The following is a 46,256-nucleotide window of genomic DNA, read 5'->3' as shown; positions in this document are numbered from 1 at the left end:
GTTATACCCTAAGAGCAAACCACCCTTTTTAAGGGTGGTTCTGATTGCACATATGTTGCGTAAATAGCGTTGCAGGCGCCTTCAGCGGACTCGGATTTCGGAAGTATGCGGCAAAATTTGAATAGGCCGAGCACACTGGATATGCCCAAGCTTTGTACCTGCGGTTTTATTGGTGAAAAACCGGGGTGTGCTCGAGGGCTCCGGAATTTGCCGCATACTTCCGAAAACAACGTCTCGGTGGCACCAAAAATTGCCTCCAGAACCCTGAGATAATGAACATATGTAGCCGTTCGCCGCAAATTATCGTCCGTTCATGGAACCTATCTCCAACGAGTTGTAACCATATGGTTTGATGTTGGAAACATATGATTGCCGGCAGGCCGTAGGTGACGTTTGCCCTGATATCGGAGGTTCCGGGTATGTTTTGTGCTCCGTTAAACAACTATCGGTTGGGCTAACATGGATCGCCGTGTTATTTCGATAACCCTTGCGGTGGTTTGCCTGGCTGTGCTCCTGGGCGCTGCAGGGCAGTTTGCTATAAATCGAGAAACATCCTATATGCAGGAATGCGTTTCCGAAGGCTTTGCCATTGACGGTTACTATCGGGATGACAAAACGAGTCGGGAAACCCTGGCTTTTCTTGAGGAGGACAACTGTCGATGGCAGCTGGTCGACCAAGACGGAATCTGCACAGACGGGCAGTTTAAGCGTACGGATGACCCCAACATCCTGATATTAAAGAAGGAAAACGGTGAAGAATTCGGTGCGGTCCACGTGGCGTACTTGTCACGCCGACGCGATCAGGGCTTGCTCTACCTATTTAGAGATACCAGGGTGACCCGTTTTTATCTGGTGAGTACCGGTCCGGCGTTTACGGTGGAGTCTGGCGATGTCGATGCGGACAGTTGATTCACGGCAATAAAACAGCGAGCGGGGCTCGGGTGTGAACTGCACCCCGCAATTTGCTCGTGTCCGTATCGCGTCTGTGCCTTGTCGTGGCTTGCGTCCGTGCGAGCATTCATCCCGCGCCGGCATCACTTCACATCAAACTCCACGCGATCGAGCTCGGGCACGTTGAGGTCAATGAGCTTGCGGGCGACGTGACGGTCGTGTGCCCCGAGTGTCTCGCTCGTCGTCACGTGGGCGACGATTTCGCGCTCTACAATGCCTTCCTCGTCCCCTTCGGTGGCCGAGGTCTCGACGGCGACGGTGTAATCCTTAAAGCCCGGCAGCACCGCGGCAAGCTCGCGTGTGGTCTCGGTGACGCCGTAGCCGTCCTGCACGCCGACCTGCGCCGAGCCAATAGACCCCGCGGTCATAACGATGCAGGGGATGGCAAAGATCACCGTGCCCACAATAATGCGGCGGCGCACCTTGCGTGACAGCTCGTCGACCTCGGCATTTTCCTCAGCAGTCACAATACCGTCGCCGTTGAGGTCGCGCTTGAGCGGCACACGCAATAGAAGTAGTACGGCTTCGGCAGCCAGTGCGATAAAGACCACGTTGATGCCAAACTCGTAAAGCGCCGAGAGAAACAGCGACCCGCTTGCGATGGCGATGCCGTAGCCCGCCGCGCACAGGGGTGGCATGAGCGCGGTCGCCACGGCCACACCGGCGATGAGCGTGGCGGGTTCCTGGTCGCGCGAGTTGCCCAGGCCGCCTGCAAAGCCGCCGGCGAGCGCGACAGCGAGGTCCCAGACAGTTGGTGTCGAATTGTCGATAATGGCGGCCGTGGTGGTGCCAAGGGGCGAGAGCTTAAAGTACAACGTGGATGTGACCAGGCAAAAGGCCATTTGCAGCGCAAGGCTGGCGACGGCTTCGACGGTAATCTCGCGGTCGAGCGTGGCAATGCCGTATGCCATGGCAAGAACCGAGCCCATGAGCGGGCAGATGAGCATGGCGCCCACGATGGCGATGTCCGAATCGATATCGAGGCCGATGCTCGCGATCAACATGGCGATGATGAGGATGCATAGGTGGGAGCCGGTCAGACGCGCCCCGTTTACAAAACGCTTGCGGATCACGTGATAGGGCGCGCGTCCCTCGCGAATGTTGAATGCGCGCTTTAGGAAGCGGGTGGCGTTCTCCATGGCCTCACTATGGGCAGGGCGGATGCCGTGGCGCCGGTGATGGCGTTCGCGCAGCCGCTTGATCTGTTGTTTATCGAGTTCCATGTCCACCTCGTTTTGGCAAGGGCCGCGTATCCCGCCCGTCGCCCTTACTCTACACCGTGGCGGGCGGGGTGTCTGTTGGATGCGGAATCCGATAGGGCGGATGACGCGGGAGCAAATGCAAATCACAGGCTCAATTCGATCCCGCAAGAATATGATGCGCCAGCTCCTACATATGTGACGAAATTGTGAAGCACGAGAGCGCGAATTTCAAAAAATCCGCTGGTGACCAATGTTGCGCAACAGAATTCAAAAATCAGCTCCTACATTTTGAAGCGTATGGATACATCCGTGTCAAAGGGAGAAAGCCATGGCAAACTACAGTCCACAGCACTTTGAGCCTCGGGCCAAGGCCGTCAACGTCAAGGGCGTTGCTAACCGCGCCGTCGCAACCGTTTTGACGGCGGGCCTCATTGCTCAGCCGCTCATGTCGCCGCTGGCGGCAATCGCCGCACCGTCAACCGGTAACGGCGATTCTGTTCAGGGGGGGGGTAGTTCTGTAGAGAACACCGTTGCCGCCGGTAACCAAGCGGTCGTAAAGACGGCTGCCCAGCTGGCCGAGGAGTCGGCAAAGCAGCTCAAGGACGCTCAGGCCGCCTACGATGCCGCCCAGAAGAAGGCCGACGCGGCGGGCCAGTCTCAAAAGCAAGCGCAGCAGCAAAAGAATCAGGCCTCGCAGGCCGTGACCGATAACGCCGCCGAGCAGAACGAGGCCGAGGTAGCCGCGCTTCAGGAGAAGATCGACGAGCTTAAGGCAGCCGTCGAAAAGACTGAGCAGCAGCAGAAGAAGCTGGGCAACCTGAACGATCAGCTCGAACAGGCCAACAAGAGTGTCGAGGATAAGACCCAGGCGCTCAAGGACGCCAAGGCAAAGCAGGATGAGGCCAAGAAGGCCCTCGATGATGCCCAGGCCAAGCTCGAGGCCATGGGTATGGACGAGTACGAGGCCGCCAAGAAGGCCGTCGAGGACGCGCAGGCAAAGCTCGATGACGCCAATAAGGCCGTTACTACTGCACAGGACAATCTGGACCAGGCCAAGGCTGCCGAGGCCAGCGCCCAGCAGGAAAAGCAGAATACCGAGGCAGCTTTGACGACTGCCCAGGCCAAGAAGCAGGAGACTGCCGCTGCTCTCGCAGCCGCAACCACCGCGCGCGATAACGCCCAGCAGAAGTTCGACCAGGCGCAGGCCGCGCTCGATGCTGCCGTCTCGGGTACGGGTGTTGACCTGAGTGCGCTTGAGGCCGCCAAGAAAGCTGCTGCTGGTGAGCTCAAGACCGCGCAGGCGGAGCTCAATGTCGCGACGGATGCCGACGCCACCGCACAGACAAATCTGCAGGCCGCCCAGGCTGCCGTCGCTGCCGCGCAGGAGAAGGCCAACGCCGCCAACGCTGCTGTGGCATCTGCCCAGTCTGCATACGATGCGGCAAACAAGGAGTACAAGGACGCGGCCAGTAAGCGTGACGCCGCGAAGACGGCATACGAGCAGGCCCAGCAGACCGAGGCCGACAAGAAGGCGGAGTACGATAAGCTTGTCGAAGTTCGCAAGCAGAAGCGCAGCGAGTGGGAGGCAGCCTGCGCTGCTTCGAACGCCGCGGAAAAGGCTTATGACGCTGCTAATGTCCAGGTTGAGGCTCTTGAGCAGCAGATTGCTGACCTCAAGTCCAACATGACCGTTGACCAGGAAGTCATCAGCCAAGGTATACTCGGCTTCATGAACTATATTAGCGACGGCAGCCAGTTCACAGCCACGCAGAAAAAGAACGCCCAGGACGCCGTATCGATGCTGACCGGTGCCGCTGACAAGGCCGAATGGTATGACCAGTACGTCGATCAGGACATGTCTCGCGACACCAACCCGCTTTCCTTGGAGCAGATGCGCAACGCCCTGACATATCTCGACACCCAGAACAACCTCCGCAAGGCGAACGGTCAGTCGGCGCTCAGCGTCAGCCTCCGCATGACTGTGGCAGCCGCCCTTAATGCATCATATTCATCGAACATCTGGGGACACTCGGACTGTTACTTCGACAATGGGGAAAACCTTGCTGGCGGCGGCGGCGCATATACCGGCGGCGAGACTGAGGACACTCTCGGATGGCCCTATACCGGCCTCTACACTCAGGAGAAGGTTAATTACGAGAATTGGATTAAAAAGTACGGTGTGGATAGCGAGGCCGGCAAAGATCTCATGGCTCATCGCTATGATTCGTACTATATCTACCAAAACTATTACGATGTGTATCACGGTACAAAAGATAAGAATGGCAATCAAAGAGGAGACACCTGCGGGCACTATCTCAACATTATCGATTCCGCTACGGTGGCTATCGGTATCGCGACCGGTAGCGGTAAGAACACCGATTCCGAGGTAACCGTATTCGATTACAGCGCTGATGATACTCAGGCTGATTTCACTGTCTCCGAGTTCAAGAAGCTCGTGAACGACTACATCGACTCTGCCTATAACGCTGGCGGCACGCAGGCGCAGAAGGCGCAGCTCAAGGAGCTTCAGGGCAAGCTCGCCGAGGCGCAGAAGAACTTTGGAACTACTAGGAAAGCTTACTTCGCAGCTGTAAACGGGCAGGATGCCGCCCAGGACGCTTTCACCGCAGCAGATGTGAACATGAACACCGCCAAGGGTGAGTACGAGAAGGCTAAGTCCGACACCGCCGCCGCGAAGACGGCATACGACGCCGCGAAGGACGCACTCGGCGGAATCGACATCGAGTCCCTCAAGCAGAACCTCGATGCCGCCAAGAGCAAGGCCGCTACTGCCCAGGCAGCTCTCGATAAGGCAAACGCCGCGCTTGCTGACAGCAAGACGAAGGCAGCCGATGCCGCTGCTCACAAGGCGAAGGCTCGCAGCGCCCGCGATGCCGCCAAGGCAAAGTCCGATCAGGCCAATGAGGCGTATGACAACGCCACTGCTTCGGTCAAGGACCTTACCGCCAAGCGCGATGCCGCCAATACGGACCTTGCGAACAAGCAGGGCACGCTAGGCGAGGCCAAGAAGGCCGACGACACTGCCCAGGCTGACGTTGACAAGGCTCAGGCCGCAGATGCGCACGCCGCGACCGCTCTTTCGGACGCCAAGCAGGCAGTTGCCGCCAAGACGCAGGCCCTGTCCGACGCACAGGAGAAGGCTAAGGCCGCCGAGGGCGAGCTTGCCACCGCACACAAGGCCTTCGAGCGCTTCGCCGGCGCTCAGAAGGTGGTCGACGACGCCAAGGCCGCCTATGACGCTGCCGTCGCCGGTGTCGCCGATGCCCAGAAGCAGCTCGAGGCCGCCAACGAAGCCGTCGTCGATGCGAACCTCGAGATCGTCAAGACCAAGGCCGAGCTTGCCAACGACGAGGCACTCAAGGCCGATCTTGAGGCTGTCGACCACAAGGCATCCCTTGCCGCGGGCACGACGGGCAACGAGAAGCTGGTCAAGTTGAACGCTGCCTACGCTCGCTATAAGGCCGCCGTCGATGCCGCCGCTGGCCTCAAGGCTGCTCTGAGCGATGCCGATGCCAAGCTGTCCGATGCCAACGACGCCTATGCCGCCGCGCTTGCCGAGCTTGGCGATGCCAAGGATGCCCTGGCTGCCGCGCAGGCCGAGTACGACAAGTATCATCCCAAGGCTGAGCCGCAGGCCAAGCCTCAGGTTGCGCAGACTGCTGCAAAGGCCCCCGTTGCCAAGAAACAGGCCGCGCCTGCCGCGCTCGCCCAGACCGGTGATGACTCTGCGCTTGCGGGCGAGGTCTTCGTTATCGGCGGTATTACACTCGTGGCTGCGGGTGTGACGCTGGGCGATCGTCGCCGCAAGCAGATGTAGCGTTTCGAGCGTAGATTCTGCAACGAACTTCGGTTCATAGCAGGAACGCTTCGATAGCTAAACCGATAAGGCCGGCGCGCTGTCATACGCAGCGCGCCGGCCTTTCTTTGCGTTGGTATCAAAAAGCCCGGTCGGTAGCCGCGAAAGCTACCGACCGGGCAAATCGTAGACAATATGGTTGCTGTCGAGCAGCTGCTCAGCTTAGCCCAGCAGGCTTAAGCCCACGGAGACAAACGCCAGGATAACGCCGACGATGGACTCGCCGCCGAGCAGGCCGCTGGCAACGACCAAGCCCTGTTCCTGGAAGGCGGCGTCCTTGGCAGCCATCTCCTCGTCAGAAAGACCAGCTGTGGCGTCGCGGTGGGCGGACCACTTGTCGTAGGCGAGCTTGATACAGGAGCCCAGGAATGCCGTGAGTGACATGTAGAACGGCAGGTACACGCCCAGGCCGATCATCATGGCCGGAATGCCGAGCCAGTACATGACGATGCCGGCGATAAAGCCGCCTGCGAACCACGGCACGCTCGGGATGCCCGAGACCATGGTGGCGACGACGCTTGCCTGCGCGGCCACAAAGCTCTTGTCGGGGCCGAAAGCATCCGGACCATAGGCGGTGACAAGCGCGACCATGACGGCAGCGGCGACCAGGGCGCCCACGATGCCGCCGATGGCCTGGCCGATCCACTGCGCACGCGGATTGGTGCCCAGCACGGCGCCGGCCTTAAAGTCGTTCATGACGTCGCCCGCAAGGCCGCATGCCACGGCCACGATGCCGGCGATAAAGAACAGCTTGACCTGGGCGATCTGTGCGAAGGCAGCCACGATGAGCATGACGATGAGGCCGAAGATCTCCATGGGGTCGATGCCCGTCTGGCCGCAGCTCTGCGCGCTCATGATGGTGGTGACAAAGGTGAACAGCGTGACGATGACGGCCGGGACGGGGCCAAGGTCGAGCGCGATGGCGACGATCACGGCGATGGCGGCAGTACCCAGGCCGATGATGCCGGCGTCGAGCTTAAGCGAGCCCGAGATGAGCGACTGCTCGTCGGTGTCGCTGGAGCTGTCGGCGGCGAGGCCGCGGGCGATGCCGGCGACCTGCGGCAGGATGTCCTTGAGGACGACGGCGACGCCAAAGCCCATCATGAGGCCCATGCCGAGCGATTTGACGATGCCCTGCGCAGTCACAACGTCGAATAGACCGGCAGCGGTGCCGCCCACGATGATGCCAAAGTTACCTAGCAGCGCGCCGGCAAACCAGAAGGCAACCGGGGCGAAGCCAACCAAAAAGCCGATGGAGAGCAGCATGGGCGAGTTATAGATGGCAAAGGTCACGCCGGGGATATTGAGCGTGCACAGCATGCTGGGCACCACGCCCAGAGCGTCGCGAAGCACGCTGTAGATGCCTGCGATGGCCATGGAGCCAAAGAGCTGCTTGCCGGTCTTGCCGCCGGCCTCGGTGGCGCGCAGTGTCTGAGCTGCGGCATTGCCGGTGGGAAACTCCAGCGCGGCGTCCACGATAAAGTGGCGGTGGATGAGCGCCGTTGCCAGCAGGCCCAAGATGGTGCCGGCGAGTGCCACGATAAACATGTCGAGCCAGCTGATCTGGTCGGCATAGCCCAGCATCCAGGCGCCCGGGATGGTAAACGCCAGGCCGCCGGCGACCATGGCGCCCGCGGACATGATGGTGTGGGTGACGTTGGCCTCGTTGAGGCTGGCGTCACCCATGAGCTTCAGGAAGAACAGCGAGATGACGGCAGCGAAAATAATCGGCCAGGGGAGTGCACCCATCTTGAGGGCCGTGTAGGCCGAGCTTGCCGTGATGATCACGCAGCCAAGGACGCCGATGACGACGCCGCGCAGCGTGAGTTGCCCGCGCATCGAAGCGCGGTTCGAGGGATTGCTCATATAAAACTCCTTTGCGTATATCCGCTTCCCCCGGGAGCGCCGTTACGGATACGGCGCGGGAAGTCGGGTTACCAAGGGTCGCCGCGTGAACTCGCAAACGACCGCGCACCAGTATAGCGGCACGGCAGTTAATTTGGGACTGGGCTTTTTTAGCTATCCCAAACGAAGCCGAAGGATGATTATTCTGGGACGGGGATTTAAAAATCATCAGGTACGCAATGATTTTTAAATCCCCGTCCCAGAATAATCATCGGGATATACTGCTGGGCAGACGAAAGGAGCGCCGACGATGCTTAATGGGTGCGCATATATATTGACGGTCGACGTGGGCAACACGTTCATTCGCTTTGGCCTGTTTGCAGAGGATTCGGCCGCGGCGCAGGAATGTCCGCTTGCGACATGCGAGATCACGACGCCGTCGAGCATTACGGCCGACGAAGCGCGCATGCGACTTATGCAGGTCATGGGCGCGCTCGCCGCCGATGCAGGTGTGCCCGGGGTGCTTGCACCCGCCGCGGCCGTGCTGAGCTGTGTAGTCCCGGCGCTCGAGCGCCCGTGGAAGGCGGCACTTTCCCGCACCTGCACGGGGCGCGTGCTCACCGTGGGGCCGGGACTTAAGACCGGCATACCCGTGCACTACGACGATCCGGCCGAGATCGGCCCCGACCGCATCGCCGATGCCGTGGTGGCCCGCGCCGTCTACGGCTCGCCGTGCATCGTGATTGACCTGGGCACGACGACCAATATCGAGGTCATCGACGTGCACGGTACCTTTGTGGGCGGCGTTATCGCGCCAGGCCTGGCCCTCGGCGCCCGTTCGCTTTCGGCGGCAGCAGCGCGCCTACCCCAGGTTGAGCCCTCGGCGCCAACGCACGTCATCGGACGCAACACGCGCGAGGCCATGCGCTCGGGTGTGGTTTTGGGCGAGGTAGCCCGCATCGACGGAATGCTCGACATGGTGCTTGCCGAGATGCGCGCGACCAAGGCCGCGGGGGAGGGCGATGTGCCCATCGTCATTACCGGCGACGATGCCGAGGCACTTGCGGCGCTGGTCGGCCATAGCCTGACGGTAGACGACGCGCTGACGTTGCGGGGTCTCGCCGAGCTCTACCGCATCAACCAAAAGCCCCGCTGCGCGTAGGGCGAGGGGCTGGTGGGATAAGCGCCCCTACCTTTCACCTGCTACAATGGGCCAAACTATTGCGATTGCGGAGGTGTCTGCCATGTCGGACGATCTTCATCAAACCGCGTCGGGCAAGCGCCGCGACGTTATTAGCTGGGACGAGTTCTTTATGAGCGTGGCCATCGCCGCGCAGCGCCGCAGCAAGGACCCCAACACGCAGGTGGGAGCGTGCATCGCCAGCACCAACCACCGCATCCTTTCGGTGGGTTACAACGGCACGCCCTCGGCGCTCAACGACGACTTTTTCCCGTGGGGTACGAGCGATGACCCGCTGCAGGACAAGCACAACTACGTGGTCCATGCCGAGGCCAACGCCGTGCTCAACTACCGTGGCTCGCTCAAGGACCTCGAGGGTTCCACGGTTTACGTCACGCTGTTCCCGTGCCACGACTGCGCCAAGATCCTGGCGCAGGTGGGCGTGGGCGAGGTCGTCTACCTGGACAATAAATATGCCGACACCGATGACGGCCGTATCAGCCGCCGCATTCTCGACTCCTGCGGCATCAGCTACCGCCAGGTCATCGTCGATGTCCAGATTGGTACCGGGGGACAGGCTCGGCAGTAGCGCGTGCCAACGCCAGCTGGCGGCAAAACAGCCAAAAGAGCCCCGTCCCAAATTGACTGCTCGTGAAAGTCGTGTCCGCACGCATGGCTGGCGCCTAAGCGGGTACATGGCTGTAGTAACATAGCCCCTGTCCGCGGGCGTGCCCGCGTTATTGTGAGAAAGGAGCCCCTGTGGCTGTTAACGAAGAGCTGCTTAAGAAGGTTCTTGAAGAGATTCGCCCCAACCTGCAGGCCGATGGCGGCGATATGGAGTATGTGGGCGTCGACGACGAGGGTGTTGTCAAGTTGGAGCTGCAGGGCGCCTGCGCCGGCTGCCCCATGAGCTCGCTAACTCTTTCCATGGGTATCGAGCGCATCCTGAAGGAGCATGTGCCCGGCGTTACCCGCGTTGAGCAGGTCAATGCTTCCGGCGAGGCCGAGGACCTGTACGACGAGTACGCGCCGTTCTAAGATGCGAAAGCTGCGGACGGTACGCTTCGCATAGACGTTACGCCCAAATATGCGGCTGCGAGCGTAAGGCCCGCGGCCGCATTTGTATGTAGGGAGCAGGGGGATCGATATGCTCAACGACCTCTACCATATGCTTGATCCCGTCGCGATCTCGGCGGGCCCCATCACCATCTACTGGTACGGCCTGGCCTACGTGGTCGGTGCTCTGCTCACGGCGGTCGTTATGTACCGCACGCAGCGTCGTTGGGGCTTCGACATTACGATCGATGACCTGACGAGCGTCGTGGTCGGCGCGGTCTTTGGCCTCATCATCGGCGCGCGCCTGTTTTACGTCGTCTTTTACGGCGATGGCTACTATTGGACCCACCCGCTCGAGATCTTTGCCACCAACGAGGGCGGCATGAGCTTCCACGGCGGCCTGGTGGGCGGCATCTTGGGCGGCATCATCGTGTGCCGCATGTATAAGCTCGACGCCTGGACCGTCGCCGACCTTGCCGTGATCGGCGCCCCGCTGGCCCTATGCCTGGGCCGTTGTGCCAATTTCGTCAACGGCGAGCTGTGGGGTAAGCCGACCGATCTGCCTTGGGGTGTGGTCTTTGGCGGCACCGCGGGCGATATGCCGCGCCATCCTTCCCAGCTCTATGAGGCATTCCTAGAGGGCGTCGTGCTCTTCTGTATTTTGCAGGTGCTCAGCCGCAAAAAGCCGCTGCTGCCCCAGGGCACGTTTATGGGCGTGTTCGTGATGGGGTACGGCATCGTCCGCTTTCTCGTTGAGTTTGTGCGCGTGCCCGATGCCCAGCTGGGCTATCTGCTGGGCGGCGTCATCACCATGGGTCAGCTGCTGAGCCTGCCACTCGTAATTGCGGGCCTGGCGCTCATCATCTTTGCCCGTCACCGCAACCGTCCCCAGCGCATCTATCTCGACGCCTAACCGCCACATACCACCACAAAGGGGACAGGCACCTTTGTGGTGGTTTTGCTAGGCAACGATGACAGAACCGTAACGTTTCCTCAGATAAAACCTGCCAAAATAAACCTGTCCCTTTTTGGCAGGTTTCTAGAAAGGCTTTCGGACTGTGAAGGATTCCGACCTCTCCACAACGGCTGCGCGCGACGCTGCCCGCATCGTCTGGTTTAAGCGCTACCCCGCCAAGCAGACGCTCATCGCATTTCTGCTCGCGCTGTTGGCGACCACGGCGTTTTCCATCGATCCCGCGCCGGTCTCGAGCAACGCAGTCTTGGCGATTGACCCCAAAGCCTCGGGCATGCTGTACGTGTGCTACGAGGTGCTCCTCTCGTTTGCCGGCCATACCGACGCGGTCATGCTGCTTGCGCTTGCCTGCCTGCTCACGCTGCCGTTTCGCTACGTATTCTTTGGCCGTGGCGACACCTGGCGCCCGTCGATCATTCTGCCGTCGCTGTTTTTCGCCATCTGCATGGTGTTCGGCCGCAGCTACGACCTCACCGACTCGGCCGAGATTGTTCTTGGCGACAAGGCCCGCATCATCTGTGCCTGGATTGGCGGCGCGGGCTGGATGCTCTTGGCGATCGTTGCCTTCTACCTGGCTTTTGAGTGTCTAGATTGGCTGAGCTCTCGGCGCATTCCGTTTTCCGAAGCGCACTTTGGCCGCGTATGGCGTGTGGCTCACGCCGTGCTCTCGGCCCATCCCTTTGCCGGGCCCTTCCTGGTGCTTATGATCGCCTGGGCGCCCACGCTCATCGCTTCGCTGCCCGGCCTTTTTATGGGAGATACGGGTGCGCAGATTCGCCAGTGGTTCAACTATCCCAACGGCACGAGCGACTACCTGCGCCTGCTCAACCCCAATGTCCTGCTCAACGGGCATCACCCGGTCGTGCACACGGCTATCATCGGCTCGTGCGTGCAGCTGGGGCTTTCGCTGTTCAACAGCGCTAACGCGGGCCTCATCATCTATACCTGCGCTCAATTTGTCATCACGGCTGCCTGCATGGCCTATTCCATTTCGTCGCTGCGCAAACTGGGCGTGAGCCTGCCGGTTCGCGGTGCGATCCTGCTGTTCTTTGCGTTTATGCCGATGTTCTCTAACTACGCGGCCCTGCTCACCAAAGACGTGCTCTTTGCCGACGCGTTTTTGGTGCTGCTGGTACAGACCGTCAAGCTCGTGGCATGTGGCTTGCCCCGTCGTGATGCCAATGTCGAGCGGGCGGGCGAGAAAGCCCCCGTGCTCTTTGCGCGCCACGACTGGCTGTTGCTTGCGCTGGCTGCCATGGGTTCCACGTTTTTGCGCAATGGCGGCCTGGTCTTTCCGTTGGCGGCCTGCGTGATTGCGGCGGCGTTTTGCGCATGGGATGTACATGTCGCTCGTCGTGCGGCTAAGCAGACGGGCACCGCGGTCTCATGCGCCACGCCGCGCTTCCGCTGGGTTGGCGTCCTCGCGGTGCTCGTACTCTGCCTTGCCTCTAATATGTACTTCACCAAGGTCTTTATGCCGGCGCACGACATCACGCCCGGCTCCAAGCGCGAAATTCTCTCGATTCCGTTCCAGCAGACGGCTCGTTTCGTTCAAAAGCACGATGGCCTCAACTCGGGTGTCAACCCCACGGTAAAGGAGGACGGCACTATCGCGGAGGCTCCTTGCGACGGCTTGGTGACCGACGAGGAGCGCGTCGTGATCGATCGCGTGCTCAAGTACGAGAACCTGGGCCGCCGCTACAACCCTGACAAGTCCGATGCCGTCAAGAACTGCTTTAACGAGTACGCCTCGCAGGAGGACATCAAGGCCTATTTTGAGGTCTGGGCGCAGATGTTCAAAAAGGATCCCGAGTGCTATATCTCGGCGCTCATCAATAACTATTACGGCTACTTTTATCCGAGTGCCCGCGATGCCTGGGTCTACAGCACGGCGCGTAGTGCCGAGATCATGGCGCGTCCCGACAACCTCAAGTACTTCGACTTCCATCCGGTTGACAGCAACGTGGTGCGCTGGTGCGACCACCTGATCAATCTGTACCGTGTGGCGGTGCAGCGCATCCCGTTTATTTCGCTCACCATGAGCTCGGCCACCTATGTGTGGATCATGATTGCCGTGGTGGTCTACCTGCTGCGTCGTCATTCATGGCGTGCGCTGGCGATCTGGGTGCCGCTGTTGGGCGTGCTCGCCGTGTGCCTGATTGGTCCGTGCAACGGCTCGACCTACATGCGCTACCTGTATCCGGTCATCGCCTGCATGCCCTTCGCCATCGGCGCCACCGTCACCCGCAGCGACTTCCTCTGGTCCTAACTTGGTGCATTGGGGTCAGGTTTCTTTGCACCAAAGGGGACATCATCACGACGCCTTCATTTTGGGGTTTATCTCGCAGGCTAGTAGGTATATCATAACGACGTTTGTTTATATTGCCCGAGCATCTGCGCTGGGCTTTAGGTCGAAACCGATAGGAGACACGTATGTCCGGACACTCTAAGTGGGCCACAACCAAGCATCGTAAGGGCGCGCAGGACGCCAAGCGTTCCGCCCTCTTCTCCAAGCTCAGCCGCAACATCACTGTTGCTGCCCGTCTCGGCGGTGACCCGCTGCCCGAGAACAACGCCAGCCTCGCCGCTGCCGTTGCCAAGGCCAAGGCTCAGTCCATGCCTAAGGACAAGATCAAGTCCGCTATCGACAAGGCTTTTGGTTCGGGTGCTGACGCCGCCGTCTACGAGAACATCGTGTACGAGGGCTACGGTCCCGCCGGTGTCGCCGTCTACGTCGACTGCCTGACCGACAACCGCAACCGTACCGCCGCTGATGTCCGTTCCGCCTTCTCCCACGCTGGTGGCAACCTGGGCACCTCCGGCTCCGTCGCCTTCCAGTTTGAGCGCAAGGGCCAGATCGTCGTCGCCAAGGAGATCCTGGATGAGAACGCCAAGAAGGAGACCATGATCGCCAACGGTGCTGCCGGTGACGAGGATGAGTTCATGATGGCTATCGCCGAGGCCGGTGGCGAGGACTACGAGGATGCCGGCGAGGAGTGGATCGTCTGGACTGCTGCCAACGAGGTCATGGCTGTCTCCAAGGCGCTCGAGGAGCAGGGTGTCCAGGTCAAGGGCTCCGAGACCACCATGGTCCCGACCACCCCGACCGAGGTTTCCGGCGCCGACGCCAAGAAGGTCCAGCGCCTCATCGACCGTCTTGAGGAGCTCGACGACGTCCAGGACGTCTACAGCACCATGGACATGACCGACGAGGTCATCGCTGCCCTCGAGGAGGAGTAGCGCCAGCACGGATTGAGCCGTGCATATCTGGGCATAATGAAGCGAGCATGCAAGCCTCGTGGAATAGATGAGCCGGATCCGCGTGCGTAGAGCACCGGACCCGGCTCTTTTATAATGATGCGAACCGTTCTGCATTTCGAGAGCCGAGATTTGAAGGGAGCGCCGCGTGCGCGTACTCAAACGAGCCCTAGCGATCGTGTATCTTGCCGCCACCATCGTGGCACTGGGTACGCTTGTCTGCCAGTTTTGGGGGCCGTATACGTATCGCTTTATGCTGCTGATGCGCGACCCCATGCCGCGCATCGTCGTGACGGCGTGCGCCGGCGTCGTGGCGATCGGCGTACTGCTGAGCTTTTTCCGCCTGATGTTCGCCCGTCGCGAACCGTCCTGCGTGCATCCGGCGGGGGAGCGCAATATCGAGGTTACCCTTGCGGCGCTTTCTTCGTGCGCCAGGGTTGCTGCCGAGCGCGACGACCGCGTGATGGTCGAGCATGTCGAGGCTCGCGTCCAAGGCCCCGACGATTCGCACGTCCGTTTTAAGGTCGAGGCTATCGCGCTTGACGATAAGGACGTGGCATCTCTGGCTACCGCGATGCAGCAGCGCATCGAAGAAGCCTGCGATACCATGCTCGGCGCGCCGGGTACGACCGCGCGCGTCCGTTTTTTGCCGTCCAAGACTACCGTCCAGACCGTGGAGGTTTCCGGTGAGTGATACCAATCAAGATAAGACCGCTCGTACGCCGCGCCTGACGATTGACCAGAGCGCCACGTCGGCGAGCGAACCTGTTGATTCCAAAGCAGAGGCAACCGAGTTACAAGACGCGGCAGCCGCGGATTTTGACGAGGCTATGGGTCTCATCAAGGGTACGGGCGCTGCCGTCTGGAGCTATGCTGTGCGTCATCCCAACACCACGCTCGGCGCCGTCGCCGGCTTTATCCTCGCCGTGTTGGTGCTCACGTTGGGCCTGTGGGACACGCTCGTCATTGCATTCTTCGTGCTGATCGGCGCTGTGATCGGCCAAATTCGCGACGGCGAGAACGGGATCGTCAACTTCTTCGGCCGTCTGTTTAGCGGCCGCTAATATGTATTCGACTGTCGCATCCGCGGCGGGCATAAGGAGGAACCATGGCTTTTAATACGAAGGTCGATGTAGCCGATACCGAGCTCGAGGAGAACGAGGCGGTCGTCGCCGAAGCTGAGGATGTGACGCTCGAGGATGAGGCTCTCGTCGAGGCCGAGTCCGATACGGATGAGGACGACGAGGAAGCGGATGAGTCCGAGGACTCGCTGACCTATTCCAACGGCGTGATCGAGAAGATCGTTGCCATGGCCACCCGCGAGGTTCCGCACGTTCTGGGCATGAAGGGTAACCTCATGCACTTTGTGCAGGAGCAGTTTGGTGCCGAGAATCTGACCAAGGGCGTGACGGTCGAGGTCACCGACGATAATCGCGTGGTCGTCAACATCTCCGTCATCATCGAGTACGGCGCCTATGCGCCCGCGATCTTCGACGATGTTAAGGCACGTGTCACCGAGCGCCTTGCCGCGATGACTGGCCTTGAGGTGGCGGGCGTCAACCTGCGCATCGAGGATGTCATCACCCCCGAGGAGTACGAGCACCGCACCAGCCAGCACGAATAACCTTCCAAAAAGGGACAGGTTTGTTTTGGCAGGTTTTATCTGCGAAAACATTAAACGGCCGACCGCGCAAGCAAAAGCGTGGCCGGCCGTTTTTGTATGCTCCCGATATAGTCATACCGCTCGTCTAACTAAGGGTTGCAATCCCCACGTTCCGCGTTACTCTAATGGGCGCATTGTTTCCAAATTGTTAACGAGGGGTTGCCGTAATGGCCGACGAGCACGAAACAGAAAGCAAGGCATGGGCAATTGAGGCCGCTGCGGCAGAGGCGGCGTCGCGTGCTGCCGAGGAGGTGCATCGTCCTCCCGTAGTGCCGATGGAACGCGTGGTCGATCGCGATGTTATCGAGCGGGGCGAGCGCGCTGGTCGCAAGCGCAGCCAGGAGCCGGGCTTTCCGCGCTTTTTTGCCGAGCTCAATTTGGGCCTGATCCTCACGGCCTTTGCCATCGTCGCGTTTAAAACCCCTAATCACTTTGCTTTTGGCGGCACCTCGGGCGTGTCGGTCATTCTGTCCACGCTGTTCCCGACCCTGCCCGTCGGCGTCTTTATGTGGATTATCAATGCGGTCCTGGTCGTTCTGGGCTTTATCTTTTTGGAGCGCAAGGCAATCCTGTGGAGTGTCTTTGCCTCGTTTGCGCTGTCCGCCTATGTTTCGCTGTTTGAGCTCTTTATTCCGACCGATGTCTCGATGACGGGCGATATGTGGCTCGACCTGTGCTTTGCCGTGATTCTGCCGGCGCTCGGCAGCGCCATCGTCTTTGATATTGGTGCCTCGACGGGCGGCACGGACATCCTCGCCATGATTCTCAAACGCCGCACCACGCTTGAGATCGGCCGTGCGCTGCTGTTGGTCGATATCGGCATCGTGACCATCGCGGCCTTCTTGTACGGTCCGCGCGTCGGTCTGTACTGCGTGCTCGGCCTGTTTGCCAAGACGCTTGTGGTCGACAAGGCCATCGAGAGCATTCACCTGCGCAAAGTCTGCACGGTCATTTGTTCCGAGCCCCTTAAGGTCGAGGAGTTTATCGTCAAGCATCTCAACCGTACGGCGACTATCAGCCGCGGCTACGGTGCTTTCTCGGGCAAGTGCGTGACGGTGATCATGAGCGTGCTAAGCCGTCGCGAGGCCGTGCAGCTGCGCCGCTATGCGCGCGAAGTCGATCCGGGTGCCTTTATCACGATTGTCGACAGCTCCGAGATCGTCGGCAAGGGTTTCCGCGGAACGAACTAACGCGGTCGAGCTCATCAAACAATCGAATAGCGCCCTGCGCATTGCAAATGCGTCATGTTGGAGTATTTGTCCCCACATTGGGTGATAATGATGCTAAAGACATCGTTTGCGATCCAGATGATTCGCTCAAGATACGAAGGGATGATCTCGATGTTCTGTTCGCAGTGTGGTGCCCCCATGGGCGACAACGATAAGTTCTGTGGTGCGTGTGGTGCCCCCAATGCCGGTGCCGCAGCCTCTGCCCCTCAGGGTCAGCCCCAGCAGTTTGTTCCGCAACCGCCCGTGGCGAATGCGTCCAAGGGCTGTGTGGCTCAGGCGTTTGAGGATATGACCAAGACTCCGGGCGTGCTGCAGCGCGTGTGCCAGATTGCCTTTTTACCGGCGCTGATTTGTGTTGTGTCGGTACTCGTGCTGTTTATTCCCGTTATTGGCGGCATTGCAGCTGCCATCGGCTTTTTGGCAGCTTGCATTGCGAGCGTGTGTGGTTCCGGCTTTGGTATTGAGTGGGGTCGCGATCTGTCGCTCAAGGTTGATGGCGGTATGGATCGTCCACTCATGCGTTCCACGTCGTTTGGCCTCGGAGTCTTTTCGAGCGTTATCTCGGTCGTGCTCGAGGTTATCGCTGCCATTCCCGTTATCGGTGTAGTGCTTTCGCTGGTGGAGAGCGTGGTAATTGGCGCCGCGGGCTCGTATTCGTATTACGGCTCCTATGCACTCGAGGCAGCGCTGTTTGGCTCGCTTGGCCTGCTTGTCCTGGCTATGATTGCCACGGCGGTCTTGGGGGTCTTCTTTAAGATGTTCGCCGACATTGCCGTGATGCACTTTGCGGTGACCGGTCGTGTCGAGAGCGCGTTTTCGCTCGACAAGGTCTGGGCGGCGTTTAAGCACAACAAGACCAAGCTGTTCTGCGCTTCGTTCCTTCCCGAGTTTTTGACGGGTCTGGTCGCCAACGTTGTCACATGGATCCTGACGCTCGTCTTCGGCGCCATTGCCTCTGTCGGTATGTATAACTACTACTACCGTCCTTCGGCTATTGAGGCGCTTGTTACCGGCGGTGGCATCACGCTCGTATTGTTCTTGGTGCTGACGGCGTTTGTCACGGTATTCCTTACGGTCTTTGGCAAGATGCTCAAGCATCGTGCCGTTGGCTATTGGGTAGCGCGTTATGCAGCTGAATGGGCTGATGAGGATAAGGATGACGTCCTGACCTTTGTGCTGCCGTTTGAGAAGAAGTCTGCTCCGGCTGGTTTTAGCACCGACGCAGCGCCCGTATCCGATTCCGCTGCGGCGCCTGCGCCCGAGCCCGAGCCCGAGCCCGCGCCCGAGCCCGTGCCTGAGCCTGAACCTGAGCCCGTGCCTGAGCCCGAGCCCGCGCCCATGCCGGAACCGGAGCCCGAGCCTGCGCCTGAGCCCGTGCCTGAGCCCGAGCCTGCGCCAAGCTCCGACGAGGACCCGCAGGACGAGTAACCCTGCCACCTGCCATTTGGGGACGGGGTAGAAACGGTAGAAATAGCGCTTGACAAATAAGCGGGGACGGACGTGCCGAAGCGTCCGCCCCCGCTTTGATATCGCGATGCGGCTATGACTGCGAGATGGTCGTGGATCGACTACTCGTCGTGCTTCTCCTCGCGGCGAGCGGCGGCACGTGCATCATGGATGCCCTTGATGGCGGCATGGCGCGCCGTGCGGGCATCGTGCATGGCGTCGCGGGCCTCGGCGGCCGTGGCCTTGGCAGAGCGCAGTTTGGCTGCCAGGTCGGGATTGGTCTCGGCGACCGCGGCAATCGTGGGGCCGTCGAGCTCTTCTTGTGTGGGCTCGGCCAAAAAGTCGATGGCATATTGGGCGGCCACCATGGAGCCCTTGGCTAGTACCGACTCGTCAATCTTGTAGAAGCAAGAATGTTGGGCGTACGTGGCGCCAATCTGGGGGTTGCGCGTGCCAACAAAGGCGAGCACGCCCGGTACGCGGCGCAGGTACTCTGAAAAATCCTCACCCGAGAGTGTGCCGCGATAATGGCCTTGGCCGGTGGGGCCCAGGCATTTGATTACTGCCTGGCGGCAGCGCTCGCTCGAGGCGGCATCGTTTTCGACCTTGTAATTGGCGATGGTGTAGTCGGTGAGCTCTGCCTCGGCGCCCAAGGCGGCCGCGGTATGCTCCACGATGCGGCGCATGAGCTCCGGCATTTCCTCGTGGGTCGAATCTCCGTAGGTGCGCACCGTGCCGGCGAGGTAGGCCGTGCCGGCGATAACGTTGCGCGCGGTGCCGCCGTGCAGCTCGCCGACGGTAATGACGGCCGGCTCGTAGGGACTGATCTCGCGCGAAACGATGGTCTGCAGAGCGTTGACGATCTCGGCGGCAACCATAACGGCGTCGTGACCGCGCTGGGGCATGGCGCCGTGGCACGAGGTGCCGCGGACGTCGATGCGGAACCAGTCGGTATTGGCCATGCGCGGTCCGGGCTCGCAGCTCACGGTGCCGGCGTCGACCTCACTCCAGATGTGCGCGGCGTAGGCGCCATCGACGCCGTCGAGCACGCCCGTGCCGATCATGAGCTTGGCGCCCTGGCCGTTTTCCTCGCTGGGCTGGAAGACGATGCGGATCTCGCCGTGGATGTCGTCGGTCATATGGCGCAGGATTTGCAGCGTGCCGAGCATCATGGCGATGTGGCAGTCGTGGCCGCAGGCGTGCATGCAGCCCTCGTTGACGCTGGCAAACTCCTCGCCGGTCTGCTCGGTGACGGGCAGGGCGTCGATGTCGGCGCGCAGCAGGATGCGGCGGCGTGGCGTGCCGTCCTCGCGATAGGCATCCGACGCGGTACCGCGAAGCGTTGCCACCAAGCCGGTCTTGAGCGGACGCTCGTAGGGGATATTCATGGCGTCGAGCTGGTTGGCGATGTCGGAGGTCGTGCGCTCCTCGGCAAGGCTCAGCTCCGGGTGCTTATGGAAGTGCCGGCGCTGCTTGATGATATAGGGTTCAAACTCGGTAGCGATATCTTTGATGGCTGCGGTGACGTCGTCAGCCGCGCGAGCCTCGGTCGCCGCCATAATCTGCTGTGCCTTGGTCTTCGTCATGGTCGATTTGCTCCTTGCTGGGTTGATCGCAAAATCGTACAGGCTCTCTCCAGTATGCCACCTGCCGCTAGGGCTGGTAAAGTTGCCGTTTGCCGCTTGGGGTTTTGTTACAAGGGCGGGGGAGTACACTCGGGGGTGTTGAATTTCCTGCCAGAGATGGGGATGCCCATGCAACATATCGATCGGATTATCCGCTCCAAGAACGTCTTTACCGCGCAAGACGGCATCGATACCGCCCGCGAGCTGGCGATTGCCATCGCAGGCGACCGTATCGTCGCAGTCGGTGCGCCCGATGACGTGATTGCCGCCGCGCCTGCCGCCACGCCGGTTATCGACTACGGCGAGCAGTTTGTCTGCCCAGGTTTCCATGACGCTCATCTGCACTTCTTCCATACCTCGGTCGGCTCCTCGCCGTACATGCTCATGGATATGGGCACGTCCGAGGCGGCGCTGGTGCAACACGCGCTCGAGTTTTCCCAGGACCTGCCCGATGACGCTTGGGTTGTGACGCAGGGCTGGCGCGACTACCGTTGGGACCCGCCCGAGCATCCTACCAAGGCGTCGCTCGATGCGGCATTCCCCGATCGCCCCTGCGTTATGTATTCGGGCGACGGCCATACGCTGTGGCTCAACAGCCGCGCACTCGAGGCGCTCGGCGTCACGCGCGACAGCGAGCCGCCAGCGGGCGGTGGCTACGACAAGGACGCAAGCGGCGAGCTCACGGGCATTGCTCACGAGGCGGCTGCCATGCAGCTGCTACCGCGCTGCCTTGAGTGGCTGGGCGAGGATCGCATCGCAAGCGCTTACGCCGATCAAATGAGGCGGATGGCCGAGCAGGGCATCACCTCGATATGCGATATGTCGCTCATGCCCATGCCGGGCTGCGACTTTATCCGCGACGATGTCTACGACAAACTGCAGGCAGCCGGCAAGCTGGGCATCCGCGCCCATTTGTTTCCCACGCTGCTGGATGACCAATCGCGCTTGGAAGAGCTACAGACCCGCTACGCGAACAACGCGCTGCTCTCGGCGCCAGGCTTTAAGCAGTTCTTCGACGGCGTGTCGAGCGAACACACGGCATATCTCACCGAGCCCTATACCAATCCGCGCTTCCCGGGCGACCAGGGCCGTCTGACAGTTCCTGCCGAGCGCATGCGTAAGCTGGTTCTGGCGGCCGCGGAGCGCGGCCACACTGTGCGTATCCACGTCATCGGCGACGGTGCCATCCATGCTGCGCTCGATATCTTTGAGGAGGCGGCAGAGCTCTACGGCCTGCCCCAGCACGGCCATAACACACTCGAGCATCTGGAGAACCTCCTGCCCCAGGACATCGATCGCCTGCGCAAGCTCAACGTGGTCGCCTCGAGCCAGCCCTGCCACATCACGCTCGATCCGGGTGGCCCAGAGCGCGACTTTGGCCTGGAGCGAAGCCGAATCATGTGGCCGTTCGCAACCTATAAGCAGCGCGGCATCCGCCAAGCCTTCGGAACTGACAGCCCTATCACGCCCGTTACCAGCATGAACGTGCTCTACACGGCCATCACGCGCCAGGACCCCAAAAGCCACTGGCCCGAGGGCGGCTGGTTGCCGAGCGAGCGCATCGATGCGGCAACGGCTCTGCGCAACTACACTCTGGGCAGCGCCTATGCAGCGGGCGACGAGCAAAACCTCGGCAGCCTGGAACCCGGTAAATACGCCGACCTGGTAGTCTTGGACCAAAACCCACTCACCATCGACCCCCAAGAACTCCAAGCCACCAAAGTCCAAGCCACCTACCTAGCCGGCAACCTGATCTACGAGCGCTAAGTATTCATGTCTTACCGTTAAACGCGGCTCGGGCAGCTTATTTTGGGATGGCGCTCGAGCCGCGTTTGCGTTTCGGTGAGGATCCGCCATGTGCGTCCCTGCTCTGTTGGATTTGGGCGCGGGGTTGAGGTGCTGCTCCGTGCGTTCAATTTGGACATCAGCAGTGAAACCTCATGGTGTTTTGCATACTTCCAGTTGCAGATTGCATAAAAAAGCTGAGATGTTCTTTCCGGTCCTGATGTACCCCCGCCTGGGCCGTGCAAAAAACGGAGTATTCAGCACCGCGAGCTCTGCCGGTGCCGCTGCGGCTGAGTAACGTTACGGAGATTGACGTCATTTTGGGCTCCGGTACGGCGCGAAGTACGCCCATTTGTCCCAACGGGGTCTGCCCACCGACCAAAACCGCCCGCTGAAGGCGTTCTTGGGACCAATAAGGTATGTCCGGCGCGTATGCAGCCGTCCTGGCTTGCTGAATACTCCCAAAAATGCACGGTGCTCCCCAGGGGACCCGTGCGCGCAGCGAAGACCATGCCCACATTCCTATCCGCATCGCCATTTTGCTGCACTGACTTTTCTGAATGCCGGGCCCGAATTAGTTAACCTGCCTCCCGTGTGGCTCCGGAGGGGCGGGGCATAAGGTTTATCGCGAGTTCCGCACGAGCCGAAGGCCACTTAATGTGGCCTTCGTGCGAGCAGGACTGCCCGAGCAGGAAACCTTATGCCCCGCCCCTCCGGAGCCACACGGGAGGCATCGCTAAGTTATCCCCCGGCATTCAGAAAATCTAAGTGCCAAAAAATAAGATTTTTTGACTCCGTGTTGTATAACCCGCCATTCGTGGGTACCATTCAACGCGTACGCAAACAAAAAGGGTTAACCCGCGCGGCATGACCGCGCGGCCCACAAAGGAGGAAACAAGCATGTCGTCTTTGAAGCCGCTTGCAGATCGCGTCCTGGTCAAGCCCGACGAGGCCGAGCAGAAGACCGCTTCTGGTCTGTACATCGCCAGCAACGCTCAGGAGAAGCCGCAGCGCGGCACCATCGTTGCCGTGGGCGCCGGCAAGGTCAACGACAAGGGTGAGCGCATCCCCATGGACGTCAAGGTTGGCGACGTTGTCATCTACGGCAAGTTCGGTGGCAACGAGGTCAAGGTCGACGGCGAGAAGTATCTGCTCATGCGCGCCGACGACATCTACGCCGTCGTCGAGGCCTAGTCTCGTCAGAATCTCTGATTCGTCTTTGAACGCGATCGTCGCATAGGACTCGGAAGCGGCGACGCGAGTCACATTTCTTTTGGAGGATTACTCACCATGGCAAAGAACATTACGTTCAACACCGATGCCCGCGCTAAGCTCGCCAAGGGCGTCAACACTCTGGCCGACGCCGTTACCGTCACCATGGGCCCCAAGGGCCGCTACGTTGCGCTGCAGCGCACGTTCGGTGCCCCGACCATCACCAACGACGGCGTTTCTGTCGCTAAGGAGATCGAGCTCGAGGACAACATCGAGAACATGGGCGCTCAGCTGGTGAAGGAGGTCGCCACCAAGACCAACGACACCGTGGGTGACGGCACCACCACCGCAACCCTGCTCGCCCAGGCCATCGTCAACGACGGCCTGCGCAACGTCGCCGCCGGCGCCAACCCGCTGGCCATCCGTCGCGGCATCGACAAGGCTGTAAACGCCGCCGTCGCCGAGATGAAGAAGCAGGCCAAGCCGGTCGAGACCAAGGAGCAGATCGCTTCCGTCGGCACCATCTCCGCTGGTGACCCCGAGGTTGGCGAGAAGATCGCCGAGGCCATGGAGGTCGTGGGCAAGGACGGCGTCATCACCGTCGAGGATTCCCAGACGTTCGACATCACCATCGACACCGTCGAGGGCATGCAGTTCGACAAGGGCTATGTCTCCGCTTACTTCGTCACGGACAACGACCGCATGGAGGCCGTGATGAAGGATCCGTACATCCTCATCACCGACCAGAAGATTTCCAGCGTTCAGGACATCATGCCTGTTCTCGAGGCTGTCCAGCGCGCCGGCCGTGGCCTGCTCATCATCGCTGAGGACATCGACGGCGAGGCTCTGCCGACCCTGGTCCTCAACAAGATCCGTGGCGCTCTCAACGTCTGCGCCGTCAAGGCCCCGGGCTACGGCGATCGCCGCAAGCGCATCCTGGAGGACATCGCCGTCCTCACCGGTGGCCAGGCTGCTCTGGACGAGCTGGGCGTGAAGGTCGCTGACATCACCGCCGATATGCTCGGCACCGCTAAGTCCGTCACTATCTCCAAGGACAACACCGTCGTCGTCGGCGGCGCCGGCTCCAAGGAGGCCATCGACGCCCGCATCGCTCAGATCAAGGGCGAGATGGAGAACACCACCTCTGACTTCGACCGTGAGAAGCTCCAGGAGCGCCTGGCCAAGCTCTCCGGTGGCGTTGCCGTCATCAAGGTCGGCGCTGCTACCGAGTCCGAGCTCAAGGAGATCAAGCACCGCGTTGAGGATGCCCTGCAGGCTACCCGCGCTGCTGTCGAGGAGGGCATTGTCGCCGGTGGCGGCGTCGCCTTCATGGACGCTGCTCCTGCGCTCGATGCTGTCGAGATCGACGACCCCGAGGAGAAGATCGGCGTCGATATCGTCAAGAAGGCTCTGACCGCTCCGGTCGCTACTATCGCCAAGAACGCTGGCTTTGAGGGCGCTGTCGTGGTCGACAAGGTTGCCGAGCTGCCCGCCGGCCAGGGTCTCAACTCTGCCAACGGCGAGTGGGGCGACATGATCGAGATGGGCGTCCTCGACCCCGTCAAGGTCAGCCGCGTCACCCTGCAGAATGCTGCTTCTGTCGCCAGCCTGATCCTCATCACCGAGGCCACCGTCTCCGATGTGCCCAAAAACACTCAGCTTGAGGACGCTATCGCTGCTGCTACCGCTGGTCAGCAGGGCGGCGGTATGTACTAAGGCCGACAAGGTCTAGAACTCCCACCGGGAATCCGGGGGCGTGACGGGGGCTTCCCTCCGGAACGTCCTCGGACATGCAAAGAGGCTCCGCATCGCGCTTCGCGCTGCGGAGCCTCTTTGCGTCCTGCGGAATGTTCCGGAGGGAAGCCCCCGTCACGCCCCCGGATTCCCTGCGTTTACGGCCTTGAGGTCGGCGTGGGCGGAGGACTTGGTTGTTGGGAATACGTGTCCCGGTCGCTGTTTCGCGGCTTTGCCGCGAAAGGCGCGCCGCTTTGGGGCGAGTGGAGGATGTGGTTGTTGCAGTGGCTTGTCCCCTTCGCTGTTTCGCGCTTTGCGCGAAAGGCGCGCTACTTTGGGATGGGTGGGGAACGTGGTTGTTGTGGCAACTGATCCCCACCACAAATTACCCTCGGCATACTTGCGCGAACGATTGCTCGTGCTACACTTGCAAGTGCTGTTTCAGGGCGGGGTGGAATTCCCCACTGGCGGTAAATCGGGCGGTGCCAAAGGGGTGCCGCGGAGCAGGCGAGGCGTCTGCGACCGAGCCGATGAGTCCGCGACCCGAGCGTGTGTTGGTTCGCATGCCGGCTGAACTGGTGAGATTCCAGTACCAACGGTTAGAGTCCGGATGAAAGAGGCAGGTGATCTTATGTCTGAACAGTCGCAGCATATCCATTTTGAGAACACGAATAGGTGGAGCACCAAACAGCTCGTTACCATGGCGCTGATGTGCGCCTTGGGCGCCCTGTTTATGTACGTGCAGCTGCCCATTCTTCCCTCGGCGCCGTTTTTGACGTATGACCCGTCGCTGGTGCCGGCGATGGTGTGCGGTTTTGCGTATAGCCCTGGCGCCGGCACTGCTGTTGCCGCCATGGCGATCGTTATCCATGCGCTCACCACGGGTGACTGGGTCGGCGCGCTTATGAACCTGGTTGCCACGCTGGGCTACATTCTGCCCGCGGCTATCGTCTACCAGAAGATGCATACCTATAAGGGTGCCGTGATTGGCCTAGCGCTCGGCGTCATTGCCGCTACGGCGTTGTCTATGGTCGCAAACCTTACCATTGGTGTTTGGTTCTGGTATGGCTCGGTCGATGTGATCGCCCCGCTCATGATTCCCGCCGTGCTGCCGTTCAACCTTATCAAGACTGTCCTTAACTCGGTATTGACGCTTGCAGTGTACAAGGCGGTCTCCAACCTCATCACGCCTAAAAAGGACCAGGTCAAAGGCCGCGCATGATTGAGTGTCGGGGCGTTTCCTTTAGCTATGACGGTGCCGTACCGGCACTCGACGGCGTCGATCTGAACATCGAGGACGGGGAGTTTTTCTGCATCCTCGGTGGCAATGGATCGGGCAAGTCGACGTTTGCCAAGCATCTGAATGCACTGTTGCAGCCCGATGCGGGCACGGTACGCATCAACGGCATGGATGCGTCCGACCCCGAGCTGGTCTACGACATTCGTTCGACCGCGGGCATGGTATTCCAAAATCCAGATGACCAGCTGGTGGCAACGCTTGTCGAAGATGACGTTGCGTTTGGTCCCGAAAACCTTGGCGTGCCATCGGCACAAATTGCGCAGCGGGTACGCGAGGCGCTGAAGGGCGTGGGCCTGGTGGGCTTTGAGCGCCACGAGACCCATGCGCTTTCGGGCGGTCAAAAGCAGCGTGTGGCGCTTGCCGGTGTGCTCGCCATGGAACCGCGCGTGCTCATATTGGACGAGGCTTCTTCAATGCTCGATCCGCGTGGACGCAAGGGCCTCATGAAGGCTTGCCACGCGTTGCACGATCGCGGCATGACCATCGTGATGATTACGCACTTTATGGAAGAGGCCGCCGAGGCCGATCGTGTCGCGGTATTTCGGGCGGGGCGCGTTGCCATGCTCGGTACGCCCGAGGAAATCTTGACACGGGCGGACGAACTTGCGCAGCTCAACTTGGATATGCCGGCGTCGTGCTGCTTGGGCACGGCGCTTCGTGCGAAGGGCGTGCCCGTTCATGCGCAGGTGCGCGAGGTGGATATGGTCGCCGAGATTGCGCAGGCATATGCCGACCGGAGTGGGGAAGACACCGCAGGGCGGCCTTCTGCATCCGATTCTCGTGTGCTCGACAACGCCTCCTCTGCAACCGACGGGACAGCCGCGTCGGAGCCCGTCATCGAGATTTCGCACCTCTCGCATAGTTACTCGCTGAGCGCCCGCGAGCGCCGCCGCTGGCATAAGCGCTCGGCCACTGCGGGCAAATCGAACAAACAGGCCCTCTGGGGAAACGACCCCAGCAGCCCGTGGGCGCTGCGCGATGTATCGCTGGCGGTGCGTCGCGGCGAGTTCCTGGGCTTGGCAGGTCATACCGGTTCGGGTAAGTCGACGCTGGTCCAGCATCTCAACGGTTTGATTCGCCCCCAGGAGGGATCCGTTCGCGCGCTGGGGCTCGATCTGTCAAACAAGAAAGACGCCGCTACGGTTAAGGCCAAGGTTGGCGTGGTGTTTCAGTATCCCGAGCGCCAGCTATTTGCCGAAACCGTGGCGCAGGACGTGGCGTTTGGTCCGCACAACCTTGGCCTGCCACAAGACGAGGTCGCACGCCGTGTCGCATCATCGCTTACGCGCGTGGGCCTCGATCTTTCCACGGTCGGCGACAAGAGTCCCTTTGAGCTTTCGGGCGGTCAGCAACGGCGTGTGGCATTCGCCGGCGTGCTCGCCATGGAGCCCGAAGTCCTGGTGCTCGATGAACCCATGGCGGGGCTCGATCCGGCTGCGCGCAGGGATTTCCTTGAGCTTATCGATCGACTTCACCGCGATGGCCTGACCGTTGTCATGGTTTCGCACAGCATGGATGACCTGGCCAATTGCTGCGACCGTATCGTCGTAATGAACGAAGGCGCGGTGTTTGCCGAGGGAACCCCCGCGCAGGTGTTTGCGCGTGCCGATGAGCTCAAGTCGATCGGCTTGGGCGTTCCCGCCGCCCAGCGTATGGCGCTGGCGCTTACGGAGGCGGGCGTGCCGCTGCGTCGCGGTGGGCTCTATACGGTTGAGTCGTTGGCCGACGAGTTGGCAGATTTGCTGATCGGTCGCTCAGACGGTCCTTCTAACGTCGCGGACATTGCTAAATCCAAGACGGTCGCGCGAGAGGAGGGCTGCTAATGGAGGCGTTTTCGTTTGGCAGCTACTATCCCGGCGATAGTGCGATCCACCGCCTGGACCCGCGAACTAAGTTGCTCTTGGGCTTTGTGTTTCTGATCACGACGCTCACGGTCAGCAGCTTCCGCGGACTGGCCCCGGTCGCAATCTTCGTTGTCCTGATCTATACCGTGTCCCGGGTGCCGTTGCGCCGGGTCCTATCATCGATGGCACCATTGCTGGCGATTGTCGTGGTAGTCGCGGTACTCAACCTGTTTTCCGACCAGAGCGGGCGCATCCTGTGGCAGCTCGGCTTTTTACGGGTGAGCGAGGGGTCTTTGTATTCCGCTGCCTTTATGGCGTGCCGCCTGACCCTGATGATGGCCGGCATGAGCGCCATTACGCTCACCACGCCCACGCTCGACCTCACCGCGGGCTTTGAGCGCCTGCTCGCACCGTTTGCGCGTGTGGGACTTCCTGCGCACGAGCTCGGCATGATCATGGGCATCGCGCTGCGCTTTATGCCGCAGTTTGCCACCGAGATGAAGCAGACGGCGGACGCGCAGACAAGCCGCGGTGCACGCGTAACGGGTGGCCCGCTCGGCGGCGTGCGCATGCTCGGTAGCGTGGCGATTCCGCTGTTCACGGGCGTGTTCCGTCATGCCGAGACGCTTTCGGCCGCCATGGATGCGCGCTGTTATCACGGCGAGCAGGGACGTACGCGTCTGCATGCGCTTGCATTTGGCCGCGGCGATGCGTTGGCGGCGGTGGTGACGGCGTTGCTGCTCATCTGCGTCATTGTCATCAATCTTCAACTTGTTTAGGCGCGATTCGAGCGCAAGAAAGGGGTCCCTATGACCGACAACGACCGCACGGCTCAGCTTGAGCGCGCCTGTTCGTATCTCAGGCGCATTCCGGCGTGGTATCTGGCCACGACCGATGTGACCGACGGGCATCAGCCTCGCGTGAGGCCGTTTTCGTTTGCCATGGTCGATGACGGTAAGCTGTGGTTTTGCACGTCGCGCGACAAGGATGTGTGGGCGGAGCTGAGTGCGAATCCCAAGTTTGAGCTCTCGGGCTGGAAGCCGGGGGAATGTTGGATCGTGTTGACCGGCGAGGCCGCACTTGAGGACGACGCGGTTGCGAGCGACAAGGTGCGTCAAGCGGGTTTTAAGCACATGGTGGGCATCGGCGAGGAACACGAGAGTGCCAACGACGGCCGCCTTGCTTTCTTTTCGGTCCGCAACATTGCCGCGCGCTTCTGTGATATCGACGGCAGCGAGGAGCGCCTGGAGCTCTAGAGCGTCTCAAATTAACTACCCGTTCCGAATTAGCTAGCGCCAGGAGGACACATGGACGGATTGAATACGGTGTTGGAGTATCTGACGTCGGTGCCGGCATGGTATTTGGCGACGAGCGTTGACGGACAGCCTCATGTGCGTCCGTTTTCGTTTGCGCAGATCCAGGACGGCAAGCTGTGGTTTGTAACAGCGCGCACCAAAGATGTGTGGCAAGAGCTGCTGCAAAACCAGCGCTTTGAGGCCACGAGTTGGTGGCCGGGCCATGGCTGGCTCATCTTGCGCGGGCGTGCCGGCTTGGATGACCGGGCTTTAGGCGAAATGCGCGAAGCTGGGTGGAAGCATCTAGAGCGCCTGGGCGAGCACTATGAGGGGCCTAACGATCCCACGCTCGTCTTCTTTAGCGTGGAGGAACCCGAGGCCTTTATCTGCAACCATGACGAATGGGTGCCGGTCGAGCTCTAAACGAGTCTCTCAGCAAGCTTCGACAATTCAAATTCTCGCATGTAGCGGGCCCCACATTGCAACGTCACCGCAAGGCGCACTGGGCAATATGGGGTCCGTGTTTATTTGTCAACTCCTTTGAGTGAATGTGTCGTGACTGTTTCAATGCATGAATATGCAAAAGATTTGCGTATAAATGCATCTTCTGGTGCTAAAGTTTCAACCTACTTCATAACGACGGCTGCAGGATGCGTATTGGTGCATAACTGCAGACAAGGAGTCTGATATGTCTGTAAAGGTTGGAATCGTCGGTGCGGCTGGATATGCCGGCGCCGAGCTCATTCACCTCGTCCTCGGTCATCCCGAGTTTGAACTTGTTGCCATTACGTCCAACGCCGATGCCGGCCAGCCGCTGTCTGCGGTGTACCCGAGCTTCACCGGCGTAAGCGATCTTGCCTTTACGACGCATGATGCCCCCGAGCTCAAGAACTGCGACGCGGTCTTTTTGGCCGTGCCGCACACGGCCGCCATGGCACAGGTGCCCGCCTTGCTTGCCGCGGGAGTCTCCTGCATTGACCTCTCGGCCGACTATCGCCTGAGCGATCCGGCCACCTTTGAGGCCTGGTATGCCGCCGAGCACACGAGCCCCGAGCTACTCAAGAGCCGCGCCTTTGGTCTGCCCGAGCTATTCTGCCAGGATTTGGAGACCGCTGCATCCGACCACGCCGACGGCAAGCCCGTACTGGTCGCCTGCGCCGGTTGCTATCCCACCGCAACGAGCCTTGCCGCCGCGCCTGCCGTGCGCGCCGGCTGGGTTGCCCAGAGCGGACCCGTGATCGTTGACGCTATCAGCGGTGTAACGGGTGCCGGTAAGTCCTGCAACGCCCGTACGCGTTTTTGCAGTGCAGACGAGAACCTGGAGGCCTATGGCGCAGGAAAACATCGCCATACGCCCGAGATCGAGCAGATTCTTGGCCTAGCCGACCACATCGTTTTCACCCCGCACCTGGCACCGCTCAAGCGCGGTCTGCTCTCTACGGTGACGATGCCGCTTACGCCGCAGGCTATCGATACCTTGACCCTTGAGGATGTCGTCGACCATTACAGACAGTTCTACGCCGGTCGCACCTTTGTGCGCGTGCTCGATGCCGGCGAGCAGCCCAAGACGGCCTCGGTCGTCGGCACCAATGCTGCCCAGATCGGCCTTGCACTCAACAAGCGCGCGGGCGTGCTGGTGGCGACGGGAGCGATCGACAATCTGTGCAAGGGTGCTGCCGGTCAGGCGGTCCAGTGCGCCAACATCGTCTTTGGTTTTGACGAGCGACGAGGCTTGCCCACAGTGGCGTGCCCGGTGTAGCACATTCGATTGTTAACGATTTGGTAGTCGGGCATCGAGTGGGGCGCCACTCTTAAGCTGGTCTCATGATTGTGGCTGGCATGGCGCACCAACCGATGCCCTTTTTTGTTTGACATAAGGAGTCATAAAGACGATGAATACCGAGCTGTTTGATATCAAGATTCGCGCCGTCGAGGGTGGCGTTACGGCTGCGGCTGGTTTTAAAGCTGCAGGCATCCACGCTGGGTTCCGCAAGAATCCCGAGCGCCTGGATTACGCGCTCGTCGTGCCCGATAAACCCTGTCCCGGTGCCGGCGTGTTTACCACCAATCGCTTTTGCGCGGCGCCCGTGCAGGTGAGCCGTGCCCACCTGGGCGGTGCCGACAAGGGCTACGGTATCATCGCCGGCGTTTCGGTCAACTCTGGCAATGCCAACGCCGCCACGGGTGAGACCGGTCTTGCCTGCGCGCGCGAGACCTGCAACATCGCCTCGCAGGTCATCGGCTGCGAGCCCCAGCAGATTCTGATTGCCTCCACGGGTGTGATTGGCCAGATTCTGCCGATCGACACGTTTGAGACCGCCATTCCTGCTGCCTACGAGGCGCTCTCCGCCCACGGTGGCGCCGATGCCGCTCGCGCCATCATGACGACCGACACGCACTCCAAGGAGTACGCCGTGTCCTACGTCAGTGAGGCTGCGGGTCATGCGAGCAATGTCTATACGGTAGGCGGAATGTGCAAGGGCTCGGGTATGATCATGCCCAACATGGCCACCATGATCGCAGCTATCACCACCGATGCCCCCGTCGAGCCGGCGGCACTTCATGCCCTGCTGCTCTCGACCGTCAAGCAGACCTTTAACAAGGTAACGGTCGATTCCGACACCTCGACCAACGACACCTGCATCATGCTTGCCTCCGGTGCCGCTGCCGCAGATGCCGAGCCTATCGTCGAGGGCTCCGATGCTTTTGACGAGTTGGCATTTGCCGTGCACGAGGTGTGCGAGAGCCTGGCGCGCAATATTGCCGCCGATGGTGAGGGCGCATCCAAGCTTGTTACAGTCAACGTTACCGGCGCCGTGAACGACGAGGAGGCCGATATCGCCGCCCGTGCCGTTGCCAACTCGCCGCTCGTTAAGACCTGCATCGCCGGCCACGACTGCAACTGGGGCCGCGTTGCTATGGCGCTTGGCAAGTGCGGCGTGAAGTTTAATCAGGAAGACGTTTCCATCGACATGATGGGCATGCCTGTCTGTCGCGACGGTCTGACTGTTCCCTTTGACGAGGACGAGGCTCTACGACGTTTCGAGGCGCCCGAGATCGTGATCTCGGCCGACCTGGGCGCAGGCGACGCGGCAACGACCGTGTGGACCTGCGACCTCACGCATGAGTACATCTCCATCAACGGCGACTACCGTTCCTAGATTCCGGGCACGCTGCGCATCTTGCCGCGATTGCGGACAGCGGAGCACGGCGCGATAACGATATGAAAGACGAGGCAGATTATGAAATTCGCACGCGATTGTCGTTCGAGCGAATCCAACGAAGCAACCGCGCAGCTGCTGTTCGAAGCGCTGCCGTGGATTAAGAACCTGACCGGCAAGACGGTTGTTATCAAATATGGCGGAGCCGCCATGGTTGATGAGCAGCTGCGCCGCGACGTGATGAGCGACATCGTTTTGCTCAAGATCATCGGTATGCGCCCCGTCATCGTGCACGGCGGCGGCAAGGCTATTAACGAGGCGCTGAGCCATTACGATATTCCCGTCGAGTTTAAGAACGGCCAGCGCGTGACCACGCCGGCGACGATGGATATCGTGCGCGAGGTGCTGGGCGGCAAGGTTAACCAGGAGCTGGTTGCTGCCATCAACCACCACGGCAACCTGGCCGTGGGCGTGTCGGGCAGCGATGCCGGCACGCTCATCGCCGAGCCGCTCGACCCCGAACTCGGCCGCGTAGGCAAGGTCACGCACGTTAACACCGACTATATCGAGCGCCTGCTCGATAGCGAGTACATCCCCGTCATCGCTACCGTCGCGGCGGGGGAGGACGGCGGTTTCTTCAACATCAACGCCGATACCGCCGCCGGTGCCGTTGCGGCGGCGCTGCATGCGCATAAGGCGATCTTTTTGACCGACGTCGACGGCCTGTACAAGGACTTTAGCGATAAAGACTCACTCATCTCCAACCTAACGCTCGACGAGGTTAACGAAATGCTCTACGGCGGCGAGGTCGATAAGGGCATGATTCCCAAGCTGCGTGCGGCCGTCGATGCGCTTGCCGGCGGCGTATTTCGCGCTCACATCATCAACGGCACCACGCCGCATTCGCTGCTGCTGGAGCTGCTGACCGATGCCGGCGTCGGTACCGTGATCCATTCCACCGAGACGGCTTACGAGTTCGATACGCATCCGCATCCGCTTTCGACGTTTGCTGCGCGTCTGACCGAGAACCTCGACGAGGTCGAGAAGCTTCAGACGGTCTAACTGACTCGCAGCCGCCCCATTCCTGCACCCATAGGCCTGCGCCGTCTGGCGCCCAACGAAAGGCATCCCATGTCACTTGCAGCTCAGCAATCGCTTGAATCCCATTACGTTATGCATACCTTTGGCCGCTCTCCGGTCGAGTTTGTCGAGGGTCACGGCATGAAGCTCACCGGCGACGATGGTCGTGAGTACCTCGACTTTCTTGCCGGCATCGGCGTGTGCAGCCTAGGTCATGGCGACCCGGCTGTGCTCTCGGCGCTCGAGGCACAGACCAAAAAGCTCATGCATGTCTCCAATTACTTCTACATCGAGCAGCGTGGACAGGTCGCGGCGCTGCTGTCCAAGCTTGCCAACGACGACTTAGATGGTGCACGCGTGCTTGCCGATGCCATTGCCGCCGGCGATGAGACCACGGCAGCTGCTCTTGGTGCCCCGGCTGCGGATGAGCAGGTTTGGGAGACCTTCTTTGCCAACTCCGGCGCCGAGGCCAACGAGGGCTCGATGAAGCTCGCGCGCCTGTACGCCAAGCGTGCCGGTAACGGCGGCAACACTATCGTGTGCATGCGCGGCGGCTTCCACGGCCGTACGCTCGAGACCATTGCCGCCACCATGCAGGATTGGCTGCAGGATAGTTTCCGCCCGCTGCCGGGTGGCTTTGTGGCCTGCACGCCCAACGATATCGATGAACTGCGTGCGATCTTTAAGCAGCTGGGGAGCGAAATTTGTGCCGTGATGCTCGAGCCGATCCAGGGCGAGAGCGGTGTGCACCCCATGACCGAGGAGTTTATGGCGGCAGCGCGCGACCTGGCACACGAAGTGGGCGCCGTGCTTATCGCCGACGAGGTCCAGTGCGGCATCTTCCGCTCCGGCAAGCCGTTTGCATTCCAAGCCTATGGCGTGGAACCCGACATCATGAGCCTTGCCAAGGGCATTGCTGATGGCGTGCCCATGGGTGCCGTCGTGGCAAAGAAGGAGATTGCCGACGTGTTTAAGCCGGGCGACCACGGCTCGACGTTTGGCGGTAGCTGCTTGGCCATCGCGGCGTGTGCCGCGACGCTCTCCGCACTCGTGCGCGGCGATTATGCCGACCACGCTGCCAAGGTAGGCGCCTATATGGAGGCAAAGCTCGCCAAGCTGCCGAACGTGACCGAGGTGCGTGGCCGCGGCTTGATGCTCGGCTGCGATCTGGACGATACTGCGGGTGATGCACACGACGTTGTGGCCCGTGCATTGGGGGCTGGTGCCGTGATTAACGCTACGGGTGCCCATACGCTGCGTTTCCTGCCGCCGCTCGTCTGCGAGGAATCCGACGTGGACAGTCTGATCGAGATCCTGTCGGACGTTTTGGCCTAACACAGCGAAATAACTTAACTTTGACCGGGTTCCGGACTGCGGACGTGCCCTATGTGGCATGATTCAGCGGTCTGGAGCCCGTTTTGCCTTAGATTTGCTAAGGCGGGGAGACCTGCTGGTCAAAAAACATCAAATATGAGTACTGTTATCGATTTGGTAGCAGCAATTTTGGACTAATAAGGCCAGATAGCTAGTCGAAATGGCGATGAATGTACGATTTTGATCCAATTATTAGTCCTTATAATGGACATATGTTGCGTAACTTAAGCAAATACTATCTTTTGATATGTTGTAAGCAAGGTAGCAGTACTCATTTTTGCCATTTTCTGGCCACGGCCTTTGTGACAGACGTGCTGGCGGGTTCGAATCCCATGCACTGGGCACAAAAAAGAAAGGCCTCCATCGCTGGAGGCCTAACAATTCAGTGGTGGGCGATGAGGGATGTCCGCGTGCGGCCGGCGCCGCCCGCGCCCCGCTTCGCCGCTCCGCTCCTCGCGTGCTGCGCTGGAAAACGCTTGCGCGTTTCCTCAGCTCCGCACCCTGGCGGGTTCGAACCCCATGCGCTGGGCCCAAAAAAGAAAGGCCCCCATAGCTGGGAGCCTATCAAATCAGTGGTGGGCGATGAGGGATGTCGCGTGCGGCTGACGCCGCCCGCTTTCGCTTCGGGCCTGCGGCCCTCGCGTGCTGCGCTGGAAAACGTTTCGCGTTTCCTCAGCTTCGCACCCTGTCGGGTTCGAATCCCATGCGCTGGGCCCAAACAAAAACGGTCCCCTTGCGAGGACCGTTTCCAATTCAATGGTGGGCGATGAGGGATTCGAACCCCCAGCCTTGTGCGTGTAAAGCACCTGCGCTAACCGTTGCGCCAATCGCCCGTGCGGAGAGAGTATAGCAAAACAATCGCCTCATTCACCTCATATCCATTAAAGGTAACCGACGCGTGTCACAGCGGAGCTGATTCAGTTGAGATTGCCTGAACATTCCGCCCCTCTTTACGCCCTCGGGTATACTCAAAAGCTACTGATTCGATTTGATGCCCAGCAACAGCAGAGGGGATAGTATATGTGCGGTTTTGTCGGTTTTGTCGGTGGGACGGATAACCAATCCGAGGTGCTCACCAAGATGATGGACCGCATCGTCCATCGTGGTCCCGACATGGGCGGTCAGTTTATCGACGGCCGCGTTGCCCTCGGCTTCCGCCGCTTGTCGATCCTCGACCTGACCGAGGCTGGCGCCCAACCTATGGCCAACGAGGACGGTAGCGTCGTCATTGTCTTCAACGGCGAGATCTACAACTTCCAAGAACTCCGTTCCGAGCTCGAGGCCAAGGGCTACAAGTTCCACTGCGGCGCCGACACCGAGAGCCTTCTGCACGGCTACGAGGAGTGGGGCGAGGCAGTACTCGATCGCTTGCGCGGTATGTACGCCTTCGTCATCTGGGACAAGAAGAAGAACAAGCTTTTTGGCGCCCGTGATATCTTTGGCATCAAGCCGCTCTACTACTATCCCATGGCCGATGCGGGCGACGGCGCTCCGGGCGTGCTCTTTGGTTCCGAGATCAAGAGCTTCCTGGACTACCCGCACTTCCACAAGGCGGTCAACAAAAAGGCCCTGCGTCCGTACATGACGCTGCAGTATTCGGCGACTGAGGAGACCTTCTTCGAGGGTGTCTACAAGCTGCCGCCGGCGCACTACTTTACCGTCGATATTCCGACCGGCAAGATGAACATCGAGCGCTACTGGGATTGCGATTACTCTGCCGTCGAGAAGCCGTTCGAGGAGTACGTCGACGAGCTGGACGAGGTCGTGCACGAGAGCGTCGAGGCCCATCGCATCGCCGACGTCAAGGTCGCGTCGTTCCTCTCCGGCGGCGTCGACTCCAGCTACATCGCCGCTTGCCTCATGCCCGACAAGACCTTCTCGGTGGGCTTTGACTACAAGAACTTCAACGAGACCAACTACGCCAAGGAACTTTCTGACAAGCTCGGCGTCGAGAATGTCCGCAAGATGATAACCGCCGACGAGTTCTTCGGTGCGCTCGAGGACATCCAGTATCACATGGACGAGCCGCAGTCCAACCTGTCTTCCGTGCCGCTGTGGTTCTTGGCCGAGATGGCCCGCAAGGACGTCACCGTCGTGCTTTCGGGCGAAGGCGCCGACGAACTCTTTGGCGGCTACGCCTACTACGAGGACACGGTCCCAGTCCGCAAGTACAAAAAGATGGTGCCGCTGCCCATCCGTCGCGCGCTCGGTAACCTGGCGCTGCATATGCCGTACTTCAAGGGACATAACTTCCTGGTCAAGGGTGCCGAGATCCCCGAGAAGTCGTTCCTGGGACAGGCTCTGGTATGGCCGGAGCGCGAGGTCGACGGCGTGCTCAAGCCCGAGTACAACACCGGCGATGGCGCCTTCGAGCTTGCCGCTCCCATCTATGCGCGCGTGAAAGGTCAGCCCGAGCTGGTCAAGAAGCAGTACCTGGACATGAACATGTGGCTCCCGGGCGACATTCTGCTCAAGGCCGACAAGATGTGCATGGCGCACTCGCTGGAGCTGCGCGTGCCCTTCCTGGACCGCAAAGTCATGGAGTTCGCCGAGCATATTCCCGACCGCTACCGCATCAACGAGAACGGCAACAAACAGGTACTCCGCCACGCTGCCAACAAGTCGCTGCCCGATGAGTGGGCCACCCGTCCCAAGGTGGGCTTCCCGGTGCCGATTGTCTACTGGCTGCGCGAGCAAAAGTGGTACGACTATGTCAAGGAGTACTTCACCGCGCCGTGGGCAAGCGAGTTCTTCGATACCGACGAGCTCATGCACCTGCTCGATCTGCACTTTGCGGGCAAGGGCGATTTCCAGCGCAAGATCTATACGCCGCTCGTGTTCCTGGTGTGGTACAAGCGCTTCTTTATCGACGAGGACCAGCCCGCTGTTCAGGCTGCCTAGCCTCGGCTTACGAACGCCTGCGCGTAACGGCTCCTCCGGGAGCCGTTTTTGCGTGGGTGCGTTTCAGTTACTATAAAAACCGTCCCTGCCAAATGGCTGAGAAAGGTGAAAGATGCACCATTCGGATTCCGCGACCGTGACCACGGTCGATACGCTTGCCAAGCTTCTCGATGTGTGCGGTGAGCTGCGCGCATCAGAGCAGGTTGACGAGCGTGCCGTGACCGGCTGCTCGTTTGATTCGCGCGCGGTCTCGGCAGGTGACGTGTTCTTTTGCAAAGGTGCTGCCTTTAAGCCCGCGTTTTTGAGCATGGCGCTCGATGCGGGCGCCGTCGCATTTGTGTGCGAGGAGTCGCTGGTCGAGTCTCTGGAGCCGCTGGCGCAGGAGAGCGGTGCTGCGATGCTGGTTGTTGATAGCGTTCGCACGGCCATGGCCCTGTTGCCGCCGGAGGTCTACGACCGTCCCGACCACGACGTCAAGATCGTGGGCATCACCGGTACCAAGGGAAAGACCACGGCCGCTTTTATGCTCCAGTCGATTATTAAAGCGGCGGGCGAGTCCTGCGGCATGATCGGCTCGGTGAGTACCGACGATGGCATCGAGTGCTACGAGAGCACCAATACCACGCCAGAGGCCCCCGAGGTCTGGCGCCATATCGCCAACTGCCGTGAGTCCGGTCGCCAGTCCATGGTCATGGAGGTCTCGAGCCAGGCGCTCAAGTACCAACGCGTCGAGAATCTGCCGTTTGACGTGGCGTGCTTCCTCAACATCGGGCGTGACCACATCTCGCCGATCGAACACCCCACGTTTGAGGATTATTTTGAGAGCAAACTCAGGATCTTTGACCAGGCAAAGACCGCCGTGGTGAACCTGGGCACCGAAGAGGTTGACCGTGTGTTGGAGGCAGCGTCGACGGCCGAGCGCTTGGTGACCGTTGGCGTCGAGCATCCCGAGGCAAGCCTGTGGGCGAGCGATGTGCGCATGGTCGGCTTTAACATCGAGTTTAACCTGCATGGCCTGTGTGCCGACGAGTCCGAGGCGGGGGAGAAGGTCCTGCTGGGCATCGCGGGCGACTTTAACGTGGAAAACGCGCTGGTCGCTATCGCCGCTGCGCGCGAGATCGGCATCGGTATCGAGGCTATCAAGAAGGGCCTCTCCAAACTGCGTGTGCCGGGCCGTATGGAGGTCGTGGAGTCGAAGGACGGCCGCGTGATCTGCGTCGTTGACTACGCTCACAACCAGCTTTCGTTCCGGTCGCTTTTCTCGTCGGTCAAGCGCGCGTTTCCCGCCAGCCCGGTCATCGCAGTATTTGGCGCTGCCGGCGGCAAGGCGCAGGAGCGCCGCGAGCAGCTTCCGCGCGAGGCCGCACCATATTCCGACCTGATGATCTTTGCCAACGAGGACCCGGCTCACGAGGACCCGATGAAGGTCTGTCGCGAGCTTGCCGAACATGTTCCCGACGATACGCCGAACAAGATCATCCTCGATCGCGAAGCCGCTGTGCATGCGGCGTTCAAGGCGGCGCGCGAGGAGTACGTTAACCCCGATGTTCCCACTATTGTCTTGCTGCTGGCAAAGGGTGACGAGGAGCTCATGCACGTGGGTGACGAGTTCGTGCCCATCGAGAGCGACCTTTCGTTGGCCAATTGCCTGATCGATGTTACCCAGTTTGACTAATGAACCATGATGGCGGCGGCGCCCTGAGTGCGCTGTCGCCATAAGCGTGTTCCCTCAATCAAAACATGCCGTCCAAGTCCAAACCCTTCTACGTAAACGGAGTAACCATGTCCCACAACACCTTGCCGACCGTTGCCGAGCTTTCGGGCGAGATGCGCGAGCGCTTGGCCAAGGTCAAGTACGTCTTTACCGACCTGGATGCCACGATGCTCGCGCCCGGCTCGTGCGTGCTGCGCGACAACGACGGCAACCCTTCGACCAAACTCGTCGAGGCCGTCGTGGCGCTCGCTCGCGTTGGCATTCAGGTGGTTCCCACCTCGGGCCGCAACCGTACCATGATCCACGAGGACGCGCGCGTGCTCGGCCTCAACTCCTACATTGGTGAGATGGGCGGCCTGGTCATGTACGACCTCAAAGCCAACGATTGGGAGTATCTGACTGGCGACATGCCTTACGACCCCGCCTGCGGCCTTACTCCGCACCAGGTGATCGAGCAGACCGGCGTGTGCGAGAAGATTCTTGCCCGCTGGCCGCACAAGATCGAGTATCACAACGACATGTCGACCGGCTACAAGTACCGCGAGGTCACCGTCGGCATGCGCGGCGATGTGCCCGACAATGAGGTCCAGGCCATCCTGGACGAGGCCGGCTGCGGCCTGGTGTGGGCCTGTAACGGTCACCTGACGCATCTGTCCAAGCCGACGACGCTCGAGCTCGATCGCGTCGAGGACGGTCGCGCGTTTAACATCAATCCCGCCGGCCTCAACAAGGGCGTTGCCATCGCGCGCTTCTGCGAGCACCTGGGGATCGAGCGCGAGGAGACGCTGGCGCTCGGCGATTCTGAGTCCGACTTCTACATGGCTGACCACGTGGGCACGTTCTGCCTGGTCGAGAACGGTTTGACCAGCGCCGGCGCGCCCGAGTTCCTGGATGCCTGCGATAACGCCTACGTCACGCGCGGCAAGATTGTCGACGGCTGGGCGGCAACGGCAGAGCTGCTCGTCGCGGCGCGTTCGTAGCGCGGCGTCGCCGCACTTGGACATGTCTTTTCGAGAGAGACTGGTGAGGTAATGTCCGATATCGAGAATCTGGCCGGGGGCACGCGCCCGATTGGCGTGTTCGACTCGGGTCTGGGCGGTCTGACGGTTGCGCGCGCGATTGCGACGGCGTTGCCGCACGAGTCCGTCTACTACTTTGGCGACACCAAGCGCTGCCCCTACGGCACCCGCACCGAGGACGAGGTGCGCTCGTTTGCGTTGCAGGCGGGTCGTTGGCTTTCGAAGCACGACGTTAAGATTATGGTCATCGCCTGCAACACGGCGACCGCTGCGGCCTTGCGTCTGGCCCAGCAGGTGCTCGACGTTCCCGTGATCGGTGTGATCGCACCGGGCGCACGCGCGGCAATCAACAGCACCCGCACGCGCCGGGTGGGCGTGCTCGCCACCAACCTCACCATTCGCTCGGGCGCCTACACGCGCGCCATCCAGGATCTAGATGCCGGCGTCGATGTATACGGTTGTCCTGCCTCGAGCTTTGTCGAGGTCGTTGAGCACGAGCTCGCCTCGGGCGCGCATCTGCAAGAGCAGTGGCTCGAGAACGAGGACATCTTCGATACGCCTGCCGTGCGTGCGCTGGTGGGTGCCACGGTTGAGCCGCTGCGCGACCACGGTATCGATACCGTGGTGCTCGGCTGTACGCACTTCCCGCTGCTGGTGGGTCCCATCCGCCATGCACTGGGACCCGGGGTGCGCGTGGTGAGCTCCGCCGAGGAGACCACGCGCGAGCTGACCGATATTCTCACGCGCCGCGAGCAGCTGGCGGGCGACGCAGCCGAGCCGCAGCATCGCTTTGCCACCACGTCTGACAACATTGCCGAGTTTGCGGTGGCGGGCAGTTTTATCTTTGGCCAGCCGCTCAAGAGCATTGAGCATGTCGATATCGATGAACTGAAATAGATATAAGGTCACCGACCAAAGGCTCACCTTCACCTTTTGCCGAAAGGATATTTCTATGGAGTACATGCAGGTCAATCGCGCCAACGGCCGCGCCGCCGATGAGCTTCGCCCCATCAAACTTACTCGCGGCGTCATGAAGCACGCCCACGGTTCGTGCCTGGCCGAATTTGGCGATACGCGCGTGCTGTGCGCTGCCACCATCGAGGAGGGCGTGCCGGGCTGGCGCAAGGGTGCCAAGGCCGGTTGGGTAACGGCGGAGTACGCCATGCTGCCGGCATCGACCGGCAAGCGCTGCAAGCGCGAGCACGCCAACCGCAAAGGCCGCTCCATGGAGATCGAGCGCCTCATTGGTCGCAGTCTGCGTACCGTCGTCAACATGAAGGCACTCGGCGAGTACACCGTCACCGTCGACTGCGACGTGATCCAGGCCGATGGCGGTACGCGTACGGCGAGCATTACCGGCGCCTGGGTGGCGCTGCACGACGCCCTTGCCATGTGGGTCGAGGCAGGCAAGATCGAGCGCATCCCGCTTACCGGCCAGGTGGCTGCCATCTCCATGGGCATTGTCGACGGCAATACGCTGCTTGACCTCGATTATTCCGAGGACAGCCATGCCGAGGTCGACATGAACCTCGTCGCCACCGACACCGGTGAGATGATCGAGCTCCAGGGCACCGGCGAGCAGGCGCCCTTCGACCGCAAACGCCTCAACGCCCTGCTCGATTTGGGCGACAAGGGCATTGCCGAGCTCATCGAGCTCCAGCGCCAAACTCTCGCCTAACCTGCCAAAAAGGGACAGGTTTATTTTGGTAGGTTTTATCTGCGGAAACGCCGATAGATAAGGTTGATGCTACACGAAAGGGGAGACGCCGAAGGGCCAGTCCCTTTTACGTGACTTTGCTATAGAGACAAGGAGGCCACTCATGGCACTTGAGAAGATCGACATCGACACCCTCGACCCGGCGGCGACCATTGTCGTGGCAACGGGCAACGACCATAAGCTCACCGAGATCGAGGCCATTTTAGGCAAGGTCATGCCCGAGGTTCGCTTTGTGGCGCTCGGCCAGCTGGGCGATTTTGAGGACCCCGAGGAAAACGGCACGACGTTTTTGGAGAACGCCATCATCAAGGCGCAGGCTGCCGTCGAAGAGACGGGGCTCATGGCCATCGCCGACGATTCTGGCTTGGTCGTCGACGCGCTTGACGGCGAGCCGGGCGTGTATAGCGCGCGCTATGCGGGCGTGCACGGAGACGATGCCGCCAACAACGCCAAGCTTCTCGTTAACCTGGAAGGCGTGGCGGACGAGGACCGCACCGCGCGCTTTATGAGCGTCGTTGCGCTTATCGACACGGATGGTCTGGTCACCTATGGCGAGGGCGCCTGCGAGGGCGTTATCGCACACGAGGGCCGCGGCGATCACGGCTTTGGCTATGACCCGCTGTTCCTGCCGGTCGACACGCCGGGCAAGACCATGGCCGAGCTGACGGCGGACGAGAAGAACGCCATCAGCCATCGTTTCCACGCGCTCGAGCATCTGTCCGCCAAACTGACGGGCGAGGAGTAGGCCGTGCGTGCGGTGGTGCAGCGCGTACTCAACGCCGGCGTGACGGTCGACGGCGAGTGCGTGGGCAAAATTGGGCGCGGCTATCTGGTGCTGCTGGGCGTGGGCCACGGCGACACGCGCGCCGAGGCCGATAAGCTGTGGGGCAAGCTCCGCGGCTTGCGCATTAACGAGGACGAGAACGGCAAGACCAACCTGGCACTTGCCGATGTCGACGGCGAGGTTCTCGTAGTGTCGCAGTTCACGCTGTTCGCCGATTGCCGTCACGGCCGCCGCCCATCGTTTACGGATGCCGGCGCCCCCGATGTCGCCAACGAGCTCTACGAGTACTTCCTGACGCTCGTTCGTCAAGATGTCGAACACGTGGCGCATGGCATCTTTGGCGCCGATATGAAAGTCGACCTCGTCAACGACGGCCCATTCACCATCGTCCTCGATACCGACAATCTGTAAGTAGCCAAATTAGCTACTTGCGCGTGGTCGCAACAGGGTGCTATAGTATTAGAGTTTTGTCTATCTTAGGGGTATTATCCCCTTTTTGAATTGCACCTTCTGGAGGCCCTGTTCATGGAAGAGATGGAAGTCAATCACGTCGACGACATCCACGAGAAGCTGACCGATATGGTGGGCGATCGCGTCAAGGTGAAGGCCAACATGGGCCGCACCCGCGTCGTCGAGCGCATGGGCACCATCAAGAGCGTCCACCCCGCCGTCTTTATCGTCGAGGTTGACGAACGTCGCGGCCGCAAGTCGCGTCAGTCCTACCAGTATATCGATGTCCTCACCGGGCAGGTCGAGCTGTTCGACCCCGAGAGCGGTGAGCACATTTTTACCCCGCTCGGCAATCAGCTCGAGGAGCACTAACGGTGACCGATCGGTCCCTGACTCTTTCCGCGCCGGCAAAGATTAACCTCTACCTGGGGGTTCATACCGAGCGCGATGACCGCGGCTACCACAGGGTCGATTCCCTGATGGCAGCCGTCGGTCTTTCCGATTCCGTGACGGTCGCGCCGGCGCAGGCGCTGACCGTCCAGACGGTTCCGGCATCAGATTTTCCCATGCAAAAGAATACGGCGTATCGGGCTGCGGTTGCTATGGCCGAGCATTATGGTCGCGAGGCAAACATCTGCGTGACGATTGAGAAGCGCATTCCATTGTGCGCCGGCTTGGGCGGCCCCTCGACGGATGCGGCCGCGGTCATTGTCGCCTTGGCGGAGCTCTGGGGAATTGATCGCACCGACCCCGCGCTCGACGACATTGCGCGGGGTATTGGTGCTGACGTCCCGTTCTTTTTGCACGCGAGCCTTGCGTTCTACGTAGGTGGGGGAGACGTGCTGGCAACTGAGTATCCCGCGCTGCCCGCAACGCCCGTCGTGTTGGTCAAGCCGCGCGAGGCAAGCGTTTCAACAATTGAAGCCTATCGACGTTTTGACGAGGCTCCGGTGCCTGCAGACAAGCCCGGCGCGATCGCATCTGCCCTTCGCTCGGGAGACGCAGAGGCGGCCTACGCGCTCGTCCACAACAACCTGGGTGTCATTTCCGCGCAGATGGAGCCGCGGATTCAAACAGTGCTCGACTGGCTTCGTTCACAGGACGGTACCATTGCCGCAAACGTGTGCGGTTCGGGTGCCTGCTCGTTTGCTCTCTGCGATAGCGCCGCCACGGCAGCCAATCTTTCGGCAGCCGCTCATCAAAACGGCTGGTGGGCTTATGCAACGGAGCTCATTCCCAACACGGTTCGCATCGAAGTGCCAAAGAAGTAAAAATTTCTCTAGCACACGACGGAAATCTTTGTTACTATAGTCGAGCTAACGGGTTGTGGCTCAGTTTGGTAGAGCACTGCGTTCGGGACGCAGGGGTCGCTGGTTCAAATCCAGTCAACCCGACCAGAGCATGAGGAGGGACCGCTTCTTGCGGTCCCTTTTTTTAGCTATTGTTGTGATACCGCGATACCCGCGGTATACTCATTCGAGCTTGTCTCGCTGTATTGTGGAGGTCTACATGTTTGGACTGAGGGCTCCTGAGCTCATCATTATTCTCGTCGTTGTCCTGATCATCTTCGGGCCCAAGAACCTGCCGAAGCTCGGCAAGTCCCTCGGCTCTACCGTCAAGAATATCCGCGAGGGTATGGAGGGCGACGATAAGGCCGAGACCAAGCAGGCCGAGGAGGTCGTGGTCGAGCAGTCCGAGGAGGACAAGGAGATCGCTGAGCTCGAGGCCAAGCTCGCTGCTGCCAAGAAGAAGCAGGCAGAGGACAGCGACGCGGACGCAGAGTAGTCCCATCCCTTTGGGGTGAGCACCTGACCGGCTTGCCCGCAGGCTAGCCGGTCTTTTTCGTTTTGTTGACAGTTGATTGTTTGATCAGAGTTGGGGAGATATCCGTATGGACGCAAGCCAGATCGTACTGACCGCTGAGGGCCGCCAGAAGCTCGTCGAGGAGCTCGCTTGGCGTGAGGGCGATTACGCCAAGGAGATCGTCGAGGACATCAAGGAAGCCCGCGCGTTCGGCGACCTTTCGGAGAACTCCGAGTACGACGCCGCCAAGGACAAGCAGGCCCAGAACGCCGCTCGTATTGCCGAGATCCAGGCCATCCTCGCCAACGCTCAGGTTGCTGCCACCACAGGTGATCTGACCGTCTCCATCGGTTCCACCGTTTCGCTGATTGATCCCAACGGCGAGGTCATGGAAGTCACGCTCGTCGGTACCACCGAGACCAACTCGCTCGAGCACAAGATTTCCAACGAGTCTCCGGTCGGTCACGCCATCATCGGTCACGGCGAGGGCGACTCCGTCGAGGTCGTTACGCCTTCCGGCAAGACTCGCGTCTACACCATCGCCAAGATTGCACGCTAGACCACGGTCCCGCGTAAAGGTTTGTTTTCGCTCCCTGGGACCGAATCCTGGGGAGCGTTTTAGTTTGAGGAGCTAACTTATGGCAGAGAACCAGAACGCCGCAGATCAGGCATCGACGCTCAACGACGAGCGCGCCACCCGCCTGGCCAAGCGCGCCGCCCTGTTCGAGGCGGGCCAGAACCCCTATCCCGAGCACTCTGAGCTTGAGGACTACGTTGC

At 60.7% G+C, this 46,256-nt stretch carries 40 protein-coding genes, 2 tRNA genes and 1 riboswitch (1 of these 43 cut by a window edge); of the genes, 38 read left to right on the top strand and 4 right to left on the bottom strand.

Annotated elements, in window-relative coordinates; all coding sequences use genetic code 11:
* Window positions 1-459 precede the first annotated feature (459 nt).
* The gene (locus DXC99_RS03740) at window positions 460-909 is read left to right on the top strand and encodes a hypothetical protein (RefSeq protein ID WP_147329328.1); all 450 of its coding nucleotides are present in this window, start codon (window positions 460-462) and stop codon (window positions 907-909) included.
* Between the two features lie 125 nt (window positions 910-1,034).
* Here the strand turns inward: DXC99_RS03740 and DXC99_RS03735 are convergent, their stop codons facing one another.
* Window positions 1,035-2,174, bottom strand: a complete 1,140-nt coding sequence (locus DXC99_RS03735; protein ID WP_117584128.1) for a DUF389 domain-containing protein — start codon at window positions 2,172-2,174, stop codon at window positions 1,035-1,037.
* Window positions 2,175-2,481: 307 nt separating this feature from the next.
* On the opposite strand from DXC99_RS03735, the gene DXC99_RS03730 reads away from it, so the two are divergent.
* The gene (locus DXC99_RS03730) at window positions 2,482-5,991 is read left to right on the top strand and encodes a CAP domain-containing protein (RefSeq protein WP_117629273.1); all 3,510 of its coding nucleotides are present in this window, start codon (window positions 2,482-2,484) and stop codon (window positions 5,989-5,991) included.
* A gap of 201 nt (window positions 5,992-6,192) precedes the next feature.
* Here DXC99_RS03730 and DXC99_RS03725 read toward each other — a convergent pair whose 3' ends face one another.
* Window positions 6,193-7,896, bottom strand: coding sequence for an OPT/YSL family transporter (locus DXC99_RS03725; protein ID WP_117584126.1), 1,704 nt, complete (start codon window positions 7,894-7,896; stop codon window positions 6,193-6,195).
* A 289-nt stretch (window positions 7,897-8,185) separates the two neighbouring features.
* Here DXC99_RS03725 and DXC99_RS03720 point away from each other — a divergent pair, with 289 nt between their 5' ends.
* From DXC99_RS03720 to DXC99_RS03670, 11 genes are all read left to right on the top strand, one after another.
* Window positions 8,186-9,037: a type III pantothenate kinase gene (locus DXC99_RS03720; protein WP_117629272.1), complete on the top strand. Its 852-nt coding sequence runs from the start codon at window positions 8,186-8,188 to the stop codon at window positions 9,035-9,037.
* 82 nt (window positions 9,038-9,119) lie between these two features.
* On the top strand, window positions 9,120-9,644 hold the full coding sequence (locus tag DXC99_RS03715; RefSeq protein WP_117584124.1) for a dCMP deaminase family protein: 525 nt from the start codon (window positions 9,120-9,122) through the stop codon (window positions 9,642-9,644).
* A 170-nt stretch (window positions 9,645-9,814) separates the two neighbouring features.
* Entirely contained in the window at window positions 9,815-10,093 is a 279-nt protein-coding gene (locus DXC99_RS03710; RefSeq protein WP_035137589.1) for a NifU family protein, read from the top strand.
* Between the two features lie 109 nt (window positions 10,094-10,202).
* Window positions 10,203-11,024 (top strand): prolipoprotein diacylglyceryl transferase, encoded by an 822-nt coding sequence (lgt, locus tag DXC99_RS03705; RefSeq protein ID WP_117584123.1) that lies wholly within the window; start codon window positions 10,203-10,205, stop codon window positions 11,022-11,024.
* 145 nt (window positions 11,025-11,169) lie between these two features.
* Window positions 11,170-13,353, top strand: a complete 2,184-nt coding sequence (locus tag DXC99_RS03700) for a DUF6020 family protein (RefSeq protein WP_233503853.1) — start codon at window positions 11,170-11,172, stop codon at window positions 13,351-13,353.
* Between the two features lie 164 nt (window positions 13,354-13,517).
* The gene (locus DXC99_RS03695; protein ID WP_117584122.1) at window positions 13,518-14,324 is read left to right on the top strand and encodes a YebC/PmpR family DNA-binding transcriptional regulator; all 807 of its coding nucleotides are present in this window, start codon (window positions 13,518-13,520) and stop codon (window positions 14,322-14,324) included.
* 166 nt (window positions 14,325-14,490) lie between these two features.
* Window positions 14,491-15,036, top strand: coding sequence for a hypothetical protein (locus tag DXC99_RS03690; RefSeq protein ID WP_117640268.1), 546 nt, complete (start codon window positions 14,491-14,493; stop codon window positions 15,034-15,036).
* Window positions 15,029-15,406: a DUF2273 domain-containing protein gene (locus DXC99_RS10495; RefSeq protein WP_233503061.1), complete on the top strand. Its 378-nt coding sequence runs from the start codon at window positions 15,029-15,031 to the stop codon at window positions 15,404-15,406. The genes DXC99_RS03690 and DXC99_RS10495 overlap by 8 nt, the downstream gene beginning before the upstream one ends.
* Before the next feature lie 44 nt (window positions 15,407-15,450).
* Window positions 15,451-15,966, top strand: a complete 516-nt coding sequence (locus DXC99_RS03680; protein WP_055251999.1) for an Asp23/Gls24 family envelope stress response protein — start codon at window positions 15,451-15,453, stop codon at window positions 15,964-15,966.
* A 206-nt stretch (window positions 15,967-16,172) separates the two neighbouring features.
* The gene (locus tag DXC99_RS03675; RefSeq protein WP_117584120.1) at window positions 16,173-17,195 is read left to right on the top strand and encodes a YitT family protein; all 1,023 of its coding nucleotides are present in this window, start codon (window positions 16,173-16,175) and stop codon (window positions 17,193-17,195) included.
* Between the two features lie 150 nt (window positions 17,196-17,345).
* Entirely contained in the window at window positions 17,346-18,662 is a 1,317-nt protein-coding gene (locus tag DXC99_RS03670) for a zinc-ribbon domain-containing protein (protein ID WP_158551633.1), read from the top strand.
* Window positions 18,663-18,802: 140 nt separating this feature from the next.
* Here the strand turns inward: DXC99_RS03670 and DXC99_RS03665 are convergent, their stop codons facing one another.
* Window positions 18,803-20,266, bottom strand: a complete 1,464-nt coding sequence (locus tag DXC99_RS03665) for a M20 family metallopeptidase (protein WP_117629271.1) — start codon at window positions 20,264-20,266, stop codon at window positions 18,803-18,805.
* Window positions 20,267-20,434: 168 nt separating this feature from the next.
* Here DXC99_RS03665 and DXC99_RS03660 point away from each other — a divergent pair, with 168 nt between their 5' ends.
* The 12 genes from DXC99_RS03660 (at window position 20,435) to DXC99_RS03605 (ending at window position 35,051) form a co-directional block, all read left to right on the top strand.
* Window positions 20,435-22,072, top strand: coding sequence for an amidohydrolase (locus tag DXC99_RS03660; protein ID WP_233503852.1), 1,638 nt, complete (start codon window positions 20,435-20,437; stop codon window positions 22,070-22,072).
* A gap of 918 nt (window positions 22,073-22,990) precedes the next feature.
* Window positions 22,991-23,284 carry a co-chaperone GroES gene (groES, locus tag DXC99_RS03655; RefSeq protein WP_022094351.1) on the top strand — a complete coding sequence of 98 codons (294 nt, stop codon included), beginning with the start codon at window positions 22,991-22,993 and terminating at the stop codon, window positions 23,282-23,284.
* 96 nt (window positions 23,285-23,380) lie between these two features.
* On the top strand, window positions 23,381-25,018 hold the full coding sequence (gene groL / locus DXC99_RS03650) for a chaperonin GroEL (RefSeq protein ID WP_006234938.1): 1,638 nt from the start codon (window positions 23,381-23,383) through the stop codon (window positions 25,016-25,018).
* Between the two features lie 451 nt (window positions 25,019-25,469).
* A riboswitch (FMN riboswitch) is annotated at window positions 25,470-25,662 on the top strand.
* Between the two features lie 5 nt (window positions 25,663-25,667).
* Window positions 25,668-26,258, top strand: coding sequence for an ECF transporter S component (locus tag DXC99_RS03645; RefSeq protein WP_117583127.1), 591 nt, complete (start codon window positions 25,668-25,670; stop codon window positions 26,256-26,258).
* Window positions 26,255-28,159, top strand: a complete 1,905-nt coding sequence (locus DXC99_RS03640; RefSeq protein ID WP_117583126.1) for an energy-coupling factor transporter ATPase — start codon at window positions 26,255-26,257, stop codon at window positions 28,157-28,159. The genes DXC99_RS03645 and DXC99_RS03640 overlap by 4 nt, the downstream gene beginning before the upstream one ends.
* Window positions 28,159-28,959 carry an energy-coupling factor transporter transmembrane protein EcfT gene (locus DXC99_RS03635; RefSeq protein ID WP_117629270.1) on the top strand — a complete coding sequence of 267 codons (801 nt, stop codon included), beginning with the start codon at window positions 28,159-28,161 and terminating at the stop codon, window positions 28,957-28,959. The genes DXC99_RS03640 and DXC99_RS03635 overlap by 1 nt, the downstream gene beginning before the upstream one ends.
* 30 nt (window positions 28,960-28,989) lie before the next feature.
* On the top strand, window positions 28,990-29,436 hold the full coding sequence (locus tag DXC99_RS03630) for a pyridoxamine 5'-phosphate oxidase family protein (protein ID WP_117563813.1): 447 nt from the start codon (window positions 28,990-28,992) through the stop codon (window positions 29,434-29,436).
* Window positions 29,437-29,487: 51 nt separating this feature from the next.
* Window positions 29,488-29,898, top strand: coding sequence for a pyridoxamine 5'-phosphate oxidase family protein (locus DXC99_RS03625; protein WP_117583125.1), 411 nt, complete (start codon window positions 29,488-29,490; stop codon window positions 29,896-29,898).
* Between the two features lie 265 nt (window positions 29,899-30,163).
* Window positions 30,164-31,234, top strand: a complete 1,071-nt coding sequence (gene argC / locus DXC99_RS03620) for an N-acetyl-gamma-glutamyl-phosphate reductase (RefSeq protein WP_117583124.1) — start codon at window positions 30,164-30,166, stop codon at window positions 31,232-31,234.
* Window positions 31,235-31,367: 133 nt separating this feature from the next.
* Window positions 31,368-32,636: a bifunctional glutamate N-acetyltransferase/amino-acid acetyltransferase ArgJ gene (argJ, locus tag DXC99_RS03615; protein ID WP_199408861.1), complete on the top strand. Its 1,269-nt coding sequence runs from the start codon at window positions 31,368-31,370 to the stop codon at window positions 32,634-32,636.
* Window positions 32,637-32,717: 81 nt separating this feature from the next.
* A complete protein-coding gene (argB, locus tag DXC99_RS03610) occupies window positions 32,718-33,698 on the top strand; it encodes an acetylglutamate kinase (RefSeq protein WP_117583122.1) in 981 nt (326 codons plus the stop codon).
* A gap of 69 nt (window positions 33,699-33,767) precedes the next feature.
* Window positions 33,768-35,051, top strand: a complete 1,284-nt coding sequence (locus DXC99_RS03605; protein ID WP_117583121.1) for an aminotransferase class III-fold pyridoxal phosphate-dependent enzyme — start codon at window positions 33,768-33,770, stop codon at window positions 35,049-35,051.
* Between the two features lie 796 nt (window positions 35,052-35,847).
* Here DXC99_RS03605 and DXC99_RS03600 read toward each other — a convergent pair.
* A tRNA-Val gene (locus DXC99_RS03600) sits at window positions 35,848-35,923 on the bottom strand.
* A gap of 187 nt (window positions 35,924-36,110) precedes the next feature.
* Here DXC99_RS03600 and asnB point away from each other — a divergent pair.
* From asnB to lysS, 13 genes are all read left to right on the top strand, one after another.
* Window positions 36,111-37,991, top strand: coding sequence for an asparagine synthase (glutamine-hydrolyzing) (asnB, locus tag DXC99_RS03595; protein WP_117563808.1), 1,881 nt, complete (start codon window positions 36,111-36,113; stop codon window positions 37,989-37,991).
* 112 nt (window positions 37,992-38,103) lie between these two features.
* Complete coding sequence (locus tag DXC99_RS03590) at window positions 38,104-39,666, top strand: Mur ligase family protein (protein WP_117583120.1); 1,563 nt, start codon at window positions 38,104-38,106, stop codon at window positions 39,664-39,666.
* Window positions 39,667-39,773: 107 nt separating this feature from the next.
* A complete protein-coding gene (locus DXC99_RS03585; RefSeq protein WP_117629269.1) occupies window positions 39,774-40,685 on the top strand; it encodes an HAD family hydrolase in 912 nt (303 codons plus the stop codon).
* A gap of 51 nt (window positions 40,686-40,736) precedes the next feature.
* On the top strand, window positions 40,737-41,621 hold the full coding sequence (gene murI, locus DXC99_RS03580) for a glutamate racemase (RefSeq protein WP_117629268.1): 885 nt from the start codon (window positions 40,737-40,739) through the stop codon (window positions 41,619-41,621).
* 55 nt (window positions 41,622-41,676) lie between these two features.
* Window positions 41,677-42,402: a ribonuclease PH gene (gene rph / locus DXC99_RS03575; protein WP_117629267.1), complete on the top strand. Its 726-nt coding sequence runs from the start codon at window positions 41,677-41,679 to the stop codon at window positions 42,400-42,402.
* A gap of 142 nt (window positions 42,403-42,544) precedes the next feature.
* Window positions 42,545-43,186, top strand: coding sequence for an RdgB/HAM1 family non-canonical purine NTP pyrophosphatase (gene rdgB / locus DXC99_RS03570; protein ID WP_117629266.1), 642 nt, complete (start codon window positions 42,545-42,547; stop codon window positions 43,184-43,186).
* A 3-nt stretch (window positions 43,187-43,189) separates the two neighbouring features.
* Window positions 43,190-43,636 (top strand): D-aminoacyl-tRNA deacylase, encoded by a 447-nt coding sequence (gene dtd, locus DXC99_RS03565; RefSeq protein ID WP_089572532.1) that lies wholly within the window; start codon window positions 43,190-43,192, stop codon window positions 43,634-43,636.
* A gap of 114 nt (window positions 43,637-43,750) precedes the next feature.
* Complete coding sequence (locus DXC99_RS03560; RefSeq protein ID WP_006234957.1) at window positions 43,751-44,047, top strand: Veg family protein; 297 nt, start codon at window positions 43,751-43,753, stop codon at window positions 44,045-44,047.
* 2 nt (window positions 44,048-44,049) lie between these two features.
* Window positions 44,050-44,946: a 4-(cytidine 5'-diphospho)-2-C-methyl-D-erythritol kinase gene (ispE, locus tag DXC99_RS03555; protein WP_233505657.1), complete on the top strand. Its 897-nt coding sequence runs from the start codon at window positions 44,050-44,052 to the stop codon at window positions 44,944-44,946.
* A 49-nt stretch (window positions 44,947-44,995) separates the two neighbouring features.
* A tRNA-Pro gene (locus DXC99_RS03550) sits at window positions 44,996-45,072 on the top strand.
* Window positions 45,073-45,184: 112 nt separating this feature from the next.
* Window positions 45,185-45,460, top strand: coding sequence for a twin-arginine translocase TatA/TatE family subunit (tatA, locus tag DXC99_RS03545; RefSeq protein WP_022094895.1), 276 nt, complete (start codon window positions 45,185-45,187; stop codon window positions 45,458-45,460).
* Between the two features lie 106 nt (window positions 45,461-45,566).
* Window positions 45,567-46,037: a transcription elongation factor GreA gene (gene greA / locus DXC99_RS03540; RefSeq protein WP_006234960.1), complete on the top strand. Its 471-nt coding sequence runs from the start codon at window positions 45,567-45,569 to the stop codon at window positions 46,035-46,037.
* A 79-nt stretch (window positions 46,038-46,116) separates the two neighbouring features.
* Window positions 46,117-46,256, top strand: partial view of a lysine--tRNA ligase gene (gene lysS, locus DXC99_RS03535; protein WP_117629265.1) — the beginning only. It continues 1,825 nt past the right edge of the window; the window shows 140 of its 1,965 coding nt (coding positions 1-140); its start codon is at window positions 46,117-46,119; the stop codon falls past the right edge of the window.

Origin of the sequence: Collinsella sp. TF10-11AT, from assembly GCF_003437565.1 — a bacterium.
GTDB lineage: Bacteria > Actinomycetota > Coriobacteriia > Coriobacteriales > Coriobacteriaceae > Collinsella.
Note: the sequence above shows the minus strand (reverse complement) of the source record. Positions and strands in the feature narration are given on the sequence as shown.

Coding starts and splice junctions, on each gene's coding strand:
- DXC99_RS03635 (WP_117629270.1), top strand. CDS start 28,159: ATGGAGGCGTTTTCGTTTGGCAGCTACTATCCCGGCGATAGTGCGATC.
- DXC99_RS03630 (WP_117563813.1), top strand. CDS start 28,990: ATGACCGACAACGACCGCACGGCTCAGCTTGAGCGCGCCTGTTCGTAT.
- murI (WP_117629268.1), top strand. CDS start 40,737: ATGTCCGATATCGAGAATCTGGCCGGGGGCACGCGCCCGATTGGCGTG.
- greA (WP_006234960.1), top strand. CDS start 45,567: ATGGACGCAAGCCAGATCGTACTGACCGCTGAGGGCCGCCAGAAGCTC.
- DXC99_RS03720 (WP_117629272.1), top strand. CDS start 8,186: ATGCTTAATGGGTGCGCATATATATTGACGGTCGACGTGGGCAACACG.
- argJ (WP_199408861.1), top strand. CDS start 31,368: ATGAATACCGAGCTGTTTGATATCAAGATTCGCGCCGTCGAGGGTGGC.
- DXC99_RS03715 (WP_117584124.1), top strand. CDS start 9,120: ATGTCGGACGATCTTCATCAAACCGCGTCGGGCAAGCGCCGCGACGTT.
- lgt (WP_117584123.1), top strand. CDS start 10,203: ATGCTCAACGACCTCTACCATATGCTTGATCCCGTCGCGATCTCGGCG.
- DXC99_RS03625 (WP_117583125.1), top strand. CDS start 29,488: ATGGACGGATTGAATACGGTGTTGGAGTATCTGACGTCGGTGCCGGCA.
- DXC99_RS03730 (WP_117629273.1), top strand. CDS start 2,482: ATGGCAAACTACAGTCCACAGCACTTTGAGCCTCGGGCCAAGGCCGTC.
- DXC99_RS03590 (WP_117583120.1), top strand. CDS start 38,104: ATGCACCATTCGGATTCCGCGACCGTGACCACGGTCGATACGCTTGCC.
- DXC99_RS03740 (WP_147329328.1), top strand. CDS start 460: ATGGATCGCCGTGTTATTTCGATAACCCTTGCGGTGGTTTGCCTGGCT.
- groES (WP_022094351.1), top strand. CDS start 22,991: ATGTCGTCTTTGAAGCCGCTTGCAGATCGCGTCCTGGTCAAGCCCGAC.
- argC (WP_117583124.1), top strand. CDS start 30,164: ATGTCTGTAAAGGTTGGAATCGTCGGTGCGGCTGGATATGCCGGCGCC.
- DXC99_RS03605 (WP_117583121.1), top strand. CDS start 33,768: ATGTCACTTGCAGCTCAGCAATCGCTTGAATCCCATTACGTTATGCAT.
- DXC99_RS03665 (WP_117629271.1), bottom strand. CDS start 20,266: ATGACGAAGACCAAGGCACAGCAGATTATGGCGGCGACCGAGGCTCGC.
- DXC99_RS03675 (WP_117584120.1), top strand. CDS start 16,173: ATGGCCGACGAGCACGAAACAGAAAGCAAGGCATGGGCAATTGAGGCC.
- DXC99_RS03640 (WP_117583126.1), top strand. CDS start 26,255: ATGATTGAGTGTCGGGGCGTTTCCTTTAGCTATGACGGTGCCGTACCG.
- asnB (WP_117563808.1), top strand. CDS start 36,111: ATGTGCGGTTTTGTCGGTTTTGTCGGTGGGACGGATAACCAATCCGAG.
- DXC99_RS03680 (WP_055251999.1), top strand. CDS start 15,451: ATGGCTTTTAATACGAAGGTCGATGTAGCCGATACCGAGCTCGAGGAG.
- rph (WP_117629267.1), top strand. CDS start 41,677: ATGGAGTACATGCAGGTCAATCGCGCCAACGGCCGCGCCGCCGATGAG.
- DXC99_RS03585 (WP_117629269.1), top strand. CDS start 39,774: ATGTCCCACAACACCTTGCCGACCGTTGCCGAGCTTTCGGGCGAGATG.
- DXC99_RS03735 (WP_117584128.1), bottom strand. CDS start 2,174: ATGGAACTCGATAAACAACAGATCAAGCGGCTGCGCGAACGCCATCAC.
- tatA (WP_022094895.1), top strand. CDS start 45,185: ATGTTTGGACTGAGGGCTCCTGAGCTCATCATTATTCTCGTCGTTGTC.
- groL (WP_006234938.1), top strand. CDS start 23,381: ATGGCAAAGAACATTACGTTCAACACCGATGCCCGCGCTAAGCTCGCC.
- DXC99_RS03660 (WP_233503852.1), top strand. CDS start 20,435: ATGCAACATATCGATCGGATTATCCGCTCCAAGAACGTCTTTACCGCG.
- DXC99_RS03670 (WP_158551633.1), top strand. CDS start 17,346: ATGTTCTGTTCGCAGTGTGGTGCCCCCATGGGCGACAACGATAAGTTC.
- DXC99_RS03725 (WP_117584126.1), bottom strand. CDS start 7,896: ATGAGCAATCCCTCGAACCGCGCTTCGATGCGCGGGCAACTCACGCTG.
- DXC99_RS03695 (WP_117584122.1), top strand. CDS start 13,518: ATGTCCGGACACTCTAAGTGGGCCACAACCAAGCATCGTAAGGGCGCG.
- DXC99_RS03560 (WP_006234957.1), top strand. CDS start 43,751: ATGGAAGAGATGGAAGTCAATCACGTCGACGACATCCACGAGAAGCTG.
- argB (WP_117583122.1), top strand. CDS start 32,718: ATGAAATTCGCACGCGATTGTCGTTCGAGCGAATCCAACGAAGCAACC.
- DXC99_RS03645 (WP_117583127.1), top strand. CDS start 25,668: ATGTCTGAACAGTCGCAGCATATCCATTTTGAGAACACGAATAGGTGG.
- rdgB (WP_117629266.1), top strand. CDS start 42,545: ATGGCACTTGAGAAGATCGACATCGACACCCTCGACCCGGCGGCGACC.